Source organism: Gordonia sp. NPDC003585 (assembly GCF_040610755.1).
In the GTDB taxonomy this organism is placed as follows: Bacteria; Actinomycetota; Actinomycetes; order Mycobacteriales; family Mycobacteriaceae; genus Gordonia.
The window spans coordinates 1-55,121 of the sequence record NZ_JBEXMX010000029.1 but is presented as its reverse complement, the minus strand read 5'-3'; the positions used below and the strand labels follow the sequence as shown (position 1 = coordinate 55,121).

The following is a 55,121-nucleotide window of genomic DNA, read 5'->3' as shown; positions in this document are numbered from 1 at the left end:
TTGGAGTCCGGGGCAAAGGTCAGCACCTCGATCCCGGTGGCCGAACCGGTATGCGGCAGGATCAGCGAGACCATCGCCAGCAGCACGGCGACGGCGACGACGAGTGCGCGCGCCCCGGGATCGATTTCTCCGGCGACCTTCTTCTCGGCCTTGCGAAGGTCCCCCGCATATTCCGCGAATCGGTCCGCGGACCCGTCCGGCTGTGTCATGTCATCGCCTCAATCATGTCGTTCTCAGTGTCAATCGTGAACCCGCGTCCATGGTGCACCCGGCTCAACCGCAACCGCCGCCACACCCAACCTCTTGCGCCACCGGCGGAACACCGATGGCCGGGATACCGAGGCCGACGCCGACCGGCGGCGTGGTCGGGGTCCGCTGCTGTTCGTGGGCATCGCCGGCACGGGTCGTCCGGTGCCCGGCCACCCCGGAGTCTGCGATCAGGTGATGCGGCGCGGCCGCCGTCACCGTCGTGTGCACCACGTCGCCCGGCCGGATACGGGCGCGGTCGGCGGCGGCGTCGACCGCGAAGTGCACCAGCCGCCCATCCCGGGCTCGGCCCGTCATCCGCTGTGTCCGGGCCGATTTGCGACCGTCGTCGTCGACCACGAGCAGTTCGACCTCCGAGCCGATCAGCGACTCGTTCTCCGACAGACAGATCTGTTCCTGTAGGGCGATCAGCCGCTGATAACGCTCGCTGACCACCTCAGGTGCCACCTGGTCGGCCATGGTTGCCGCCGGGGTTCCGGGTCGCGGCGAGTACTGGAAGGTGAACGCACTGGAGAAGCGAGCGCGGGCGACCACGTCCAGCGTCTCCTGGAAGTCCTCTTCGGTCTCCCCGGGAAAGCCGACGATGATGTCCGTGGTGATCGCGGCGTGCGGCATCGCGGCGCGCACTTTGTCGAGGATGCCGAGGAACTTGGTCTGCCGGTAGCTGCGTCGCATGGCGCGCAGCACGCGATCGGACCCCGATTGCAGCGGCATGTGCAGCTGCGGGCAGACGTTGGGGGTCGCGGCCATCGCATCGATGACGTCGTCGGTGAACTCGGCGGGGTGCGGCGAGGTGAACCGGACCCGTTCGAGGCCGTCGATGGTTCTGCAGGCACGAAGGAGTTCGGCGAATGCGCCGCGGTTGCGCGGCAGTTCGGGATCGGCGAAGGACATGCCGTAGGCGTTCACGTTCTGCCCCAGCAGGGTCACCTCGAGGACGCCTTGGTCGACGAGGGCCTGCACTTCGGCGAGCACGTCGCCGGGGCGGCGGTCCACTTCTTTGCCGCGCAACGACGGCACGATGCAAAAGGTGCAGGTGTTGTTGCATCCGACGGACACCGACACCCACCCCGAGTATGCGGACTCGCGTTTGGCCGGCAGCGTCGACGGGAACCTGTCGAGCGCGTCGAGGATCTCGACCTGGGCGGCCTCGTTGTGGCGTGCGCGGTCGAGCAGCGCCGGCAGCGAACCGATGTTGTGCGTCCCGAAGACCACGTCGACCCACGGCGCCCGCTTGAGGACGGTGTCCTTGTCCTTCTGGGCGAGGCACCCGCCGACCGCGATCTGCATACCGGGACGGCTCGATTTGACGGGCGCGAGATGCGACAGATTGCCGTAAAGCTTGTTGTCCGCGTTCTCCCGGATCGCGCAGGTGTTGAACACCACCAGATCGGCCTCGGCGCCGTCGGCCGCACGGACGTATCCGGCGCCCTCCAGGAGGCCGGAGATACGTTCGGAATCGTGCACATTCATCTGGCACCCGTAGGTACGCACCTGATAGCTGCGCGTCTGATGAGCCGGCTCGCCGACTGGCGATGTTGCCAGGTCGCGGGGCTCCGAGAGGTCGATACTCACTCCTACCAGGGTACGGATCGGTGCAAATCGACTCCTGAGGACATCATTGCGACACCCCGAGGCGACGTTTCGCGTTCCAGCGCGACTGAGGCCGATTACGCGGTTAGGGTGCCTTATGACCGTTTCGCCGAATGACGCGTCGCAGACGCAAGCAGCATCGGGAACCACCGGGTCGCCGATGATCGTCATGAAGGATGTGCAGAAACACTTCGGTTCGCTGCACGTGCTCAAGGACATCAATCTCGAAGTGCCGACCGGGCAGGTCGTCGTGGTGCTCGGGCCGTCGGGCTCGGGCAAATCGACCCTGTGCCGAACCATCAACCGGCTCGAACCCATCGACAGCGGCGAGATCTACGTCGAAGGGAAACTGCTTCCCGCCGAAGGCAAGGACCTCGCCGGGCTGCGCGCCGACGTCGGCATGGTCTTCCAGTCCTTCAATCTGTTCTCGCACAAGACGATCATCGACAACGTCACCCTCGCGCCGACCAAGGTGCGCAAGAAGAGCAAGGCCGACGCCACCAAACAGGCTCTCGCCCTGCTCGAGCGCGTGGGCATCGCCACCCAGAAGGACAAGTACCCCGCGCAGTTGTCCGGCGGACAGCAGCAGCGTGTGGCGATCGCGCGATCGCTCGCCATGGAACCCAAGGTGATGCTGTTCGACGAACCCACCTCCGCGCTCGACCCCGAGATGGTCAACGAGGTGCTCGACGTGATGGTGTCCCTCGCCAAAGAGGGCATGACCATGCTGGTGGTGACCCACGAGATGGGCTTCGCACGCAAGGCGGCCGACCGCATCATCTTCATGGCCGACGGCGCAATCGTCGAGGACACCGATCCGGAATCCTTCTTCACCCAACCGAAGTCGGAGCGGGCCCGCGACTTCCTCGGCAAGATCCTGGGCCACTGAGATGGCACGCAACTCGACAAAACGTCTCGGTGTTCTCGTGTTCGCCGTGGCGATCGTCGGCGGATTCCTTGCCGCGTGCGGCAGCACCGAACCGCGCAACCTGCTCGATTCCATCCGGGACGGCAACGTGGTCCTCGGCGTGAAGTTCGATCAGCCCGGCCTCGGCCTGTACGACCCCGAGACCGGCGGGGTCGACGGCTTCGACGCCGATGTGTCGACGTACGTCGTGAACGCCATCGCCGATCAACTCGGCGTCGACCATCCGAAGATCACCTGGCGTGAGACGCCGTCGGCGCGCCGCGAGGCGATGATCGAGAACGGCGAGGTCGACATGATCGCCGCCACCTATTCGATCAACGCGGCACGGTCGAAGAAGGTCGACTTCGGCGGGCCCTACCTCACGACCTATCAGGGCCTGCTGGTCCGCGAGGACGACGACTCGATCAACACCCTGACCGATCTCAACAAGGGCAAGAAGCTGTGCTCTGTCTCGGGGTCGACGTCGGCGCAGAACGTCAAGGCGCAACTGCCGTCGGTCCAACTCCAGGAGTACGACACGTACTCGGCCTGCGTCGAGGGACTACGCCGGGGCAAGGTCGACGCACTGACCACCGACGAGGCGATCCTGGCCGGCTACAACAACTTCTGGGGTGAACAGTTCAAGCTCGTCGAGATGACCTACCCCAAGGCAGCGTGTGTGACGAGCAGCGGCAAGAAGGTGCTGAAGAAGGCCGGCGCGCCGTTCTCCACCGAGCGCTACGGCATCGGGCTCGGCAAGGGCGACACGGCGTCGCAGGAAGCGATCAACGCCGCCCTCGACAAGATGCTCACCCCCGAGGCCGGCGGAACCTCACCGTGGACCAAGGCGCTGCAGGACAACCTCGGCACCTCGTATGTGGACATGATCGCCACCCGCGCCGAACGCAACGACAGCTTCTCCTACAAACCCGACCCGGGCAATCTCGAGTTCCTCGACTCCCCGTCGACACCGTGCCCGGCCGATCTGCAGTGAGGAAGGTGACACGACATGAGTGAACTCTGGGAATCCATGGGGCCAGAACTCTGGCCTGCATTCTGGGTAACCCTTCAGCTGACCTTCTTCTCCGCGATCGGCTCGCTGGTCTGGGGAATCATTCTCGCCGGCATGCGTGTGTCGCCGGTACCGGTGATGCGCGGATTCGCGACCGTGTACGTCAACGTCTTTCGCAACACACCGCTCACGCTGATCATCCTGTTCTGTGCCATCGGCCTCTCCTACAACCTGGGCGTCACGTTCTCCTCGACGCTCAAGACCAACAACTTCTGGCTCGCCGTGGTCGGCTTCATCGCCTACACGGCGACCTTCGTCTGCGAGACACTTCGCTCCGGCTTCAACACGGTGCCCCTCGGCCAGGCGGAGGCGGCGCGGTCACTCGGACTGTCGTTCACCCAGGTCTTCGGGGTCATCGTGCTGCCGCAGGCGCTCCGGTCGGTGATCGGTCCGCTCGGCAGCGTCCTCATCGCCCTGACGAAGAACACCACCATCGCCTCCGCGATCGGTGTTGCCGAGGCGTCGCTGTTGATGAAGACAGAGATCGAAACCTACTCCGACCAACTGTTCTTGATCTTCGGCATCATCGCCGTCGGATTCATGATCATCACCCTCACCGAAGGATTCATCTTCGGCTGGCTGGCCAAGCGACTGGCGGTGAAGCGATGAGCGCCGACGCAACCGTCCTCTATGACGCACCCGGGCCCAAGGCCCGGATGCGCAACCGCATCATCGCGGTCGTCTTCATCGCAGTCCTGATTGCGATCGCGGCATGGGTGATCATCGTGCTCGCCGGCAACGACCAGTTCCTCGGCGAGAAGTGGAGCCCCTTCCTCAAGTGGAGCACCTGGTCGGGGTACATCCTTCCCGGCCTGTTCCGCACGTTGGCGGCAGCGGCGGTATCCATCGTCCTCGCCCTGATCCTCGGTGCGGTGCTGGGTATCGGACGACTCTCCGATCACCTATGGGTACGCCTCGTCGCCGGGTTCTTCGTCGAAGTGTTCCGGGCAATTCCGGTGCTGATCCTGATGGTCTTCACCTGGTTCCTGTTCGCGATCTACGGCATCGTGCCGGCGTCACAGTTGGCCTTCGCCGCGGTCGTGACCGGATTGACGCTCTACAACGGGTCGGTCATGGCAGAGATCCTGCGCTCGGGTATCAACTCGCTGCCCAACGGCCAGACCGAGGCGTCCAAGGCCCTGGGTCTGCGCAAGGGACAGATGATGCGCGTCATCCTGCTGCCGCAGGCGATCACGGCGATGATGCCGGCGCTGGTCTCTCAAATGGTCGTCGCGCTGAAGGACAGTGCGCTCGGCTACATCATCGGCTACTCGGAGATCATCCGGTCGGCACTGCTGTCGTCGGCCCGCTACGGCAACTACATCCCGGCGCTGTTCGTGGTCGCGGTCATCATGATCGCCATCAACTTCGCTCTGTCGTGGTTTGCGACCTGGTTGGAGAAGCGGCTGCGCTCGGGTCGCCGGAAGGTCGACACACCCGACCACGACCAGGCCGACGCCGCCGCGATGGAGAACATGCCGTTCATTGCCAAGTCGTCGCGGTCAACCGGCACTTAGGGCGTGTCTCCTAGGCGTACCTCGAGCTCCTCGGTCACGACGTCGATCGCCATCGACTGCGCGTAGCCCCGCCGAACCAGCATGCCGACCAGCCGGCGAAAGGCCTTGTCGCGCTCGGCCGGGTCGGCAGCCACGCGCTCGGCCGCGGAAGGGGTCAGTTTGCGCGCGACGAGGCTCGCGGCCATCGCCCGTTCGTCGTCCGGGTCCACCTCCGCGAGGGTGGCGCTGATGGTGGATTCGTCGATTCCCTTGGCCCGCAACTCGTGCCGTAGTGCCACCCGACCGCGGCCCGAATGCGCGTGCCGCGAGCGCACCCATTCCGTGGCGAAGTCGGTGTCGTCGATGAGCTGGTGACGGTCGAGCCGAGCCATCACGTCGGCGACCGTGTCCTCGTCAAAACCCTTGCGCGCCAGCCGCTGCGCCATTTCTTGGCGAGAACGCGCTCGGACCCCGAGAAGCCGTAGCGCCGCGTCCCAGGCACTGGGACCGGTGGGCTCCTCGGGGTCCGAGGCGTCGGTCATCCGGTTCAGAACTCCACCGGGGCAGGTGCGACATCGTCGGCGTCGACGACCGCGCCGATACCCAGTTTCTCTTTGATCTTCTTCTCGACCTCGTCGCGGATGTCGGTGTTCTCGAGCAGGAACTTGCGGGCGTTCTCCTTGCCCTGGCCGAGTTGATCGCCCTCGTAGGTGAACCACGAGCCGGACTTGCGGATGAAGCCCTCGGCCACGCCCATGTCGATCAGCGAGCCCTCCTTGGAGATGCCCTGGCCGTAGAGGATGTCGAACTCGGCCTGCTTGAACGGCGGCGCCACCTTGTTCTTGACGACCTTCACCCGCGTGCGGTTACCGACCGCGTCGGTACCGTCCTTCAGCGTCTCGATGCGCCGGACATCCAGTCGCACAGACGAATAGAACTTCAGCGCCTTGCCGCCCGTGGTGGTCTCCGGCGAGCCGAACATCACGCCGATCTTCTCGCGGAGCTGGTTGATGAAGATGGCCGTGGTCTTGGAGTTGCTCAGCGCCGAGGTCATCTTGCGCAGCGCCTGGCTCATCAGGCGGGCCTGCAGGCCGACGTGGCTGTCTCCCATCTCGCCCTCGATCTCGGCGCGCGGCACGAGCGCGGCCACCGAGTCGATGACGAGGATGTCGAGCGCACCCGAGCGGATCAGCATGTCGGCGATCTCCAGTGCCTGCTCGCCGGTGTCGGGCTGCGACACCAGCAGTGCGTCGGTGTCGACACCGAGCCGGGCCGCGTAGTCGGGGTCGAGCGCATGCTCCGCGTCGATGAAGGCCGCGATACCGCCCTGCGCCTGCGCGTTCGCCACGGCGTGCAGCGCCACGGTGGTCTTACCCGAGGACTCCGGTCCGTAGATCTCGACGATGCGTCCACGCGGCAGACCACCGATGCCGAGCGCGACGTCGAGCGCGATCGAGCCGGTCGGGATGACCTCGATCGGCTGGCGGGTCTCCTCTCCGAGCCGCATCACCGATCCCTTGCCGAAGTTCTTGTCGATCTGCGCGAGAGCCAGGTCGAGAGCCTTCTCGCGGTCTTGCGGGGCTGGTGCCATGGGGTTTCTCCTCCGTTGTCCGGCAGGTGACTTCTGTCCGGCTGGTGATTTCGATGTCCGGGATTTCACGTCTGCACGTTATCTGCGGGCTATGACAAAACTGTTCTTCTGCGGCATTGCGTTCTTCTGTGACACTCTCTTGGACGCGAGAGCCTCGCTCCCGGTTCCCTCTGACCCACAGCATGGACGAACACGTGTTCGATGGCAAGGCGACACGCGCGTCAGATCTGCCCGAGTCCCGACGATCGGTTAGCGTCATCTGCGTGGTGGGGCAGGTCGGGGCGAGAGTGGATCAATCGATCCGTCTCAGGGGCAACCCCTGGGTACATTCCACAGTTGGTCTCTGCGTCCGACGCCGGACGGCACGCTTCGCGTGCTTCACGGCGCCGCTGCTGCACGTTCCGGTCATCCCGACCGGCCCTCATCCGTGAGGCCTTGCGCCGATGGCAACAACCCGAGCACCGCGGCCACCCGATCGACCTGCCCGGTCCGGCACCGATCGATTCCCTCCCCTACGAACTGCCCGTCCTCACCGGTGTCGACGATGTCGCGGCCTGGCTGGCTCTCACACCGGCGGAGGTGGATTGGTTCGCCGACCGCGGGTCGTGGCTGACCACAGCACGCCCGGCCCTGCGGCACTATCGGGTGTCCCACCGCGAAAAGCGCACCGGCACAAGGATCATCGAAGCACCCAAACCCATGTTGCGGGAAACACAGCGCCGGATCCTGCGCCGTCTCGTCCAACGGATTCCGGCGCATCCGGCTGCGCGCGGCTTTGTTCCCGGCGGCTCGACCGCGGCCTTCGCGTGGGCGCACAGCGATCGACCGGTGGTCCTGCGCGCCGACCTTCGCCATTGTTTCGAGTCGATCACCGTGTCGCGGGTCCGACACGTGTTCGCGCAGGCGGGATATCCGGCGGGTGTCGCACGGGTACTGGCCGAACTGTGCACCACCACAACCCCGCCCGACCAACTCGTCGGCGTCGACCCCGCGCACGCCGGGTTGCTGCGCCGACGCCATCTCCCGCAGGGTGCGCCGACCTCACCGCACCTGGCAAACCTGGCCTTGCGCAGGCTCGACCAACGACTCGACGGATACGCCCGACGAAATCAGTTGCGTTACACACGATATGGCGACGACCTGGCAGTCTCCGGGGATGCCATGGACGCCGACCGCGCGCTGTGGACGCTGCTCCGGATCGTCGAGGACTGCGGGTTTGTCGTGCACCCGGAGAAGGTGCGCATCATGCCGGCGCACCAGCGTCAGCGCCTGGCCGGCCTCGTGGTCAACGACCGCCCGCAGGTGTCGCGCGAAGACTACGACCGGCTGCGGGCCTTGCTGCACAACGCGGCCCGGCACGGCCCCGAATCACAGAACCACAGCGCCCACCCGGATTTCCGCGCGCATGTGTACGGCCTCATCGCCTGGGTCGGCGCGACCTCCGAAACCCGACGCAGACGTCTGCTGGACATGGCCGACCACGTGCACTGGTAGGCGCCTACCACCGTTGCTTCGGCACGTCGAAGTCCCGGCAGATGGCCACCCACACGTCGCGTGGGTCCTCCCCGTCGTCGATGGCCTGTGCGCCCGTGCGGCCACCGAACTCGGTCAGCACATGGTCGACAAGGATCGAATCTGCCGACGGCACACCGAATTCCGCAGTCATCAGATCGGTGAACTCGGTCAGGCGCACGGTCCCACCCTACGTTCCCTCCCGGCGGCGATGGCGACCACGTGTCGTGCCACCGCGACCGGGTCGACGACATCCGCGTTGGACGCGCCGATGCGCCGTGCAGCGTCGGTGAATCCGGGATCGGCAAGGATCGTGCGGGCGGCATCGGTGATCGCGTCGGCGGTGACCGGGCGCACCAAACGACCCGCCCCCAGACGGTTCACCCGGTTGGCGAGTTCCCACTGGTCACCGCCGCCCGGCACCGTCACCACCGGCACTCCGGCGAGCAGCGCCTTGGCCAGCATCCCGTGCCCGGCACCGCACACCGCGAGGTCGGCGTCGGCGAGGATCTCGTCTTGACGGCCCAGGCCGGACACCACCGTCATGTTCGGGTGCCCGGTAACCACATCCGGCGGGTCGAGCGACGAAACCACCACGCGGACCGGCGATTTCAGCTCCGACAACCCGCGCAACGTCGCCGTCACCATGTCCTGCGCTCCGGTGACCGCGGTCGACGGCGCGACGATCACCAGCGGCCCGGGCCCCCTCGGCGCGTCGAACGACTCGTCGGTGGGCTCCCACAACAGCGGTCCGATCAGATGGGTGCGAGCCGGCCAATCCGGCCGATACACCTCCAGTCCGGGAAGCGTCGCCACAAATCGGGCGTCGGGGCAAGACCCGGCGCCGGTCAATCCGACGGTGGCGCGGGCGCTCTCCCGCTGCCGCTCCCCCTGACGGACCGACGTGGCGCTCAAGGCGCGCATCGCGCTGTCACGTAACCGTCCGCGAACGCCGGTGCCCGCAGCGAGTCCCGAGCCGACGGGTGGCAATCCCTTCGACGGCAGATACAGCGGGTGCGGCGACAGCTCGATCCACGGCAGCCCACACATCTGGGCCGCCCAACCGCCTGCCACGGTGATGACGTCGGAGATCACCAAGTCGTGATCACCGCTGTCGATCAACGGCCGGAGAGCAACCGCCATCCTGGCCGCACGCGCGGACAACTTCTCGCCGGCATCGGCATCATCGTCGTTCTCGGCCACGGCGAGTCCAGGCAACTCAGTGATGTCCACCTGGCGCCGACGAGCCGCATCCTGCCATCGCAGGCCGGTGAAGACGGTTGGCGCATCGCCTCCGGTGGCGAATCGCTCGGCCAGCGCAAATGCCGGAAAGGCATGTCCCGCATCGGGACCCGCGACTATCGCAACGCGCAGCGTCAGCTACCCGCTTGTCCGGGCTCTTTGGTGACCGACGGAGGCGCCGGAGCCGCGGCGGGCGGCGCAACCGCGCCCTGAGCGCCCGCGGACGGGAGGGCCTCACCGCGCATGCTCGCACGGATCTGCTCCAGTCGTGAGTGTCCGGCCATCTGGATGCCCGCCTGCTCGACCTCCGCCATCCGACCCTGCACCGAGTTCTGGGCCAGCTCGGCCGACCCGAGTGCGTTCGCGTATCGACGTTCGATCTTCTCGCGGACCTGGTCGAGGTTGGGGGTGTTGCCCGGCACCGACAGCTCGCTCATCTGATTGAGCGAGGCGCTCACCTGCTCCTGCATCTTCGCCTGCTCCAGCTGGCTGAGCAGCTTCGACCGCTCGGCAAGCTTCTGCTGCAGGACGAGTGCGTTGCGTTCGACCGCCTTCTTGGCCTGCGCGGCGGCCTGCAGCGACTGATCGTGCAGTGATTTCAGGTCTTCGACGCTCTGCTCCGCGGTCACGAGCTGGGCAGCAAATGCCTCCGCGGCGTTGGTGTACTCGGTCGCCTTCTGCGTGTCACCGGCGGCCGCGGCCTGATCGGCCAGCGTCAGCGCCTGCCGGGTGTTGGCCTGCAGCTTCTCCACCTCTTCGAGCTGGCGGTTGAGCTTCATCTCCAGCTGACGCTGGTTGCCGATGACCGACGCGGCCTGCTGACTCAACGCCTGGTGCTGACGTTGCGCATCCTCGATGGCCTGCTGGATCTGCACCTTGGGATCGGCGTTCTCGTCGATCTTCTGGTTTCCGAGTGCCATCAGGTAGCGCCACATCTTCACGAACGGGTTCGCCATGCTCGTCGTCACTCCAATTCAGCGGTAGAGAACTTTGCACCCCAATTTAGCGTCTGAGACGGCGCAATGGTGGCGGCGTCATCTGCTTGACGCCGTCGGAGACGGTCTCAGGCTGCGGCGAGTGCCGTTGCCTTGCGATGATCGGCCGGGGCCGGGATGACCACGGTGGACTCGAACTCGGAGCCGGCCAGTTCGGCAGGCCGCATCGCGTTGCCCGCGTCGAGGAGCAGATCGGCGATCTCCACGTCGAGCGCATCACAGATGGCCGCGAGCAGTTCGCTCGACGCCTCCTTCTGTCCGCGCTCCACCTCCGAGAGGTAGCCGAGGCTCACCCGGGCGTCGGTGGACACCTCGCGCAGCGTCCGGCCCTGGTCTGTACGCACCCGGCGCAGGCTCTCGCCCAGTGCCTCGCGCAGAAGCATCGCCATCGAGACCCCTCTCCGTCTGATTCCCCTGACCTGCCACCCATACGGGTGCACTCAGGTCATTCAACGCACCGGCCGGTCGTTCCGTTCCCCGACGATCCGTTTGAACGACAGTAGTCGAAGTTCTGGCCGGGCGCCGTTCACACCCCGGTCTGTCGTTCGGACGCGTCATCGCGCAGCGAACCATTGCGTCCAGGCGCCGCGTCGTGATCTCGGGTCGACTCCGACTCGTCCTCGCGCCCCTTGGTCCGGGCCGACCAAGCCTGCCACGTGTAGTCGAGACCGGTGAGCACCGTGATGACCAGAGCAACGCCCATGATGATGTCCGCCGCGACCTGCCAGGCACCACTGAGCGGAAGTAGATAGAGCCCGATCGACACCGCTTGCAGGAGGGTCTTGAGCTTGCCACCGCGACTGGCCGGGATGACGCGGTGCCTCAGCACCCAGAATCGCAGGGCCGTCACCCACAGCTCGCGCGCGAGGATCACCGCAGTCACCCACCACGGCAGGATGTCGAGGATCGACAGCCCGATCAGCGCCGCCCCGATCAGCGCCTTGTCGGCGATCGGATCCGCGAGTTTGCCGAAGTCTGTGATGAGGCCGCGTTCGCGCGCCACTCGTCCGTCGTACCGATCGGTGAGCGCGGCCACCGCGAAGATCACCGCCGCCACGATCCGCCACGTGGTGCTCTCGCCGCCGTCGACGAACAATGCGATCAGAAAGATCGGGACCAGGATGATCCGGAACACGGTGAGGGCGTTCGCGATGTTCATCACCGGCACCGGGTCGACCGGATCGGTGATGTGGTCGGGACCACGTCCCGCATTCGCGATGGGGTGCTCGCCGACCGCCCGCCGCATCCGTTCGGTCATGGGCACACGCCCTGCCGTGTCGCCTGTTTGCCGGCAAGGTGGTAGATCCGCACGTGCCCAGCGTATCGGCCCGTTCCATACGCGGTTGCGACGAGGTCGGAACCAGCCCCGGACACTCCCATGCCGAGAAGGCAAGATGTCCGTATGCACAGTGACGCCGACGGCACCGGAACGCCTGCCACGACCCCCGGGTCGACCGTGATCCGTCGCGCACGAACCTCCGACGTACCGCGCATCAAGGAGCTCATCGATCAGTACGCGGGCCGCATTCTCCTCGAGAAGAACCTGGTCACCCTCTACGAAGCCGTCCAGGAGTTCTGGGTCGCCGACGTCGACGGCGTGGTCGTGGGATGCGGTGCGCTCCACGTGCTGTGGGCCGACCTCGGCGAGGTGCGCACCGTCGCCGTCGACAATGCCCATGCCGGACGCGGGATCGGCCACGTTCTCGTGGGACGCCTCATGGACGTCGCACGTGAGCTTCAGCTCTCCCGGGTCTTCGTGCTCACCTTCGAGACCAGCTTCTTCGCCCGGCACGGATTCGTCGAGATCGAGGGCACCCCCGTCACCCGCGAGGTGTTCGAGGAGATGTGCCGGTCCTATGACACCGGCGTCGCCGAGTTCCTCGACCTGAGCTACGTCAAGCCGAATACGCTGGGTAACACCAGGATGCTGGCCAACCTCTGACCCGACCCCCATTCGACCCAACACCACCGAGGAGCACACAGTGGCGATCTTCGCCGTCCACTACACATATCGCCCCGCCAAGGCAGCGATCCGTGACCAGCACCGCGCGCTGCACCGCGAGTGGCTCGGCGAAGAACACAGCGCCGGCAACATCCTCATCGCCGGCCCCTACCCCGACGGCACCGGCGCGCTGATCCTCGTCCGCGCCGACGACCTCGACGGTGCCGAGGCATTTCTCGCGAACGATCCGTTCAACGCGCACGAGGCCATCGACGCCGTCGAGGTCAAGGAGTGGACCAACATCTACGGTCCGTTCGGTGACTGATTGCTACAGCCTTCGCGTCACGGCTCCGACGGTCGCTGCTTCTCCGGTTCTGACGGCTCGGCGGCTTCCACCTGTTCGGCATCCGGCTTCTTCGACGACAAGAGGCTGGCCACCGTCGTGATCACCAGCGTGCCGACGATGACGCCGAGCGACATCGGTGTCGATATCTCCGGGACGCTGACGTGCTCGCCGCCGTTGATGAACGGCAGGGTGTTCTCGTGCAGCGCGTGCAGCACGAGTTTGACGCCGATGAACGCCAGGATGAACGACAGCCCGAAGGACAGGTAGACGAGGCGGTCGAGCAGTCCGCCGAGCAGGAAGTACAGCTGGCGCAGACCCATCAGTGCGAACGCGTTGGCCGTGAACACCAGGTAGGCCTCCTGGGTCAGTCCGTAGATCGCCGGGATCGAGTCCAGGGCGAACAACACGTCGGTGAACCCGATAACGATGAGCACGGTGAGCATCGGGGTGGCCAGCCGCTTGCCGTTCACGCGGGTGAACAGCTTGTCGCGGTCGTATTCGTCATGGGTGCGCAGGACTCGCTTCACGAACCGCTCGAGTCGGCTTTCGCGCTGCTCCTCGTGTTCGACGGGATCGTCGCTCTCACGCAGCAGCTTGATCGCGGTGAAGATGAGGAATGCACCGAACAGGTAGAACACCCAGCTGTAGGCATTGATGGCCGCGGCACCGACCGCGATGAAGATACCGCGCATCACCAGCGCCATCACGATGCCCAGGAGCAGCACCTTCTGCTGATACTCCTTGGGCACGGCGAACTTCGACATGATGATGACGAAGACGAACAGGTTGTCGACGGACAGTGCCTTCTCGGTGACATAGCCGGCGTAGTACTCACCGCCGTAGGTGCCACCCCACTTCCACCAGACGAAGAGACCGAAGATCAGTGCGATCGTGATGTAGACCGCCGACCAGGTACCGGATTCCTTCAGCGACGGCGCGTGGGGAACACGCACGTGGGCAAAGAAGTCGAAGACGAAAAGCGCCAGGATCACCACACAGGTGATGACCCAGACGGTGGGCGAGACAACCATGAGACCTACTACCTCCAGCGCGCAGCGTTACGTTGCGATGCCAGAGGTCTCTCCCGCCCGGGGGTTGAACCGGACCGGCGCATCCGGGCCGGGACATGAGCACACGGTGTTCGGCACCGGATGACATCTCGACCGTATTGACGGAAACGCCACGAGATCGGGGATACTCCCCTCTTCGATCGTTGCCCAGCCTAACCGAACAATTCCGACATGGAAACCCGGCCGGTCCTATTCGGTGGTTTCGCCCGCGTCGTCACCGCCACCGGTGATCGACGCGATCACACCGGCCAGGTCCTCCGGCTTCACCAAGACCTCACGCGCTTTGGACCCCTCGCTCGGTCCGACAACGCCGCGGGTCTCCATCAGATCCATGAGCCGCCCGGCCTTCGCGAATCCGACGCGAAGCTTGCGCTGCAGCATCGACGTCGACCCGAACTGACTGGACACCACGAGTTCGATGGCCTGCAGGAGATCGTCGAGGTCGTTGCCGATGTCGGCGTCGATGTCCTTCTTGTCACCGGCCTTCGCCGTCGTCACGCCCTCGGTGTACTCCGGATCGGCCTGTTCGCGGCTGAAGTCGACGACCGCGCCGATCTCCTCGTCGGTGATGAACGCACCCTGCATACGGATGGGCTTGTTGGCGCCCATCGGCAGGAACAGTCCATCGCCCATGCCGATGAGCTTCTCGGCGCCGGGCTGATCGAGGATCACGCGCGAATCGGTGAGCGAGGACGTCGCGAACGCCAGCCGCGAGGGCACGTTGGTCTTGATCAGGCCGGTCACAACGTCCACCGAGGGACGCTGGGTGGCCAGGACCAGATGGATACCGGCAGCACGCGCCTTCTGGGTGATGCGCACGATCGCATCCTCCACGTCGCGTGGCGCGGTCATCATGAGGTCGGCGAGCTCGTCGACGATGGCCAGGATGTACGGATACGGCTTGTACACGCGTTCGGAGCCGAGCGGCGTGGTGATCTCGCCGGAGTTCACCTTCGCGTTGAAGTCGTCGATGTGGCGGACGCGCGACGCCTTCATGTCCTGGTAGCGCTGCTCCATCTCCTCGACCAGCCACGCCAGCGCCGCCGCCGCCTTCTTCGGCTGTGTGATGATCGGGGTGATGAGGTGCGGGATGCCTTCATACGGCGTGAGCTCGACCATCTTCGGGTCGATCAGGATCATCCGCACCTGGTCGGGTGTGGCACGCGTGAGCAGCGACACCAGCATCGAGTTCACGAAGCTCGACTTGCCCGATCCGGTCGATCCGGCGACCAGCAGGTGCGGCATCTTGGCCAGATTGGCGCTGACGAAATCGCCCTCGATGTCCTTGCCGAGGCCGATCACCAACGGATGCTTGTCTTTTCGGGTCGATGACGCGTTGAGCACATCGGCCAGACGCACCATCTCCCGATCGGAGTTCGGCACCTCGATACCGACTGCCGACTTGCCCGGGATCGGCGCCAGCAGGCGCACGTTGTCGGTGGCGACCGCGTAGGCGATGTTGCGCTGCAGCGCGGTGATCTTCTCGACCTTGACGCCGGGTCCGAGTTCCACCTCGTAGCGGGTGACCGTCGGACCGCGCGTGTAGCCGGTCACCGCGGCGTCGATCTTGAACTGTTCGAGCACACCGGAGATGCGGTCGATCATGTCGTCGTTGGACCGGCTGCCCTGCTTGGGTGGATCTCCGTCGATCAGCAACGACGACGGTGGCAGCCGATAGTCGCCCTCGGGCACATCGGGTGCCGCAGGCGCGGCGGCCGGTTCCTTCTCCACGCGAGGTTTGCGGGGCGCTCGCGGCTTGCGCGGTGCCGGTCGACCGATCTCCTCGGTGATCTCGTCGACAATGGGTTCGGTGACCTCGTCGACGATCTCGTCGGTGGGTGCATCCGCGAGGCTCCGCGACGTGGCGCGCGATCGGCGGCTCGGGGTGACGTCGGGGGGATAGTTCTCATACGGATCACCGGAGTAGGCACGGTCACGAATCTGGCCGGCGGTCATACCGCGAGCCGAGCCCGCCCAGTCCGGCTCGTCGTAGCCGTCCACGTCGTCGTAGTCGACCGGGCCCGCATCGTCGTAGTCGTCGGAGTCGTAGTCGTCGTCGATGTGCTCGGTTCTCGCGGAACGGCCGGACGGATCTCCGAGTCCGAAGTAGCCCGCCGCAAAGTCGATGACCTCACGCACGGTCCGCCCGCTCAAGAGCAGCACGCCGAACGCGGCGCACAGCAGCAGGATCGGTACCGAGATCCAGATGGTCACACCGTTGGTGAGGGGTGTCCCGACCGCGAATCCGAGGAACCCGGACGCCCCGGACCGTCCGGGTAGGTCGATGGGAGCGCCCGCGATGAGGTGCATCAGGCCGAGGATCGGGAGCACCACGAGCAGACCACCACCGATGTAGCGGGCCCGGCGCTCCGGCGCGGGCGGTCGCCGCATCAGCACCACCGCGAGCGCCACGAGCGCAACGGGCAGCACCAGCACCACCGAACCGATGATCGCCCGGATCAACGCGTCGACGAACGCACCCACCGGTCCGGCCGCGCCGAACCACACGCTGGCACCGACAAGCAGTGCGAAGGCCAGCAACCCGAGCGCGACGCCGTCCCGGCGGTGCGAGTGGCCGGCCGAGGTTCGGTTCTGGTCGCGTCGACGTCGTACGAGGGATTCGCTGTCCTCGAAGCCGCCGTCGTCGGAGCCGCCGTCATATCCGACGACGTACCCCGTGTCGTCGCGATACTCGCCGTCGGGCGCGTCGAAGTCCGTCAACTCCTGGTCGTCATAGTCGTCGTAGTCTGCGCGCGCGTCGGCGCGCGGTCCGCTGCCGATGGTCGAACCGGCCCGTGCCATGCTGCCGACGCCCTTGGCGAGCAGCGACCACCCGGCGCCGATGCCCTTGCCGACCGATGCCGCGCCGCTGGCGGCGATCGACCGCCGGTGCAGGTCGGCCGACTCCGCTACCGCAGTGTTGCGTGGTGCCGGCTTCGGGGTGGCCTTCTTCGCGCGACCCGACGCCGACGCCTTGCCGGAGCCCTGATTACCGGTGCCCCGATTACCTGTGCGCTGCCTCCCGGCGGTCTGTCCGGTCCGCGACGAGCGCGTTCCTCCGGACTTCGCAGACGACGTTCTCCCCCGGGACGCTGTTGTCCCACCACGCGACGCGGACGCGCGTGAACCCGTGCTCGCTCTCGAAGCCATGCCGACAGCCTAGTATCTGAGAGTCACCACAGTCACATGAGCAACACCGGCAACACGATCGCGTATCGAATTCGTGACCCCTTCGAGTCAGAAGCCGCGCTTGCTGGCCTTCACCGCGGCTACCGCGGCATCGTCACCGGAGAATTCCAGGTCAACGGGTGCGCGACCGAACGCGAACAACGTCAGTTCGCCCGGGGTGCCGGTGATGGTGACCGGATCGCCGTGGCCGACCGTCACGAGGTCCTCACCGGAGTCGGTTCGCAACGTCACCGTCGCCGGCACGTTCTTCAACGCCATCTTGCCGATGCTGCGGGCCGGGGTCCGCAGGTCGGAACTCAGCTGATCGGAGAGTTGCCGTGGCACCCATGGTCCGTCGGGATCGGCGCCGCCGCGCAGCACATCCTCGTGGTGGACGAACATCTCCCCCAGGTTGGCCCAGCGATCGACCAGCTTGAACGGTGAGTAGACCGGTGGCCCGCCGGCCAGTTCGTCGAGGAGGACGTCCCAGTCCTTGGCAGCGGCGACGCTGCGGACCTTCTCGGTGTGCGGGGCGAACTGTTTGATCAGGATGCCCGGACCGGTGTCGAGTCGTCGTTCGCGAACCACGAGGTGCGCCAACAGGTCTCGGGTGGTCCATCCTTCACAGAGGGTCGGGGCGTCGGGCCCCTTGGCTCGAAACGTGTCGACGAGGGCTGCGCGTTCATCTTGGGCACTGGTCACTCCGCCCACCCTAGCCCGACAAAGGAACGTGTGCGGAACATCGTCCCAAGCAGGGGCTAGCCGTTCACCGCGAGCACTGTCGGCACGATCATCGGCCTGCGTCTGTACGTGTCGGACACCCAGCGGCCGACGGTGCGGCGGATGGTCTGCGCGATGCGGTGCGTGTCGGCCACGCCCTCGGCGGCGAGGGCATCGAGGGTCTTGTTGACCAGATCCGCGGCCTCTTTGAGTGCGCTGGGGTCATCGGAGAATCCGCGCCCGGACACCTCGGGTGCACTGACCGGGCGGCCGGTCGTTGCATCGACCGCGACAGTGATGGCGATGAATCCGCCCTCACCGAGCACGAGTCGCTCGGACAACGTCGACTCGCCGACGTCGCCCACCGACAGTCCGTCGACGTAGACATGGCCGACCGGAACGCGTCCGACGATCTCGGCCCGACCGTCGACCAGGTCGACGACGACCCCGTCCTCGGCGAGCACCACCCGGTCCTCCGGGACTCCGGTCGCGACGGCGAGTGCGGCGTTGGCGCGCAGGTGTCGCCATTCGCCGTGGACCGGCATCGCGTTCGACGGCCGGACGGCGTTGTACAGATAGAGCAGTTCGCCCGCCGAGGCGTGACCGGACACGTGGACCTTGGCGCTCTGCTGGGTGATCACCGTCGCTCCGCGCTTGGCGAGCCCGTTGACCACCGCGAACACCGAGTTCTCGTTGCCCGGGATCAGCGACGACGCGAGGACGACGAGGTCGTCGGCGCGGATGTTGATCTGCCGGTGCTCGCCACGCGCCATCCGCGACAGCGCCGAGAGCGGTTCGCCCTGCGAGCCGGTCGAGATCAGCACCACCCGATGGTCCGGCAGGGTCGCGGCGGTGTCGAGGTCCACCACCACGCCGTCGGGCACCTGCAGATAGCCGAGGTCCTGTGCGATCTGCATGTTGCGCACCATCGACCGCCCGACGAAGGTGACCCGCCGGTTGTGGGCGTCGGCGACGTCGATGATCTGCTGGATGCGATGGACGTGGCTGGCGAAGGAGGCCACGATCACGCGCTGTTTGGCCTTGCCGATGACCTGGTCGAGCACGCTGCCGATCTGACGCTCCGGCGTCACGAACCCGGGCACCTCGGCGTTGGTGGAGTCGACCAGGAACAGGTCGACGCCCTCGTCGCCGAGTCGGCTGAAGCCGGCCAGGTCGGTGAGCCGACCGTCGAGTGGCAACTGGTCGAGTTTGATGTCGCCGGTGTGCAGGACGACGCCCGCCGGAGTGCGGATGGCGACCGCGATCGCGTCGGGGATGGAGTGGTTGACCGCGAAGTACTCGCATTCGAACGGCCCGTGCGTGGTGCGTTCACCCTCGCGGACCTCCACCAGACGCGGCCGCAGCCGGTGCTCGCGACACTTGGCTTCGACCAGCGCCAACGTGAACTTCGACCCGACGACCGGGATGTCGCCGCGCAGGCGCAGGAGGAACGGGATGGCGCCGATGTGGTCTTCGTGGCCATGAGTGAGGATCACCGCGTCGACGTCGTCCATCCGGTCTTCGATGTAGCGGAAGTCCGGCAGGATCAGGTCAACGCCGGGCTGGGCGTCCTCGGGGAACAGCACGCCGCAGTCGACGATGAGCAGCCGACCGCCGTATTCGAAGACGGTCATGTTGCGGCCGATCTCACCGATGCCACCGAGAGCGACCACCCGTAGCCCGCCACGCGGAAGTCGCCGCGGCGTACCACCCGGCTGCGTCACCGGTTCGGCGGTTGGCCGAACGGCCGGACGAGACTCCCCGCGCTCGTGGCGTCCCTTGCGTCGCGACGATTTGGCGCCACCCGATTCCGGTTGATTCACAGCATGTTTGGGCCCTTTGCCACGACCACCATCGGCGTTGCGCGCGGGCTCGGCAGGCGGCTGCTCGGGCGGCCCGGCCTTGCGGGTCGCTGCGCGGCGGCGATTGGGCGGCTGACGATCGGGGCCGGTCATCAGTTCAACAGACCCGCGGCGCGGAGATCGGCGATGAGCAATTCGATCTGCGGTCCATCGGCGGGAACCTGCGGCAATCGCGGATCTCCGACATCGATGCCGAGTATGCGCAGCGACGCCTTGACCATGGTCACGCCACCGAGCCGGCCCATCGCGTTCACCAGGGGCAGCATCGACGTGTTCAGGGTGCGGGCAGCCGCGAGGTCGCCCTTCTCGACGGCGATCTGCATGTCGCGCAGGCGATCAGCGACCAGATGCCCGATCACGCTGACAAATCCGGTCGCACCGATCGACAACCACGGCAGGTTCAGTGCGTCCTCGCCAGAGAGATACTCCAGCTCCGTGGACGCGATGATCCCGGCGGCCGAATGCAGATCGCCCTTGGCATCTTTGACGCCCTTGATCTTCGGGTGTTCGGACAGGGCCAGCATCGTCTCGTTCGCGATCGGCACCACCGAACGCGGTGGGATGTCGTAGAGCAGCACGGGCAGGTCGGTCGCATCGGCGACGGTCCGGAAGTGCGCGAGCAGACCAGCCTGCGGCGGCTTCGAGTAGTAAGGGGTCACCACGAGCAGTGCGTGTGCGCCGACCTTCTCGGACGCGACGGCGAACCGCACGCTCTCGGCGGTGTCGTAACTGCCCGCGCCCTGGGTGATCCGCGCACGGTCGCCGACCGCATCGAGGACGACGCGCAGCAGGTCGAGCTTCTCGGGCACGGTGGTCGTCGGCGATTCACCGGTGGTGCCCGACACGACAAGTCCGTCGCAGCCCTTGGCGACGAGGTGATCGGCCAGCTCCGCGGCCTTGTCGAGGTCGAGTGCACCGTCGGGTGTGAATGGGGTCACCATTGCCACGACATTGGTCCCGAAGGGATGCGAGTGCAGCTGTTCGGAGACGGCGTTCATGGTGCTCAAGGCTACCGTCTCAGCCTTCGAGCACGAATGGTGAGGTCGCGACCTCTGTCCCGTCGGAGAGCGTCCCGATCTCGAAGTCCCCGAAAACGGTCGGCGCCACCGCCATGAGTTGACGAAGACACTCGATCGCGAGCTGTCGGATCTCCACATCCGCGTGCTCGGTGGCCCGCATTCCGACGAAATGCCGCCAGGACCGGTAGTTGCCGGTGACGACGATCTTGGTCTCGGTGGCGTTCGGCAGCACCGACCGAGCCGCCTGCCGGGCCTGTTTCCGGCGGAGGATGGCGTTCGGTACATCCGCGAACTTCGCCTCGAGTGCCGTCAGCAGTTCGGTGTAGGCCGCGCGGCTCGCGTCGGTGGCCGCGGTGAACTTCGCCTCGAGCTCGGGATCACCCACGATGGCCGGGGGTGCCACGACGTTCGAATCGTGTTCGGGGACGAACCGTTGCGACAGCTGCGAATACGAGAAGTGCCGGTGCCGGATGAGTTCGTGTGTGCACGACCGCGAGATGCCGGTGATGTAGAAGGTGACCGACGCGTGTTCGAGCAGCGACAGGTGCCCGACCTCCAGGATGTGGCGCAGGTAGCCGGCGTTGGTCGCGGTCCGCGGGTTGGGCTTGTCCCAACTCTCGTAACAGGCGCGACCGGCGAACTCGACGAGCGCCTCACCGCCGTCGGCGTCGGTGCTCCACGAGACGTCCTCAGGCGGTGAGAACTGCGTCACGGCCACCATCTTCACCTTGAGCGGCACCAGTTCCGACACGCCGCGCCTCCGTTTCTCGCCCCGCTGACGGTTTTCAGCCCGCTCGATTGTCCCCCACCGGAGGACTCCGGTCGCCGCCACCCCGCGGCCGGAGTCCTCCGAGGGCCGATCAGGTCGCCGGGACCGCGCCGTCGGCGAGGTTTCGGTGAACCTTCGGCGACCGGGCGGTAAAGTCCCCAGCGCAGCGTCGGCAGTGAGGCAGGACACGCTCGCCTCTCCTGCTGCGGCGGCGCATCATGAGCGCGCATGTGTCGGCAGCCCACCGATATCCCGGCTCTGCCGGGTCGTCGGTGACAACTCTTTCGGGGGCGAAGATTTCACCACAGACACCGAACGCCAACGAGCGTGCGGGAACATCACGACGTACTTTCCTGCGCTCCGGGGTCGCGGTCGCGGGGACCGCGGCAGTCCTCGGTCAGGCATCAGCGCCGGCGTCGTCGGCGCCGGCCCGAGGCGTGTTCGCGCACGGGGTCGCGTCCGGCGACCCGCTCCCCGACCGCGTCATCCTGTGGACTCGGGTGACGCCGACCCCGGCCGCGACACCTGGCTCGGGCATCGGTCCGGCGGCCGACGTGGTCTGGGAAGTGGCGCGCGATGCGTCGTTCGGGACAGTGGTCGCCACCGGACGTCGCACCGCCACGACGGACACCGACTTCACCGTGAAGGTCGACGCCGCCGGACTGGCCCCGGACACCCGCTACTTCTATCGGTTCCGCGTCGTGTCCGGTCCGGCGTCGGGCGCGGTGTCGCCGACCGGCCGCACCCGCAGCGCTCCAGCCACCGGAGCCGACGTCGGCTCGGTGCGGTTCGGAGTGGTCTCCTGCTCCAACTGGGAGGCAGGCTATTTCGGCGCGTATCGCCATTTGGCCGGGCAGCCGGATCTCACCGCGATCGTCCACCTCGGCGACTACATCTACGAGTACGAGACCGGCGGCTACACCGGCAAGACCGGCCCGGTACGCACGCATTCACCGCGCAACGAGACCGTCAGCCTGCGCGACTACCGGATGCGGCACGCCCAGTACAAGACCGACCCCGACCTTGCGCGGCTCCACATCATGCATCCGTGGATCTGCACGTGGGACGACCACGAGTCCGCCAACGACGCCTGGTCGGGCGGCGCGGAGAATCACCAGCGCAACGAGGGGTCGTGGGCGGCGCGCAAGGCGGCTTCCGAGCGGGCGTACTACGAATGGATGCCGGTACGTCCGGTGGTCGATGCGGGCGGACGTCACCTGTACCGCCGTCTGCGGTTCGGGACGCTGCTGGAACTGTCGATGCTCGACCTGCGCACCTACCGCGACGTCCAGGTGCCGGCGACCTCGCGCAAGATCGACGATCCCGGCCGCTCGATCACGGGCCGCGCTCAGATGGATTGGCTCACCAGAGGTTTGGTCACCTCCGACACCCGATGGCGCATCGTCGGCAACCCGGTGATGATCACGCCGGTGCTCATTCCGCCGCTCGAACCCAGGACCACCGCCGCGGTGACCGACCTCCTCGGGGTTCCGGTCGCCGGCGTGCCCTACAACCCCGATCAATGGGACGGGTACACCGCCGACCGCAAACGACTCCTGAATACGTTGCGCGCCAACAACATCGACAACGTCGTGTTCATCACCGGCGACATCCATTCGTCCTGGGCGTGCGACATTCCGGTGGATGCCGCGACGTACCCCGGGAGTGGCAGCGTCGCAACCGAACTCGTCGTCACCTCCGTGACGTCCAGCAACATCGACGACATCCTGAAGGTGCCGGCCAACACACTCGGCGCGGCCGTGCCGCCCGCCTTCATGACCGCCAATCACCATGTGCGATGGAATGATTTCGACGCCCACGGATACGCGGTCCTGACTGTCACACGAAACGCCACCCAGATGGACTGGTTCTTCGTGAACGAGAAGACCGATCCGAACACCGGCCAGACCTACGCGCGGTCGTTCCGGGTCGGCAGCGGATCGCAACGCGTCCAGCCCGTCGCGCGTCCGGCCCGCTGAACGAGAGGACAACGATGTCAACGACTTTCACCCGACGTATCGGTACCGCAGTCGCGAGCCTGGCTGCCGTCGCGACGCTGATTGCCACCCCGGCTGTGGTCGGGTCCCCGCTCACCGGCACGGCGCATGCCCTGCCCGCCGACCTCGCGGTGCACGCGGTGCAGCTGACCGGCACCGAGAACACCCGGACGTTGGCGTACTACCGTGCCGCGGACGGCCGTTACGTCGACGACCTGGTGATCCGCAGCGACAACCTGTCCGCGATCACACCGGCCGATGGTCGCGCCCTCGCGCAGCGTCGGGTGCGAACCGTGATCGATCTGCGCACCCAGATCGAACGTGCGCTCCAGCCCGACCGTCCGGTTCCGGGCGCCACCACCAAGGTGTTCGACGTCTTGGGCGGCGCATCCCCGACCACCCTGGTCGACCTGTCGAGTGCCTACAGGGCCTTCGTCACCGATCCCGGTGCGCGACGGGCATTCCGAGACACCCTGCTGGAGATCAAACGCACCACCGCAAGCGACAACTCGGTACTGTTTCACTGCTCGGCGGGCAAGGACCGCACCGGCTGGGCGTCGGCAGTGCTGCTCACGCTTCTCGGCGTCGACCGCGCAGGCGTCGAACGAGATTATCTGGCCAGCAACACCTTCCGGCACACCAGCCCGGCGGATCGGTTGAACGGCGTCAACATCGCCTGGCTGCGCACCGCCTTCGCCACCGCGGACCGGGTCTACGGCAGCTTCGACAACTACGTCCGACGCGGCCTGCGCCTCACCTCGCGGGACATCGCAGCCCTGAAGAGTCAGTTGTTGAAGTCTCCGTACAGGTCGTCCTTCAGCGTGTTGACCATCGGCGGCTGATCCGAAGAGTACTGTCTTAGGCCTCCTGAACTGCGACGACTCGCGGGCCCTGCATCGCCCGCACCTCCTACCACCTGCTGGTTGAGTCGCCACCACCCCGCTGGTTGAGTAGCGACGAGCGAGCTTGCGAGCCCGCCGCGTATCGAAACCTCGGGAGCCGACAACGTCAGCGACCACTGGGCTGCGGACACATCCACCTTGTCGGATTTCGATACACCTCGCCCTATGGGGCTCGGCTACTCAATCAGCAGGAGATCAGCCGGCGTGAAGGCCCAGCGATTAGCCGTCGACGATCGCCGACAGCTTGGCGTAGGTGTCGGGCCACCCGTGCACTGCGATGGACTCGATCCCGAGCGCTTTCACCGGGTAGTCGTTGCCGCCCTCGTCGAGGCGGTCGCCGAAGAACAGGATGTCGTCGACCCCGAGGTCGAGGATCTCCATGAGTTTGTTCGCGCCGTAGGCCTTGTCGATGCCCTTCTTGGTGACGTCGACCGACGTCGAACCGCCGCTGCGCACCTCGAGGTCGGGCAACAGTTCCGCGGCATAGGCGCGTAGTGATTCCTTCTTGGCGCCGTCGGGGTCCCAGGCGGACTTCGCGTCGACCGGCGCGGACTGTCCGAGCGCACTGAAGGTGATCTGGCTGCCCCGGTCTTCGAGGATGGGTCCCCACGTCTCGGCTTCCCAGAGCCCGAGTTCGCGTGCACCTGTCTCCAGGACGTCGAGGGTGCGCTTCTTCTCGTCGTCGCTCAGGTATTCGGCGTAGACGGTCTCCCATTCCGAACCCGACCACCGCACGTACTGCGTGCCGCAGGTCGGCATGAGGTGGAGGTTCCCCATGGCGTCGAACTCACCGAGCCGGTCGAGGACCTGGGTCTGGAACTGGCCGAAGCGGCCACCGGAGATGATGCAGCCGAGGCTGCGGTCGAGCATGCGGCGCAATAGTGCCACCATGTCGTCGGCCAGGGGACTCTTGGACGGTGCCAGGGTGTCGTCGAGGTCGAACATCACCAGGCGGTACTCACTGCCCTGATACGAAACCGTCATGGCGCAAGCATGTCATCCCCCGCGAGTGCGATGCGCGGCGGGATCGCAGCGCAATCACCCGATTGTGTCCACTGTCACCTCGAGGAGACGCACCGCTTCGAGACGATTCACCCGCGCCAGTGTCATGGCGGCGATGACCGCGCCCGCGATCGAGCGCGCCCGTGACATCACGTCGGCGGCGTGCGCGGCGGGCAATCGCGCGGCCACCCCCGCCGATATCGCCGCCAGCAGTTCGGCGTGGTAGGCGGCGATGACGCCACGGACGGCGGCATCGTCGTTGAGAGTGGTCGCCGTCGTCGCGACCAGTAGGCAACCGGTGGGTTCGTTCGCGTCGCCGAGTCGGGCGATCGCGGCCGACAGGCCGGTCAGATACTCGACGAGGGCGTCGGGATCCACCCGATCGGCCTGCAAGGGACGCAGCCGGGGACGGACGACGACGTCGAGATAGTCCCGCACCGCCGCATCGAAAAGTCCCCGCATGCTCCCGAACGCGTGGTAGACGCTCGAGCGCGAGAGTCCGGTCGCCCGCTCGACATCGCTGACCGACACCGCGTCGAAGCCCTTGTCCCAAAACAGATTCCGCGCGGCAGCCACCACCTCGGCGGTGTCATAACCAGGTGACCTTCCCATGACCTCGTTCCCCCGTCGTACACGTCGCTGCTTGTCCAACCACCAGTATAGCCGTATTGTGTAACGAGTAGTCCACAAAAGGAGTCGAACCCATGTTGGTCGTCGCCGCCATCTTGGCCCTGGTCGCCGCCGCGATTCACGTGTACATCTTTGTGCTCGAGTCGGTGTGGTGGACCACGCCACGGGGCCGGGCGGTCTTCGGGACCACCGAGGCTCAGGCCGTCGAGACACGCCAACTCGCCTTCAACCAGGGTTTCTACAACCTCTTCCTGGCCGTGATCGCGGCCGCCGGCGCGGTCGCGCTGTTCCTCGATCAGTCGGCGGTCGGCGCGACCCTGGTCATCGCGGGATGCGGATCGATGACGCTCGCCGGCGTCGTCCTGCTTTCCTCCGACCGCACCAAGACCCGTCCCGCGCTGATTCAGCTGGCCGCTCCCCTGCTCTCACTCGTGGCGCTGGCAGGCTCCGCTCTCTGACGCCGCTCATCTCGACTCGACGAAAGGTCCCCATGTCGCACAACAGCACTCACATCCAGCTGGTCAACCGCCCGGTCGGCTGGCCGACCGCCGACGACTTCCGCACGGTCACCATCGAATACGGCCCCCTTCGCCCCGGACAGGTGCGGGTGGTCAACGAGTTCGTGTCGGTCGACCCGTACATGCGCGGCCGGATGATCGACACGCGCAGTTACATTCCGCCGTTCGCACTGGGCGAGACCATGACCGGCGGTGCGGTCGGACGTGTCGTGGAGACCACGGTCGACGAGTTCCCCGTCGGCTCCCTGGTGTCACATCAGTACGGCTGGCGTGACGTGGTCCAGGAGGACGCGGCCGGCTTCCGCGTTGTCCCCGAACCGCCCGAGGGCGTCGCGTCGTCGGTCTACCTCGGCATGCTCGGCATGACCGGCCTCACCGCCTACGTCGGGCTGCTGACGGTCGCGGCGATGCAGCCCGGCGACACCGTCTTCATTTCCGGAGCGGCCGGTGCCGTCGGGACGGCCGCCGGTCAGATCGCACGGCTCAAGGGTGCCGGTCGGGTCATTGGATCTGCTGGTTCCGCCGAGAAGGTCGCGCTGCTGACCGAGCGCTACGGCTACGACGCGGCGTTCAACTACAAGGACGGACCGAGCGTGCGCAAACAGCTGCGAGCTGCCGCTCCGGACGGCATCGACGTCTACTTCGACAACGTCGGAGGCGACCATCTCGAGGCCGCACTCGATTCCTTCAACGACGGCGGCCGAGCAGCACTGTGCGGTGCAATTGCGCAGTACAACAACACATCTCCGACGCCGGGTCCGTCGAACATGGCCAACATCATCACTCGCGGACTGACACTCACCGGATTCACCATCGGCCACTACCTCGACCAGGCCCCCGAGTTCACCGCCACGATGAGCCAGTGGTTTGCCGAGGGCAAGGTTGTCCACGACGAGACCGTGGTCGAGGGAATCGACAACGCGGTCGACGCTTTCCTCGGCCTGATGCGCGGCGCGAACACCGGGAAGATGGTGGTCAGGACGTCCTGAGGGCGTCGGCCAGATCGCCGCGATCGCCGATGTGCACCGCGTCGAGGCCAAGCCATGTGGCCATCTGCTGCAGATCAGCGGAGAGGCGCTCCGCGACAACGGTTTCCGGGCGTCCGCTCTCCAGGAACGCGCCGAGTACCTGGAGCACCCCCGACTTGCGATCGGCCTTGAGGTCGACGCGTGCGACGATGTCGTCGCCAAGAAGGTACGGCAGCACGTAATACCCGTGTACCCGTTTGTGTTCGGGAACGTAGATCTCGATGCGGTAGCGGAAGCCGAAGAGTCGTTCGGCGCGGGGCCGGAAGAAGACGAGCGGGTCAAAGGGCGACAGGATCGCCGCGCTGTCGACTCGACGCGGGATACGCACTCCCGCATGCAGATACGCCTCGTCGCGCCAGCCGTCGACCTGCACCGGGACAAGTTGTCCGGCGGCGACGAGGTCGGCGATCGCGGGCCGGACGTCGGCCGTCTTGGTGCGGTAATAGTCGGCGAGGTCCGCGGCGGTGGCGACACCGAGTGCAGCGGCGGCACGTGCGGTGAGTTCTCGGTGCGCGTCCTCTTTCGACACCTGCAGACCGGCGAGTTCAGCACCGACGACGCGTTCGGTGAGATCGTAGTGGCGCACGAAGTTCTCGTTGCGAACAGCCGACAGGTCGCCCGCCGCGAACATCGCCTCACAGACGTGCTTGACCTCGCCGCGGTGCCACCAACCGCCCGGAATACCGGCCGGTCGCTCGATGCCGAGGGTCTCCTCGATCTGCTTGGGTGTGCTCGGCCCACGTTCGGCGATGACGGCGTGCACATCGGTGGCGAGGTCGCGGTTGCGTTTCATCACCTCGCGCGTGTAGCGGTAGCGTCCACCGCGGAATTCGTCTCGGCGCCAACCGAACAGCGGCCAGTCCTCGATCGGGATCAGCGCGGCCTCGTGTGCCCAGTACTCGACGAGGAGGCGGTTGCCGCGACATGGTCGCCAGGCCGCGCGGTCGAGCAGGTCCCGGTCGTAAGGTCCGAGCCGGCTGAACATCGGCATGTAATGGGCTCGAGCGGCAATGTTCACCGAGTCCATCTGGAAGAGTCGCGTCCGCCCTATGACGCGTTTCAGGTGCGTGAGGGTCGGATCGGCCGTCGGTGGCTTGTCCGTGAATCCTTGTGCGGCGAGCACGATTCGGCGCGCCTGCGCGAGCGAGAGATCGCCTCGGCTCATCCGCGCACGAGCGCGTGCCGGACGTAGTCGACAAAGCGATAGCGCAGGCCGGTCGTCGACGACAGCCATTCGCCCGCACCTGCGGTGTCCCAGCGGTATGGGTCGATCTCCGGTGCAAACGCGTCCGCGCCCTCCACCAGGATGTCGATCTCGGTGACCCGCAGATGTGTCGCGATCTCCATCGACGCCTCGTAGATCTGGCCACCGCCGATCACGGTCACCGGACCGTCGACCAGCGCGAGCGCATCGTCGACGGTGTGCACGATCTCCGCGCCGTCGGCCGTATACGTCGCCGACCGGGTGATCACCACATTCCGACGACCGGGCAAGGGGCGGAACCGGGCCGGTAGCGATTCCCACGTCTTGCGGCCCATGATCACGGGGTCGGCGCCGGTGAGCTCCCGGAAGCGACGCATGTCCTCGGGGACCCGCCACGGGATGGTCGAGTCACGGCCGATCGCGCCGACGCGGTCTTGCGCCCACAGCAGTGTGATGGTGGCGGCCATCAGACCGCCACCGGCGCCTTGATCCCCGGGTGACATTGATAGCCGACGATCTCGATGTCGTCGAACTCGTAGTCGAAGATCGAATCACGCTGCCGCAGTTGCAGTGTCGGGTACGCGAACGGTTCGCGGGAAAGTTGCAGCCGAACCTGGTCGACGTGGTTGTCGTAGATGTGGCAATCACCGCCGGTCCAGACGAATTCGCCGACGTCGAGTCCCGCCTGCTGCGCCATCATGTGGGTCAGCAACGCGTAGGACGCGATGTTGAACGGGACGCCGAGGAAGAGGTCGGCGCTGCGCTGATACAGCTGGCAGGAGAGTTTGCCGTCGGCGACGTAGAACTGGAAGAAGGCGTGGCACGGCGGCAACGCCATCTGCGGGATCTCCCCCACATTCCAGGCCGACACGATGTTGCGCCGCGAATCCGGGTTCGTCTTGAGCAGGTCGAGGGCGGCCGAGATCTGGTCGATGTGCTCACCCGACGGAGTGGGCCAGCTACGCCACTGGACGCCGTACACAGGCCCGAGCTCACCCTGCACGTCGGCCCACTCATCCCAGATGGTGACGCCGCGCTCCTGCAGCCAGCGCACGTTCGAGTCGCCGCGCAGGAACCACAGCAACTCGTAGACGATCGACTTGAGGTGCACCTTCTTGGTGGTGATGAGCGGGAACCCCGCCGACAGGTCGTAGCGGAGCTGGTGCCCGAACAGACTCCGGGTACCGGTGCCGGTGCGATCGGCCTTCGGCGTCCCCGAGTCGAGGACCAGCGCCAACAGATCCTCGTACGGAGTCGGGATGGTCTCGGTCGAGGAGATGTCGCGGATCGCCGTGCTCACGATCATCCAGTGTAGAGCCACACCCGCTGATCGAGCCGGTACCGAGCCCCACAGGGCGAGGCACCGTGTCGAGATCACTCGCGTGTGACATCTGAGGCGCACGTGACTGACGAGGTACCCTCCAACCGTGCCTCCCCGGAGTCGTACTCGTGCCAATCGCTACGCCCGCCGTCGGCGATTGCGCGTCGCCGCTCGCGACAACGATCTCACCGACGTGCAGTGGGCCGCACTCACGACAGCGTGGGGCGGGTGTGCGTACTGCGGGGCGTCGGGCACCCCGCTGCAGCGCGACTGCATGCTCGCCATCTCGCGCGGCGGCAGCTACACGCTGGCCAACGTGGTGCCCTGCTGCGGGTCGTGCAATGCCAGCAAGTGCAACACCGAGGTGACGACCTGGATGCGTCGCAAGAAGCTCGACGAGAAGGCCTTCCTCGTGCGCCAGATGGAGATCTCGCGCGCACTCATCTCGAGTCCTGCCGAGCCGGATGTGGGCCCGGACACCACGGACGCAAGCCTGTGAGATGAGCGGCGTGGGGGCGCTCTGCGGAACTGCGCGGCCGAGAATGGGCGTTGGAAGTCACGAGGCAACGATGCCGCCATGACCACCCCGAGCACCACGACTCCAGCCCACAAGGCCAGAGCGCTGCTCGGACCCGGAGCCACGAGCATCCGGCAAACCCAGAGGAACTTCATGACGCACCCCACCCCTGCCACCACTCTGATCACCCAGATCACGCACACGGCGTGCGCAGCCCGCACCGCACCCGCGACTTCCGACGAAGCGGTTGCCCTGGCCTCCTCGGTCAGCGACCTCGTCGCCGCGGCTCGCGTTTCGGGTCTTCCCGACGCCGCGATCGACGCCGCCCTTCGCGGCGCGCGCGCCGACGCGGTCAGCGCACTGCCCACCCACACCTACCGGGTGGTCGCGGTCGAGGACAGCGTCGGTGCCCGCCACTACGAGGTCCGTTCGACCGTCGACGACGAGCGGGTCGTCGGCTTCTACAGCCCCGACATCGCTCGGGACGCGGCGCGCATTCTCAACACCGGCATGTGCCCGGAGTCATGGCTGCCGGCGGGCGACCGACTGCGCTGATCGCCCGCACGATCACAACTCTTCCGCCTTCAGCGCCACGATCAGCCGCTTCAGGGTGTCGCGGGTCGACGCCAACTCTGCGGGCTCCACGGTGTCGGCGAGACGGTCGTTGACGACTGCTGCGCGGGCGGTGATCGCCCGGAGCACTTCACGACCGTTCTCGGTCGTTTCCAACAGTGGTGACGTCCGGTGGTCGGGGTTCGCTCTCAACTCAGCCAGTCCGGCGGCGACCAGATCGTTTGCCACACGCTGCACGCCTTGACGTGTCACACCAAGGCGGCGAGCCGCTTGGGGAACGGTCAACGACCGCTCGGAGACCGCGCTGAGCAACTGCCATCGCGCCTGCGTTTGGCCTTCCTCTGCCGCAACAGCTTCACCCGAGCGTCGCAACAGGTCGGCGAGTTCGAAGACGTCGGCCACCAGCAATGCCATCTCGTCTGCCATGAGATCCCCTTTCCGATCTTGACAAGATGTTGTCAATATGGCGTAGTGTTGTCAATGTCCGGCTCACCGGCCGGATGTCGCCACACCCTCGCATCGGAGAACCCCATGACCACAGCGCTGACGAATCTTCAACGCGCACAGCAGGATGCCGTCGCGAATCGCCCAGCGATCCACGGTTTCCCCCATCTGGCGGAGACACTGCGCCGCGCGGGCGTCCGCACAAACACCTGGTGGCTTCCGGCGATGCAGAGTCTCTATGAGACCGATCTGGGCCCTGTCGTCGTCCAAGGCACGCCGCTGATCGACGGGATGGCCGAGGTTCCGTCATTCGACAGCACAGCCCTCATCGCGGCACTGCGCGCCGATCAGGCGGGCCGGACAACCTTTCCCGAGTTTGCCGCAGCCACATGGCGCGCCGGTGTGATTCGCTACGTCGTCGACCTCGAGAACAGGACGTGCACCTACTTCGGTCTGCACGACGAGAGCTACGTCGAGCACTATGCAGCAGTGGAGCTTTCACCTGACGGGCAGGCCACCAATCAACCCATCAGCGCAGCGGCGACAGTCGCTCCGAGTTCCCAGCACGCCTCGAGGTCGTCCTTCGACGGTTTGCCCGAGACGGTGACGTACTCGGCCGCCTTGGTCCAACCCAATCCGGTGGTGATCGAGTCCACCGCTTTCTCCGCGCCCTCGGTGCCCTCGTTGCCATGTAGGTAGAGACCGAACGGACGGCCTTTCGTCGAATCGAGGATCTGGTAGTAGCTCACGTCGAAGGCGTGTTTCAGTGCGCCGCTGACGTATCCGAGGTTCGCCGGACTCCCGAGCAGATACCCGTCGGCCTCGAGGAAATCGCTCGCAGACACCGACAGCGCGGCCCGCCGCACCACGTCGACGCCTTCGATCTCGGGGTCGGTGGCTCCACTGATCACCGCCTCGAACATCGCCTGGCAGTACGGCGACGGCGTGTGATGGACGACCAGGAGTTGCGTCACCGCGTCCTCCTCGCTCGGCCCGCGATTGCCAGCAGTCGATCCTCAGCGCTCGACGATGCAGGCTCGACCGCGGGGCCGATCATCCCCATCGCCCGGAACTCCTCGAGGATCGGCGTCGCTTCGGTCAGCACATAGTCGGCCAGCGCATCCGACGGCACCCACTCGATTCCGATCCCGACCGCGAGGTCGTGGGTGTGCAGCGTCAGTTCCATCGCGCGCATCGTCAGGAGCTGATGCCCCGGGCGCGGTCCGGCGCGATGATCAACCAGCTCATCGAGGTCGGCGTCGCCGGCAGCCTCACGCAGCATGGTCTCGTACGTCCAGAACTCGCCGACCGGATCGTCGACGATGTAGTCGGTGCCGCGCGTCGCCACCGTGTCCGCGGCACTCGCACCGGCCAGAAGCATCGCGTACCGGTGGCCACCGCCGATCGTGTGGTTGATCAGATCGCGGTTGGTCCATTCACCGCAGCCGCTTGGTCGGTCCAACGCGGCCGGACCGACCTGTGCGAGCGCGTCGGCCCAGAGCTGTTCGGCGTCGTAGAGCGCGCGAACCGTGTCGGTCACCCGGGCTGCTCCTCGCCGTGGAACTGGGCGACGGCGCGCTTCATCATTGCGCGCGCACGACTGCGGTCTCCGGCGTAGTCGTAGGCGCGCGCGATACGATAGGTGTTGCGCCAATCGGACGGATCGGCCTCCCACTCCGCCTTGACCTGGGCGAACAGCTCATCGGCCGCGTCGCGTTCGATACGTCCCGACGCACGGCGCGGCAACTCCGAGACGTCGAGCTCACGGCCCTCGTCGGCCATGATCGCCGCGAGACGCTGATGCTCGATGCCGGCGCGAAGCGTCGCGTAGACCAGCCACACCCCGATGATCGGCAGCACGATCATGCCGATGCCCAGGCCGATCCCGGCGACGGTTCCGGTGGCGATCAGCCCGATGCCCCGCCACCCGAGCAGGACGAAGTAGACCACGAGAGCCACCACCATCAGGCCGATCATCCACACGATCGGCCGCGCGTCGCGCGGGCGGGAAGCCTTGTCCTGCTTGGGTTTTCCGGTCACCGGCTCACAGATCCATCAGTTCTTCGAGGCCGACGGTGAGTCCCGGACGCGAGCCGATCTCGCGGACACCGAGCAACACACCGGGAGCGAACGACGAACGGTCCAGGGAGTCGTGCCGGATGGTCAGCGTCTCCCCTTCGGTACCGAGCAGCACCTCCTGATGGGCAACAAGCCCGGCGAGGCGCACCGAATGCACACGCACACCGTCGACCACCGCACCGCGGGCGCCGTCGAGTTCCTCGGTGGTGGCGTCCGGACTCGGTCCGACGCCCGCGTCTGCACGCGCCTGCGCCACCAGCGCAGCCGTGCGGTAGGCCGTTCCCGACGGCGCGTCCGCCTTGTACGGGTGGTGGAGTTCGATCACTTCGACGGAGTCGTAGAAGCGCGCGGCCTGCGCGGCAAACCGCATCGACAGCACCGCCCCGATCGCAAAGTTGGGCGCGATGAGCACGCCGGTGCCGGGACTGTCGGCCAGCCAGCCCGCCACGATGCGCAGGCGCTCCTCGGTGAAGCCGGTGGTTCCGACCACAGCGTGAATCCCGTTGGAGATGAGGAACTTCAGGTTGTCCATGACGACGTCGGGGTGGGTGAAGTCGACGACGACCTCTGTGTCGGTGTCGGTGAGGAACTCGAGCGCATCGCCCTTGTCGACACCGACGGTGTACGTGAGATCGTCGGCCCGATCGACCGCGGCGACGATCGCCTGGCCCACCTTGCCGGCACTGCCCAGCACACCTGTCCGGATACCGCTCGCCATCTCTGCCCTCTCGTCGTCGGTCTCGCCAAGTCAGTGTAGTGATCGAGGCCGATGGGTCCGACGGTCGGCGGGCACCTGACGGCGGAGGATTGCTGTTGTGAACTCGCCGGGCTCCTCACCCGCCCGGCCGATGACCGATCCATCTTCAGCCCAGATCGACGATTGCCCGGCGGTGTCGGCGTAGCCCTCCCCGGTCGGACCGGCGAAGCTCGCCAACACCACCGGCACCTTTGCCGACGTCGCGATGTGCTGCGCCCGACGTTCTTGCTCGTCGAGCTCGTTTCGGTGGTGCACGACACCGCACGCATAGACATCGATGCCCAACGCAGTCAGTTCTCGGGTGTGCTGTTCGATACCGGTGTCTCGGCAGATCGCCAGTCCGACACGCCATCCGTGCACGTCGATCACGGCCGGCCCAGCACCCCGCTGAAAGTGCTGCGCCTCCCCGGCACCCAGATTGACCTTTCGGTAAGCGATCCGCAGCCCATCCGCGTCGACCTGCACAGTGGCTATCGACGGGCCATCGACTGGCGCGCCGACCAACGCGATCCCGTGCACGTCGGCGCACGCGTCGATCAGCGGCCGCAGGACTGCACGATCACGCAACACGTCCACAAGTGCGGCATCGAAGCGATACCCGGTGAGCGACAGTTCCGGAAAGACGATCAGATCTGATGCGGCCGCACGGATCATCGCTGCATGCGCCGCCACTGTTGAATCCAGGTCCCCGACGACTGCGGGCTGCCCGGCAGCGACGCGAAGGATGCTCGCTGCTCCAGTCATTGCAGAAGTATCGCCGACTTGTCCCTGTATCACCGCACAACCGCGTTCCGCGGAACGGCCCCTCACCGTTCGAGCCGGCCCGGAAGCCACCCAACGCTGGTCGAGATCGACCAGCGGATGGTGCGTTCCGCGGAACGTTCAGTAGATCGGCGCGCCACCACGGCGATGGTCGAAGACGAGTGACGTGGTGGTGCCCGCGACCTCACGTCGGCCGTTGAGCATTTCGACGAACTGACGCAGGGTCTCGGTGTCGGCGGTGGCGACGTGGAGTAGGTAGTCGTCGGTGCCGGCGAGGAAGAAGACGTCGATCACCTCGTCGTGGGTGGCGATCTCGCCGACGAACCGGCGGATCTGCCCCCGGGCATCCGATTGCAGGCTCACTGCGACCATGGCGCGCAGCGGACGGCCGACCGCCGCGGGGTCGACGTCGGCGAAGAATCCTCGGATCACCCCGCTGTCGATGAGGCGCCGGACCCGGCCGTGGCAGGTGGACGGGGCGATGCCGACCCGCTGGGCGAGCTCGTTGTTGGGCATGCGAGCGTCGGTCTGCAGCAGGCGCAGCAACGCGCGATCGGTCGCGTCGAGCTCTGCGGTCTGAACATCCTTCGAAAGCGGGGGCACCAGAACCTCCTCATCTAGCTAATCTTCAGTAGATTCCGCATCTGTGAGAATTTTATACATCAATATTGTACTGATTCCGATGTTCCTTCAGTCTGGTTACACGTTCAGCGACGAGCGTTCCCCGAAACAGCCCGAAGCACCAACACGACGAATCGGAGACATCATGCGCGTCGGAATCCCCACCGAGATCAAGAACAACGAGTACCGCGTCGCCGCGACCCCCGCAGGTGTCGCCGAACTGCACCGTCATGGCCACGAGGTCGTGGTGCAAGCCGGCGCCGGCGAAGGCTCGGCCATCGACGACCGCGACTTCAAAGCCGCCGGTGCCCAGATCCTCGGGACCGCTGCCGAGGTGTGGGAGCAGGCCGATCTCCTCCTCAAGGTCAAGGAGCCCATCGAGGCCGAGTACGGCCTCATGCGTGCCGACCAGACCCTGTTCACCTACCTCCACCTCGCGGCGAGCCGGGCCTGCACCGACGCACTGCTGTCGTCGGGTACCACCGCGATCGCCTACGAGACGGTCCGTGCTGCCGACGGCTCGCTGCCGCTGCTCGCACCGATGAGTGAGGTCGCCGGGCGTCTGGCGCCACAGGTCGGCGCCTATCACCTCATGCGATCTGAGGGCGGACGCGGCGTTCTCATGGGTGGCGTGCCCGGCACCGAACCCGCGCAGGTCGTCATCATCGGCGGTGGCGTCAGCGGCGTGAACGCGGCGACCATCGCGGTTGGCATGGGTGCGCAGGTCACCGTCTTCGACCTCGACATCACCAAGCTCCGCGCTGTCGACGCCCGATTCGGCGGACGCGTACACACCCGCTACAGCACGTCGCTCGCGCTGTCGGAGGCCATCGTGACCGCCGACCTCGTCATCGGCGCGGTCCTGGTGCCGGGCGCCAAAGCACCCGTCCTCGTACCGAATTCACTGGTGGCCCGGATGAAGCCGGGCGCGGTGCTGGTCGACATCGCGATCGATCAGGGCGGTTGCTTCGAGGACTCCCGTCCCACCACCCATGACGACCCGACGTTCACCGTGCACGACACCGTCTTCTACTGCGTGGCCAACATGCCCGGCACCGTCGCACGCACCTCGACGCAGGCGCTTACCGGCGCAACCCTCCCCTACGTCCTGCGCCTCGCCGATCAGGGCTGGGAGCAGGCCTGCCGGTCCGACGCCACCCTGGCCGCCGGACTCAGCACGCATGCGGGAGAGCTGTACTCACCAGAAGTCGGTGCGGCACTGGACATCCCTGTCAGAAGCGCATAGTCGTCGTGCCGCGGCGGCGGCCGCGCCAGCCGTAGCGTCGTTCGGTGATGTCGCCGTGACCGTCGTATCCGACACGCAGTACGGTCGACGCGCGGGTGCCATAGCCGGGCATGTTGACGAAAATCGGTGACAGGTCGGCCTCGAACGCCTTGGGCACGCCGGTATCCGGCAATAATGCCTTGTCCGGACGGCGCTGATCGGCGAGCAACTCGAGATAGGTTTCAACAGAGGATTCCGCACCCGAATCCGCCTGCACCAGAACGGCCATCGCCGCGGCGCCGTCGGTCACCTTCGGCCAGTCGCTGTCCAACGCGCCGTTCGACAGGCCGTGTACGCCGTCCGACACGCGCTCGGCCCTCGGCTCTGGGCGATTGGTCATCCACCACATCTGCGCGTCGTCGGCGACGAGCAGGTTGACCGGATCGAAGTCGGCCGCGTCGCCACGTGCAGCGAGAGCAAAGGATTCGGGCGTAACGGCCCCGAGCAGGAAGTCCACCGGCAACTCCCCACGCGAACGCACACCCATCCGCTTCGCCGGCCCGACGCGGACATTGGTGACCATCGCTGCGCGCGCATGAGTTTCGGCGTGGATGCCCATCCAGGTGCCGCCGGCCAACACGTCACGTCCGCCGATCACCGGCAAATCCGACCAACGAGCCAGGGCCCGCGTCCGACGCCGATGGAACTCATCGCGATTCGCCGCGACGACAAGTCGATACCGTGGGTGGGCGTTCCAAGCGAACAAGATCAGACACATGGGAGACTCAGTCGCTCTGCTCACCGATCGGAACGTACTGACTCATGTTCGCCAAACGTCGTTGGGCACCGGCGATCTCCCGCACGGCTTGCGCGACCAGGCTCCGATCCAATGGGGAAAGCCGCCGCATCGACAGTTCGTCGGTGACCTGCTCACCCTGATCGAACTGCGCCACCTGATACGTCAACCGGACACGTTGCAGCACATCGAACACCTCGATGAGAGTGCCGGCCTGATCGTCGGAGAGCATTTCGCTGCCCGACGCGGCCACCAATCGCGACCGGGTGTCCAACGCACTCGACCCGACGCTCAACGCAGCCCACCGTGCGATGTTGACCACCGGCGTCAGGGCGTGGTGCTTGATGTCGAAGGTATCGTTTCGTGTCAACACATCTCGGATCGATCGCATCCGCGCCTTGGTGGCCAGCGATTCCTGCAGCAGAAGACTCAGGGTGCGCGGGTGTGAACGCAGATCACTCAGCATCTCGCCCGCGGCGCCCGGACCGGATGCACCCCAGAGCGCGCGGGCATCGAGCATCAGCGAGGTGAAGATCATGCCCTTGTTCTCCAGCGGATCGTCGATCCAGCCGACCGCCGCCGTCCGCCACTGTGTGTACGTGCGGGTGAACAGCGGCATCGACGCCAGCGCACCGTTGGTGTCGATACGCATCCCGGCGTCACGCAACACGTCGTCGAGACGCCCGAACGCCGCGCGGTAGCCGGCCACCTCGTCGTCGGACACTGAATCTGCGAGCGACACAGCAGAATCCACATCCGAACTGAGCACCGGTTCACGGCGCGCATTGCTGCCCAGCGACAACCAGGTCAGCGCTTCGGCGTTCACCGCCGGGTCGTCGGCGAGGACAAGTTCGAGGCCGCGACGCACGATGGTGTCGTTGATGAAGGACAGCACCCGGGTGATCTCGTGCACCGGCCGCCCACGACGCACGAGGTCGGCTACGAGCTGCGGCGTCCGGCGGGCGTGCCCGGCCACATCCGCGGCGGTGGTCGCGCGCGCGATCTGTCCACGCAGCGTCATCCCCGTACCGGCCGGTGCCGCAACGAAATCCGACGGTGCGACCACCCCGATCACGACACCGGCCGCATCGACCACCGGGATCACCGCCAGATTGCGTTCCAGCAATTCGCTGAGTGCCTCGACCGACGGCGTGTCGTGCGGTACGACGAGGGCAGCGGTGTCGAGCACCTCGACGAGGGGGGTGTCGAGGCTGCGCCCTTCCGCGACCACCCGCACACGGATGTCGGCGTCGGTCAGCAGTCCGTGCCGACCGTCGTCGAGCGGCACCACCATGTAGTCCTGGCCACGATCGGTCATCAGCGACGCCGCCTCGCGGACAGTGAGGTCGGGCGTACCGACGACCGGCGGTGTGTGGATCAGCTCGGCCACCGTGCCACCGACCGCTTCGACGGCATCGCGCCGCCGAGCGACCGTCAGCTTGTCGACACTCCTGTCCATACCCGAAATACTAAGAGAAACGGCCCGCCATCCGGGTCACCGGATGGCGGGCCGCCTCAGATCAGACGCGCAACGATCAGGCGTCGGCGGTGGCCGCCTCGGCCGGAGCCTCGTCCTTGCTCTCGTCGACCGGGACCAGGCTGATCTTGCCGCGGTCGTCGATGTCGGCGATCTCCACACGGAGCTTGGAGCCGACGTTCACGACGTCCTCGACCTTGTTGATCCGCTTGCCCTTGCCGAGCTTGGAGATGTGCACCAGGCCATCGCGACCCGGGAGCAGCGACACGAACGCACCGAAGGCGGTGGTCTTGACGACCGTGCCCAGGAACCGCTCGCCCACCTTCGGCAGCTGCGGGTTGGCGATCGCGTTGATCCGATCGATCGCAGCCTGCGCCGACGGTCCGTCGGTGGCACCGACGAACACGGTGCCGTCGTCCTCGATGGAGATGTTGGCGCCGGTCTCCTCGGTGATGCCGTTGATCGTCTTGCCCTTGGGGCCGATCAGCTCACCGATCTTGTCCATCGGGATCTTCACGGTGGTGATGCGCGGTGCGTACGGGCTCATCTCGTCGGGCTCGTCGATGGCCTCGGCCATCACGTCCAGGATGGTCAGCCGGGCGTCCTTGGCCTGGCTGAGCGCACCCGCGAGCACCTGCGACGGAATGCCGTCGAGCTTGGTGTCGAGCTGCAGGGCGGTGACGAAGTCCTTGGTGCCGGCGACCTTGAAGTCCATGTCGCCGAAGGCATCTTCGGCGCCGAGGATGTCGGTGAGGGCGACGTAGCGGGTCTCCCCGTCGACGGTGTCACTCACGAGACCCATCGCGATACCGGCCACCGGGGCGCGCAGCGGCACACCGGCATTGAGCAGCGACATGGTCGACGCACACACCGAACCCATCGAGGTCGAACCGTTGGAGCCGAGCGCCTCGGACACCTGACGGATCGCGTATGGGAAGTCCTCGACGCTCGGGATGACCGGCGACAGGGCACGCTCGGCGAGCGCGCCGTGGCCGATCTCGCGACGCTTCGGCGATCCCACACGACCGGTCTCACCGGTCGAATACGGCGGGAAGTTGTAGTGGTGCATGTAGCGCTTGGACGTCTCGGGTCCGAGCGAGTCGATCTGCTGCGCCATCTTGACCATGTCGAGGGTGGTGACGCCCAGGATCTGGGTCTCGCCGCGCTCGAACAGGGCGCTTCCGTGCGCACGCGGGATCACGGCGACCTCGGCCGAGAGCGACCGGATGTCGGTGATGCCGCGACCGTCGATGCGGAAGTGGTCGGTCAGGATGCGCTGGCGCACCAGCTTCTTGGTGACCGAGCGGTAGGCCGCGCCGATCTCCTTCTCGCGACCCTCGAACTGCTCGCCGAGTTGTCCGAGGATGTCGTCCTTGAGCTCGTCGGTCTTCTCGTCGCGCTCCTGCTTGCCGGGGATCGTGAGGATCTCCGACAGGCGGTCCTTGGCGGCACCTTCGACGGCGTCGTAGGCATCCTGCGCGTACGGCGGGAACAGCGGGAACTCGCCGGTCTCCTTGGCCGCAGCGGCGGCCAGCGACTTCTGCGCCTCGCAGAGACGCGCGATGAAGGGCTTGGCAGCCTCGAGACCCTCGGCGACGATCGCCTCGGTCGGGGCCTGCGCGCCGCCGGCGATGATGTCGATGACGTTCTCGGTGGCCTCGGCCTCGACCATCATGATCGCGACGTCGGCGGTATCAATGGACCCGCTCGCTCCGCTCCCGGCGTCCGAATCGCCTTCACCGCCCACGATGCGTCCGGCGACGACCATGTCGAAGACTGCGCCTTCGAGCTGCTCGACGGTCGGGAACGCGACCCACTGGCCGGCCTTGTTCTCCTCGGTCGGGATCAGCGCGACGCGCACGCCGCCGACTGGACCGGAGAACGGCAGGCCCGCGAGCTGGGTCGATGCCGACGCCGCGTTGATCGCGACGACGTCGTAGAGGTCATTCGGGTTCAGGCTCATCACCGTGACGACGACCTGGATCTCGTTACGCAGACCGTCGACGAAGGACGGGCGCAGCGGGCGGTCGATGAGACGGCAGGTGAGGATCGCGTCGGTCGACGGGCGGCCTTCGCGGCGGAAGAACGATCCGGGGATACGTCCGGCGGCATACATCCGCTCCTCGACGTCCACGGTCAGGGGGAAGAAGTCGAAGTGCTCCTTCGGGTGCTTCGACGCCGTGGTGGTCGACAGCAGCATGTTCTCGTCGTCGAGGTAGGCGGTCACCGAACCGGCGGCCTGCAGGGCGAGACGCCCGGTCTCGAAACGGATGGTGCGGGTACCGAAGCTGCCATTGTCGATGATGGCGGTGGCTTCGGTGATGGCCTCGTCGTAGTCTTCGAGACCTTCGGTGGTGGTCACATCTGTCATGTGGGGTGTAGATCCCTTCGTGACGGCCGCATCGTGCGGCCGTGGTGATGGCCGCACCGGGCGGCCTGTTTATGCGGATATGGGCAGGTCACGTACACGTACTCGCGCACGCGAAAACCAGCCCAGAACGTGCCATGTGAGTCGACGGCCGGAGTGAATGCTCAGACGGCCATCGATCGAAGCGGCCGGAACACATCTGGGTTCCGGCGGCCACTACCGAGGACCGATCTTCATTCGTCGTCACGCCCGTAGGACTGCACGGCAACGATCCATCTGTCAGTTTATCATCGCGCGGTCACAGGTCTTGACAGATACAAACCGGCCGCGTCTCCCGAGGTCGGGAAACGCGGCCGGTGTGCGAAAAATGTGCGCTCAGCGACGCAGGCCGAGGCGCTCGATCAGCGAGCGGTAGCGCTCGATGTCGACCTTGGCGACGTACTTGAGCAGGCGGCGGCGACGGCCGACCAGCAGCAGCAGGCCGCGGCGGCTGTGGTGGTCGTGCTTGTGCTGCTTGAGGTGCTCGGTGAGGTCGGTGATGCGCTTGGTCAGCATCGCGACCTGCGCCTCGGGGGAACCGGTGTCGGTCTCGTGGAGGCCGTACTCGGTGAGGATGGTCTTCTTCTCGGCAGCAGTCAGTGCCATGGTGTTCTCCTGAACTTCTCAGTGCCGCGTTCGCAAACTCCTGACGTGCCGCCGCGGACTGCAGCAACGCCGACTGACCAGGCTACCAGCGGCAACCGCGGGCACCCAAATCGTCACTGCTCCGCAGTGAGAATCGCGCGCGTCTTGTCGACGTCGGCGGCGATCGCGTCGATCAGCGCATCGACGCTGGAGTATGCCTCCATCGCACGGATGCGGCTGACGAAGTCGACGGCGACGTGCTGTCCGTACAGGTCGGCCGACGCATCGAGGACGAAGGCCTCCACCGTCCGGGTGCGGCCCGAGAACGTGGGATTGGTACCCACCGACACGGCCGCCTGGTAACGCTCCCCCGGCGCCACCTGACCCACCACAGGTCCGGCGCCGAGCACCGTGAACCACGCGGCGTAGACCCCGTCGGCCGGGATCGCCGCGTACATGGGAGGCGCGACATTGGCTGTCGGAAAACCCAATTCGCGACCGCGTCCGTCACCGCGGACCACCACACCCTCAACGCGGTGCGGCCGCCCGAGCGCCTCGGCGGCGGCGTCGACATCGCCCGCGGCTACACACGACCGGATGTAGGTGGAGCTGAAGGTGACAGCATGCTCGCCGAACAACGAGATCGCCTGCACCTCGAACCCGAACTTCGCTCCGAGTTCGGTCAGCTTCGCAACGTCACCCGCGGCCTTCCTGCCGAACGTGAAGTTGGCGCCCACCACAACGTCGGCCGCGTGCAAACTCTCCACCAGCACGTCGTGGGCGAAGTCCTTCGGTGACCGCGACGCCAGTTCCGGCGTGAACGGCATCACGCAGAAAACGTCGATGCCGAGTTCCTCGGCGAGTTCGGCCCGGCGGGTCAGCGTCGTCAGTTGCGGCGGATGCGAACCTGGCCGGACAACCTCGGCCGGATGCGGATCGAACGTCATCAGCACCGACGGCACGCCACGCTCGCGCGCGGCTGTCGTCGCCGCACTGATCAATTGAGCGTGACCGCGGTGTACTCCATCGAAGACACCGATGGTGACCACGCATCTCCCCCAATCCGCAGGGATGTCGTCGAGACCTCGCCATCGCAACACGCGCACCAGCCTACGACCACGACGGTCTCCAAACCACCGACAGCCCGACGCCGTTGGCAAACAGTTCGCCCGCAATCCATCACGATGTCGGGCATCGACGCCCACGCGCTACGCCACCGCACGTCGACTCGGCTGTGCGCCCGTCGGGAACGATAGAGTCAAGGCATGCCGAATTCCCGCGCGTCTACACCGCGAACGAAACCGGCGGCCACCGAGCGACCGGTGACCGAGCTGTCGTCGGTCACCCAGGATTACCTCAAGATCATCTGGACGACCCAGGAGTGGGCCGACGTCAAGGTGACCACGAAGATGCTCGCCGAGAAGCTCGCGGTCTCCCCCTCGACGGCGTCCGAGGCGATCCGCAAACTCGCCGACCAGGGCCTGGTCTCACATGAGCGCTACGGCGCAGTGACGCTGACCGAAGAAGGCCGGACCGCGGCGATCCTGATGGTGCGCCGTCATCGGTTGCTCGAGACTTTTCTGGTTCGCGAACTCGGCTACGGCTGGGACGAGGTGCACGACGAGGCCGAGGTTCTGGAGCACGCCGTGTCCGATCGACTGATGGCTCGGCTCGACGCGAAACTCGGACATCCCGACCGGGATCCGCACGGTGATCCGATCCCGGCCCTCGACGGCTCGGTGCCCAGTCCCGACCTGCGCCTCCTATCCGACCTGGAATCCGGCGAATCCGGCACGGTGGCAAGGATTTCCGACGATGATCCGGAGATGCTCCGCTACTTCGACGAGGTCGGGGTGGCGCTCGACAGCGTTCTCACCGTCGCCGAGAAGCGACCGTTCGCGGGCACCATCACCATCTCGGTCGACGGCGACGGACAACTCGATCTCGGCGACATCGCGGCGCGGGCCATCTATCTCGCCGATCACTGATTCAGCGGCCGTCGCGGACCACCATCACAAAGACCTCACTTGTGGTCAGGACCGTCGGCAGTTCCGAAGGTCTCTGGACAGAAACGAGGCCCCTGTCGCAGCGCAAGTCCTCGGACTGGGAACCTCGTCGTCGAGCACAGAAGTCGGCGCGCCCAGATGGCAGCAACGGTGGGACCGTGGAAAACGTTGTAGTAGAACGTACCCTCTGGGCGACACCTTCTGCTACGACGTTCGCCAGTCGACCTTGAGGTGGGAAGAACGCGGCCGCCATGCGGGCCGGAGCTTCGGCGCGAGGGGCACCGCGACAACCGGTGCCGAATTGGAGAACGAAGGTGCTGCAGCACTCGCGTTCTCCAACTCAACTCGAGTTCTCGCAGCTCGAAGGCCACACCCTGTGTCGCGTCGGCTCAACTGCGTGCAGCACAGATTCTCCACCGAACACATGGTGTCCTCGGCACCTCCTTGACACGCAGCATTTCCCCAGTTCAGAGGGCTGTCACCGAACTCGTCGGATCAGCTCCCGTTGAGCGCGTCGACCCACGTCGGGATCATCGACGCTCCCCAGGCGATCAGCCAGACGACCGCCACGACCGCGGCGAGCACCACGAGCCAGGCCAGCACACGGGCCACCGCGTTACCCCTCTGGCCGATGAGGATCTTCACGAACTCGACGAAGATGTCGATCAACCGCACCAAAGTCATCATGTTGCAACGCCTTTCAGGTCCCCGATGGTCATGTCCCCGACGGCCATGTCCCCGATCGTCATGTCATCGTGACGTTGGAGAACGTCAGAACGGGCCAGCACACGATGGAACCGAGGAAGGAGATCACCTTGTCGGTGGTGCTGTCGACGTCCGACAGATGCGACGTGTGCGTCACGGTCCAGATGACGCCGATGATGAAGTAGGGAATGCCGATCAGGATCAGGGCGCCGATGAATTCCGACACCTTCATCTCGTGGTCGAGGATGCGACTGACATAGCCCCACAACGAGGTCGGCGTCGTCCGTGTATCAGACAAGAGGCTTTCCTTTGCGAATCCGGCGACGCAGGTCGCGCATCACGATGTAAAAGCCGCCGAACCGAAGTGGTCGCGGCAGAAAGCGATTGACGAAACCGACGAACAGGAAGAGGTTGTCGTAGCGTCGCTGATCGATCGGCCGCCAGCGCAAGCCCAGCTTCTCGCGGAACAGGGGTGGCAGCGAACCTATCGTCAGGAACCGAAGCAGCCCACGTAACGGCAGGCCGAGTAGCGGATTGATCATGCGAAGGTCGACGAGGTCGTTGATGAATTTCGCCTGCTGCTCGTCGTAGCTGATCCGCTCGCACGCAATGTTCCAGTAGTGGTCGAAGTCTGCGCGGGTTGCCGGCCACATGTCGTCGGTCACCTGCAACGTCGTGGCCAGCGGACGTGCACTCTGATAGAACTTCTCGGCCTGCTCCGAATCCATGCGTCCGTGCAGCAACTGGTGAGTGTCCTCGAAACCGATGAACAGGCATGCCGCGACCCACATCTGGAGTTCACGATCGAAGGCGTTGTACTTGACTGGCGACGACTCGGTGCTCCGGACCTGCCGGTGGGCCCAGTTGATCGCCTCTGCGTAGGCCGCTCGTTCGTCGTCGGTCCCCAGGATGGCCACCGCCAGATACTGTTCGGTGGTTCGGAGCCGCTTCCACGGATGCTTCATCAACGCGCCCGACTCGACCTTGGACTCCATCACGCCGTAGGCGACCTCCGGCCAGCCGAGTTGCATGGCGACATTGGCCGCCGAACCCGCTGCGGCCCAGAAATCGAACGCGTCTTCCAGGTGACCGCGAACGAAGTACTCGTCAGCACGACGCTGCGGGGTGCTGACCGTGATCCGGGTCTGCTCCACAGAGAGATGCTCTGTCGCGGTCGTGAGGTCGGGCAGATACCTACTGCCCCCTGGTCTGCGTGCCACGCTTGTCATCTCGACCCCCATCGTTGCGTGCAAAACAATCTGAATACTGGTGTAGTCAGACTAACGTGCGCCTGTTCAGGGCTACTGTCAAGCAGTTCCGACGATCGGATGCGCAATTGGGGCCATTGGTCCCGAGGGAGTACTCGGACGCATGTACTCAGCCGGCCTGAGTAGAAGCACGCATGCAGCGACGATCCGGACGGGCGACAGTTTCTGTCATGACCAATGAGATTCCTCAGTCCGCGACGACCACCGCCTACTACATTCAGGCCGCCATCGCGTTCGGCGTCAGCCTCGGCGCCTCGATCATCGGCATCGCCTATCTCCCTCTCGACGCGTGGCAACGCGGCTTCCTCGCGATCACCCTGCTGTTCCTGACCTCCAGCACATTCACCCTCGCGAAGGTGGTCCGGGATCGTCAGGAGCAGACCAGTGTCCGCGCCCGCCTCGATGGGGCCCGCGTCGAGAAACTCATCGCCGAGCACGACCCTTTCAAGGGCGTCGCCTGAACGCCTGGTCAGCGCAGGGTCGCCGGGCGCACCACCATCACCGAACTCGCCCGGCGACCTTTCTCCTGGACAAGCGCGATGGCCCGTTGTGCGGGGTCGACGACCACGTAGACACCCTTGATGCCAATCGGATCCAGCCAGCGGCCCTGACTGATCGACTCCGCCTCGTCGTTGTCGATGTCGCGGCGCGGGAACGAGATCTTGACCGCCTCGTCGATGTCGAGGCTGACGTGCGGTCGCTCGGCGACCTGCTCGAGAGTCAACGCATGATCCAGCGTGAACGGTCCGACGGCCGTCCGTCGTAGTGCTGTCAGATGCCCGCCGACGCCGAGCGCAACGCCCAGATCCCTTGCCAGTGAACGGATGTAGGTACCCGCGGAGCAGTCGACCACGACATCGAGGTCGATGAACTCGCCCTCACGCCGGATCTCGACGACCTCGAATCGCGAGACGGTCACCGGCCGGGGCGCGAGATCGAAGTCGGCACCCGTGCGTACCAGGGCGTGGGCGCGCCGACCGTCGACCTTGATCGCACTGACCTTGGCCGGCACCTGCAGGATATCGCCGGTCAAGGTGGCGATCTGTGCCGTGATCTCGCCGTCGGTCACCGATGAGGCGTCTGCCGAGGAGATGACCTCACCTTCACGGTCGTCGGTGGTGGTGGCCGCACCCAGCCGGATGGTCGCGGCGTACGACTTGGTGGTCAGCGACAGCAGGCCGAGAAGCTTTGTCGCACGCTCGATTCCGATGACGAGAACGCCGGTGGCCATCGGGTCGAGGGTGCCCGCGTGTCCCACGCGTCGAGTGTTGAAGATCTTGCGGCAGCGCGAGACCACATCGTGGCTGGTGATGCCCGCCGCCTTGTCGACGATGAGCAAACCGGCGTTCTCGATCGATGCGTCCGCCATGTCACACCAGCGCGATCGAGGTCATGATGAGGCCATCGTCGATCAGCCACCGACCCGGAAGTTCCAGCAACGGCGTTCCCCCGTCCGCCGCGGCGGGGTCGATGAGAATGCGTGTTCGGAAGGTGCCCGACGTCGCGTCGGCCTGTTCGAACGTGATGTGCGCATCCTCGAAACCGAGCCAGCGTCCGGTCACCGGAAACCATGCCTTGTAGGTGGCCTCCTTGGCGCAGAACAACAATCGGTCCCAGTGGAGGTCCGAGGATCGCGTGGCGAGCACCGCACGTTCCTCGGGGAGACTGGTGTGATCGAGCACGCCGTCGGGCAGTCGATCATGGGGCTCGGCGTCGATCCCGAGCGATCGGACCTGCATCGAATAGGCAACCACCGCACCACGATATCCATCGCAGTGGGTCAGACTGCCGACCACGCCCGACGGCCACACCGGCGATCCCTTGTCTCCGCGCAGAATCGGCTCCGGACCGAAGCCCAACTGGCCCAACGCCTGTCGGGCGCAATGGCGCGCGGTGGTGAATTCACGACGACGCTTGTCGACCGCCTTGGCTACGAGACTGCGTTCGGCCGGCAACGGTTCGAGTCCGGGCGGATCCGAGAAGGCCTCGGCGGACGCGACTCCCGCGGGCACCAATCGTTCGATCACGAATTCTGACTCCCTGCTCGTCGTGCGCGCCGCTCCTCGATCCGCCGCCGGAACTCGGCGGCGCGCTCAGCATAGTCGGGTGGGAGTTCGAACCGGGCACCGTGCTCGGGAAGGTCTTCGGGCCGCAGTCCCTCGTCGGGGATGATCTTGCGCAGCAACGGTTGCGGCAGCCCCCGACGCTTCCATTCGCGTGGGTAGCCGACGGACACCTCTTCGAACCGGATGTCGTCGTACCAGGTGGTCCGCGGGATGTGCAGGTGCCCGTAGACGCAGCAGGCCGCATTGAAGCGGGTATGCCAGTCCGCGGTCAGTTCGCTGCCGCACCACAGCGCGAATTCTGGGTACATCAGGGCGTCGGTGGGTTCGCGGCGCAGCGGCCAGTGGTTGATCAGGACCGTCTTCTCGGCGGGGTCGAGCGCTTCGAGCCGCGTGCGCGTCGACTCGATCCGAGCACGGCCCCAGGCGTCGCGCGTTCCGAACGGCTCCGGGGACAGCAGGAACTCGTCGGTGGCCACCACATTGCGCTCGCGCGCCAACGCGAGCGCGGTGAGTTTGTTCGCGGTGCCCTCGGGCCGGAAGGTGTAGTCGTAAAGCAGGAACATCGGCACCACCCGCACCGGTGGCGTGCCGTCGCCCGGGTCGAACAGCGGGTAGATGTCCTCGGGTGTCACGACGCCGAGGTCGCGGCACGCCTGCACGAGGTAGTCGTAGCGGGCCACGCCGAACACCTGGAGCGGATCTTTGGCAGTCGTGTAGAGCTCGTGATTACCGGGCACCCACACGACGGTGTGGAAACGGGTGCGCAGACGGCGGAGGGTGTCGACGATGTCGTCGGTGCGCTCGGCCACATCGCCGGCGACGATCAGCCAGTCGTCGGGTGAGGACGGCCGGATCTGGTCGACGATGTGCTCGTTACCCCGATGCGCGACGTGCAGATCGCTGATCGCCCACAGAGTTGCCACAAGGATCCATCGTGCCAGACCGAGTGGTACCGACGCCGCTCCGCACGCATCGATCCGCATCCGAGGGGCCGACGTGAGAAACTTCACCGGTGTCCTACGGCGTGAGCGACCCGACCTGGCGTCCGCCGACGCCCAAGCCTGGTTTTTCTGATCGCGGCCCGTGGCTGGTGCGCGGGATCATCAGCACGATCCTGCTGGTCGCACTCTTCATGGGATACGCACTCGGACTGCAGGTGGTCAGCGAGATGGAACCGGCGCCCGACTGGGGTTTCTGGTTCGTCGAAGCCGGCTTCTGGGTCGCCTTCGTCCTCGTCCTGCTGATCTGGGGCCGCAAGGTCGCCCAGCGCATTCTGTCCGCCGTGGTCGCGATGATCTTCGGCGCGGCCTACCTCGTGCTGGTCAGTCCGACCTTCCACCGCTGGCTCTTCGTCGACCTCGATCTCAGTGCTGATGACCTGGCCCGCATCGAACCGTGGGTGGCGAGGTCGATCTATGCGGCGCTCTACTGCGGATGCATCTTCGGGTGGACCATTGCCCGTCGACGCAGCGGATTCGCGTTCCTCGGCATCTTGATCGTCGGTCCGCTCATCGCCGTTGCTGCGTGGCAGATACCGAAGATCGACTGGACGGCAGACGCTCCGGCTGTTTTCTACCAGCAGTCCGCGGTCGACTTGGCCGTCGTGGTCGGTGGCATTCTCATTTTCTGTGTGGTCGACGCGTTCCGTCTGTTCGGCCGATCGTCCGACGGCCCAGGCACGACGCAGCCACCGGCCAACCAGTGGCAGTCGCAACCCACCCAGGCATTCGACCCCCACTATCAACAGCCCGCCTACCAGCAGACCCGCTACGACGATCGCAGGCCACCAGGCGCCTGGTGATCAGGCGGTCTCGGCACCCACGCGATGCCACCGCCCGGACCTGATGCGCCAGACCACCGTGGCGAGACGCACCAGCATGAACACCACCAGCCCCGACCAGATGCCGGCCAGGCCCCAGTCGAACACCAGCGACAGCCAGATCAGCGGGAGGAATCCGAGCAGCGCGCCGGCCAGCGTCGCCGTTCGCAGGAACGCGGCGTCGCCGCTGCCGAGCAGCACGCCGTCGAGCGCGAACACGACGCCGGCAATCGGCAGCATCGCGACGAAAAACCACCACGGCACGCCGATCGCGTCGAGAATCGCGGCGTCGGAGGTGAAGACGCGGGGAATGATCGACGCCCCCGCCGCGAACACGCCGGCGGCAAGCCCGGCGGCGACCAGCGATACCACGGTCACGCGTCGTGCGACCGATCCGGCGGCCCGCACACTGCCGGCACCGAGCGCCGCGCCGACGAGCGCCTGGGCGGCGATCGCGAGCGAGTCCAGGAACAGCGACATGAATTCCCACAGTTGCAACACCAACTGGTGAGCGGCGACCTGTGCGACACCGAAGCGTGCGGCGACCGCAGCGGCCGACAGAAAGCAGATCTGGAACGAGAGACTGCGCACGACGAGGTCGCGGGCCATCACCAATTGCTTGACGATCACCGGCCACCGCGGCCGCAACGCCGACCACGCGGAATCCGTTGTGCCGCCGATGCTCTCGCGCATGATGCGGACCGTGAACAGTAGACCGGTCAGCGCTTGGCCGACGACGTTGGCCACCGCGCTGCCGGGCAGACCCAGTCGCGGAAAGGGTCCGACGCCGTGCACCAGGCCGACGACGAGTACCGCGGCCACCGACAGCCCGACCGCCACGTAGATCACCGGGCGACGGGTGTCCTGGACGCCGCGCATCCATCCGTTGCCCGCCATCGACAGCAAGATCAGTGGCACGCCGAAGACAGCGATCCGCACCCACCCGGCGGCGTCGTCGGCCACGACAGCGGCATCCGGCGACGATGAGCCGACCAGCGCTCGCAGCACCATCGGAGCCAGCGGATAGGCAACCGCGACGATGGCGACGCCGACCCCGAGTGCAATCCAACTCGCTTGCACACCTTCGACAATCGCGCCCGGACGGTCGCCCGCACCGAATCGTCGGGCCGATCGGGCAGTCGTTCCGTAGGACAGGAACGTGAGCTGGGTACTGATGATGGAGAGCACCAGGGTGGCCACGGCCAGCGCGGCGAGTTCGTCACCGCCGAGTCGTCCCACAACGGCCAGGTCGAGCAGCAGGTAGAGGGGTGGCGCGATCAGCACGGCCAGCGCCGAGACCGTCAATGTGGCGATCCGCCGCACGCCCGCGTCGCCGATGTCGGTCAGAGCGACGTCACCAATCGGGCGACCACTTCCGCGGCTGTCCCCTCGTCGCTGTATCCGGACGCCTGGCGATGACCACCACCGCCGTGTGCGCGCGCAATCGGCACGAGGTCGACGATGTCCTTGGAGCGCAACGACACCGTCCACTTCCCGGGCTCGATCTCCTTGAACACCGCGGCCACCTCCGCCTCGCCGGCGGTCCGCACGATATCGATCACGCTCTCGGACTCCGACCAGCTCATCCCGGCCAGCGCCTGCTGATCCACCACGGCGTACACGAGACCTTCGCCGTTGCAGGCGTCCGGTTCCAGCCGAGCCGACCCCAGCACCTCCGACATCATGGTGAACCACACGAACGGGTGCGTGTCGAACAGAGCCCGGCTCCACTTACGGGCGTCGACACCCATATCCAGCAGCCGTGCCGCGACCCGGAACGACTCCGGCCGAGCCCACTTGAACGACCCGGTGTCGGTCGTCAGACCTGCATACAGGCAGGTGGCGATGTCCTCGTCGAGTTCGACGTGCAGTTCGTCGAGGACCTGCAGCACCAGCAGCGCCGTGCAATCGGCGTGCGGGTCGATGAAGTCGAGGTCGCCGAAACCCGTATTCGACGCGTGATGGTCGATCGTGATCGACCGCTCCGCCGCACGGAACGACGCTTCCAGCGCCTCGAGCCGATCGGCCGTGGCCGCGTCCACGGACACGGTCACCGGATGCCCGTGCACGTCACCGGCGTCGACGAGCAGCTTGCTGCCGGGCAGGCGACCGAGGACTGCCGGCAGCTGCTCGCCGCCGGGATAGGAGACCTCGACCTCGACACCCAGACGGTCGAGCGCGAGCCCGAGCGCCAGGCCGCTACCGATCGTGTCGGCATCCGGGCGCACGTGACACAGGATCGTCACCGCCTTCGCTGCGGCGAGTTCGGCGGCGATCTCCGCGGGCGAAGAAGGACTCACTCGTGGGTACCCTCTTCGTCGGGGGTGCGGTACGGATCGGCATCGCCGGCCGGGCGGGCGTCGCGCGCCTGCCGGGCGACGAGTTCATCGTTGGCGCGCGCCCGTGCGACCAGTTCCTCCATCTGCCGCGCCGCGTCGGGCACGGTGTCGAGGACAAATCGCAGGGTCGGCGTGAAACGAACGCCGGTTCCGGCACCGACCTTGGACCGCAGGACACCGGTCGCCTTCGCGAGCCCCGCCGCCGCACCGTCGAAATCGGGTTCGACGTCCAGGGATTCGCCCATCACCGTGTAGTACAGGGTCGCGTCATGCAGGTCTCCCGATACACGCGCATCGGTGATCGTCACGTAAGCCAGTCTCGGGTCCTTGATCTCGTGCGCGATCGCAGACGCCACGATCGACGAGATCCGCTTGGCCAAGCGCTGTGCCCGTGCCGGGTCAGCCATCTCCAGTCCTCCCTCGCGGTGTGAAAAAAGGTACTCCCCTTCCCGATTTGGCACCGCGTTGCGGGCTGTTCGGGAAGGGGAGCAGGTCATGCGTCAGTCGCGTGCCTTCTCCTGCAGCTCATACGACTCGATGACGTCGCCGACCTTGATGTCCGAGTACGTCAGCGTGAGACCGCATTCGTAACCGTCGCGGACCTCGGTCACATCGTCCTTCTCCCGCTTGAGCGAGGCGATGGTGAGGTTCTCGGCGATGACGATGTTGTCACGCAGCAAGCGCGCCTTGGCGTTGCGCCGGACGATGCCCGACTGCACCAGACAGCCGGCGATGTTGCCGACCTTCGACGACTTGAAGATCGCGCGGATCTCGGCGCGGCCGAGCTCCACCTCTTCGTAGATCGGCTTGAGCATGCCCTTGAGCGCGCTCTCCACCTCGTCGATGGCCTGGTAGATCACCGAGTAGTATCGGATCTCGACGCCCTCACGGTTGGCCAGCTCGGTGGCCTTGCCCTCCGCGCGGACGTTGAAGCCGATGATGATGGCATCCGAGGCCGCCGCCAGGTTGACGTCGGTTTCGGTGACACCACCGACACCGCGACCGATGACGCGCAACTGCACCTCGTCGTCGATCTCGATACCGAGAAGCGCCTCTTCGAGGGCCTCGACGGTACCGGCGTTGTCGCCCTTGAGGATCAGGTTCAGCTGACTGGTTTCCTTCAGCGCCGAATCCAGGTCCTCGAGGCTGATCCGCTTGCGGCTGCGTGCGGCCAGCGCGTTGCGCTTGCGCGCATTGCGGCGGTCGGCGATCTGCCGAGCGGTGCGGTCCTCTTCGACGACGAGCAGGTTGTCACCCGCGCCGGGCACCGACGTGAAGCCGATGACCTGAACCGGGCGCGACGGCAGTGCCTCGGGCACGTCCTCGCCGTGCTCGTCGACCATGCGTCGGACGCGCCCGTAGGCGTCGCCCGCGACGATCGAGTCGCCGACCTTGAGCGTTCCGCGCTGCACGAGCACGGTCGCCACCGGACCGCGACCGCGGTCGAGGTGCGCCTCGATGGCGACGCCCTGGGCGTCCATGTCCGGGTTGGCACGCAGATCCAGCGATGCATCTGCGGTCAGCAACACGGCCTCGAGCAGAGCGTCGATGTTGGTGCCCTGCTTGGCAGAGATGTCGACGAACATCGCCTCGCCGCCGTACTCCTCGGGAATGAGGCCGTACTCGGTGAGCTGACCGCGGATCTTCGACGGGTCGGCGCCTTCCTTGTCGATCTTGTTGACCGCCACCACGATCGGCACGTCGGCCGCCTGCGCGTGGTTGATCGCCTCCACCGTCTGCGGCATGACGCCGTCGTCGGCGGCGACCACCAGGATCGCGATGTCGGTGCTCTTGGCACCGCGGGCACGCATGGCGGTGAACGCCTCGTGACCCGGGGTGTCGATGAACGTGATCAGGCGGTCGTCACCGTTGAGGTGGGTGTTGACCTGGTAGGCACCGATGTGCTGGGTGATACCACCGGCCTCGCCCTCGCGGACGCTGGCATTTCGGATGGTGTCGAGCAGTCGGGTCTTACCGTGGTCGACGTGGCCCATGACGGTGACCACCGGCGGGCGCTGTTCGAGATCCTCGTCGTCGCCCTCGTCCTCGCCGTAGGTGAGGTCGAAGCTCTCGAGGAGTTCGCGATCCTCGTCCTCGGGGCTGACCACCTGCACGGTGTAGTTCATCTCCGAGCCGAGCAGCTCCAGCGTCTCGTCATTCACCGACTCGGTGGCCGTGACCATCTCGCCGAGGTTGAACAACGCCTGGACCAGCGATGCCGGATTGGCGTCGATCTTGTCGGCGAAGTCCGACAGCGACGCACCGCGAGCGAGACGGATGGTCTCGCCGTTGCCGCGGGGCAGCCGAACGCCACCGACGGCCGGTGCCTGCATGTTCTCGTACTCGGCGCGTTTCGCCCGCTTCGACTTGCGACCCTTGCGCGGGGCCCCACCGGGGCGTCCGAAGGCACCAGCAGCGCCACCGCGACCGCGGCCACCGCCGCCGCCACCCGGACGTCCGCGGAAGCCACCACCGGGAGGACCACCGGGAGCACCGGTCGGC

The 55,121-nt window shown here is 66.3% G+C and carries 59 protein-coding genes and 1 pseudogene (1 of these 60 running past the window's edge); 18 read left to right on the top strand and 42 right to left on the bottom strand.

Annotated elements, in window-relative coordinates; all coding sequences use genetic code 11:
- A protein-coding gene (locus tag ABZW74_RS10300) for a hypothetical protein (protein ID WP_240856969.1) crosses the window boundary here: on the bottom strand, window positions 1-209 show its 5' end (the start). Its footprint begins 388 nt before the window's first position; the window shows 209 of its 597 coding nt (coding positions 1-209); the start codon lies at window positions 207-209; its stop codon lies off the left edge, out of view.
- A gap of 64 nt (window positions 210-273) precedes the next feature.
- Window positions 274-1,812, bottom strand: coding sequence for a tRNA (N6-isopentenyl adenosine(37)-C2)-methylthiotransferase MiaB (gene miaB, locus ABZW74_RS10295; protein ID WP_355276047.1), 1,539 nt, complete (start codon window positions 1,810-1,812; stop codon window positions 274-276).
- A 208-nt stretch (window positions 1,813-2,020) separates the two neighbouring features.
- On the opposite strand from miaB, the gene ABZW74_RS10290 reads away from it, so the two are divergent.
- From ABZW74_RS10290 to ABZW74_RS10275, 4 genes are read left to right on the top strand one after another with little or no spacing between them, the layout of a single operon-like run.
- Complete coding sequence (locus ABZW74_RS10290) at window positions 2,021-2,749, top strand: amino acid ABC transporter ATP-binding protein (protein ID WP_240857037.1); 729 nt, start codon at window positions 2,021-2,023, stop codon at window positions 2,747-2,749.
- A 1-nt stretch (window position 2,750) separates the two neighbouring features.
- Window positions 2,751-3,761 carry a glutamate ABC transporter substrate-binding protein gene (locus ABZW74_RS10285; RefSeq protein WP_240856968.1) on the top strand — a complete coding sequence of 337 codons (1,011 nt, stop codon included), beginning with the start codon at window positions 2,751-2,753 and terminating at the stop codon, window positions 3,759-3,761.
- Window positions 3,762-3,776: 15 nt separating this feature from the next.
- Window positions 3,777-4,448 carry an amino acid ABC transporter permease gene (locus ABZW74_RS10280; RefSeq protein WP_240856967.1) on the top strand — a complete coding sequence of 224 codons (672 nt, stop codon included), beginning with the start codon at window positions 3,777-3,779 and terminating at the stop codon, window positions 4,446-4,448.
- Window positions 4,445-5,356 carry an amino acid ABC transporter permease gene (locus ABZW74_RS10275; protein WP_240856966.1) on the top strand — a complete coding sequence of 304 codons (912 nt, stop codon included), beginning with the start codon at window positions 4,445-4,447 and terminating at the stop codon, window positions 5,354-5,356. The genes ABZW74_RS10280 and ABZW74_RS10275 overlap by 4 nt, the downstream gene beginning before the upstream one ends.
- Here ABZW74_RS10275 and ABZW74_RS10270 read toward each other — a convergent pair.
- Together ABZW74_RS10270 and recA are read right to left on the bottom strand one after the other, a co-directional pair.
- A complete protein-coding gene (locus tag ABZW74_RS10270; RefSeq protein ID WP_240856965.1) occupies window positions 5,353-5,877 on the bottom strand; it encodes a regulatory protein RecX in 525 nt (174 codons plus the stop codon). The two genes, ABZW74_RS10275 and ABZW74_RS10270, sit on opposite strands and share 4 nt — an antisense overlap.
- Before the next feature lie 5 nt (window positions 5,878-5,882).
- On the bottom strand, window positions 5,883-6,926 hold the full coding sequence (gene recA / locus ABZW74_RS10265) for a recombinase RecA (protein ID WP_240856964.1): 1,044 nt from the start codon (window positions 6,924-6,926) through the stop codon (window positions 5,883-5,885).
- A gap of 435 nt (window positions 6,927-7,361) precedes the next feature.
- Here recA and ABZW74_RS10260 point away from each other — a divergent pair, with 435 nt between their 5' ends.
- A complete protein-coding gene (locus tag ABZW74_RS10260; protein ID WP_355276036.1) occupies window positions 7,362-8,420 on the top strand; it encodes a reverse transcriptase family protein in 1,059 nt (352 codons plus the stop codon).
- A gap of 4 nt (window positions 8,421-8,424) precedes the next feature.
- On the opposite strand, the gene ABZW74_RS10255 is transcribed toward ABZW74_RS10260, so the two are convergent.
- From ABZW74_RS10255 to pgsA, 5 genes are all read right to left on the bottom strand, one after another.
- A complete protein-coding gene (locus ABZW74_RS10255; RefSeq protein ID WP_240856962.1) occupies window positions 8,425-8,619 on the bottom strand; it encodes a DUF3046 domain-containing protein in 195 nt (64 codons plus the stop codon).
- Window positions 8,610-9,812, bottom strand: coding sequence for a nucleotide disphospho-sugar-binding domain-containing protein (locus ABZW74_RS10250; protein WP_240857036.1), 1,203 nt, complete (start codon window positions 9,810-9,812; stop codon window positions 8,610-8,612). Before ABZW74_RS10250 ends, ABZW74_RS10255 begins: the two co-directional genes overlap by 10 nt.
- 2 nt (window positions 9,813-9,814) lie before the next feature.
- Window positions 9,815-10,636: a PspA/IM30 family protein gene (locus ABZW74_RS10245; protein WP_240856961.1), complete on the bottom strand. Its 822-nt coding sequence runs from the start codon at window positions 10,634-10,636 to the stop codon at window positions 9,815-9,817.
- Window positions 10,637-10,743: 107 nt separating this feature from the next.
- On the bottom strand, window positions 10,744-11,064 hold the full coding sequence (locus ABZW74_RS10240; protein ID WP_240856960.1) for a helix-turn-helix transcriptional regulator: 321 nt from the start codon (window positions 11,062-11,064) through the stop codon (window positions 10,744-10,746).
- A 137-nt stretch (window positions 11,065-11,201) separates the two neighbouring features.
- Window positions 11,202-11,933 carry a CDP-diacylglycerol--glycerol-3-phosphate 3-phosphatidyltransferase gene (pgsA, locus tag ABZW74_RS10235; protein WP_355276033.1) on the bottom strand — a complete coding sequence of 244 codons (732 nt, stop codon included), beginning with the start codon at window positions 11,931-11,933 and terminating at the stop codon, window positions 11,202-11,204.
- 144 nt (window positions 11,934-12,077) lie between these two features.
- Between pgsA and ABZW74_RS10230 the strand changes: the two genes are divergently transcribed.
- On the top strand, window positions 12,078-12,617 hold the full coding sequence (locus ABZW74_RS10230; RefSeq protein WP_240856958.1) for an amino-acid N-acetyltransferase: 540 nt from the start codon (window positions 12,078-12,080) through the stop codon (window positions 12,615-12,617).
- Between the two features lie 40 nt (window positions 12,618-12,657).
- Window positions 12,658-12,942: a YciI family protein gene (locus ABZW74_RS10225; RefSeq protein WP_240856957.1), complete on the top strand. Its 285-nt coding sequence runs from the start codon at window positions 12,658-12,660 to the stop codon at window positions 12,940-12,942.
- Window positions 12,943-12,959: 17 nt separating this feature from the next.
- On the opposite strand, the gene ABZW74_RS10220 is transcribed toward ABZW74_RS10225, so the two are convergent.
- The 6 genes from ABZW74_RS10220 to thyX all read right to left on the bottom strand — a co-directional run bounded on the left by ABZW74_RS10220 (window position 12,960) and on the right by thyX (window position 21,553).
- A complete protein-coding gene (locus tag ABZW74_RS10220; protein WP_240856956.1) occupies window positions 12,960-13,994 on the bottom strand; it encodes a TerC family protein in 1,035 nt (344 codons plus the stop codon).
- 228 nt (window positions 13,995-14,222) lie between these two features.
- Window positions 14,223-17,183 (bottom strand): DNA translocase FtsK, encoded by a 2,961-nt coding sequence (locus ABZW74_RS10215; protein WP_355276030.1) that lies wholly within the window; start codon window positions 17,181-17,183, stop codon window positions 14,223-14,225.
- 87 nt (window positions 17,184-17,270) lie between these two features.
- Entirely contained in the window at window positions 17,271-17,903 is a 633-nt protein-coding gene (locus tag ABZW74_RS10210) for a TIGR03085 family metal-binding protein (RefSeq protein WP_355276028.1), read from the bottom strand.
- Between the two features lie 56 nt (window positions 17,904-17,959).
- Window positions 17,960-19,876 (bottom strand): ribonuclease J, encoded by a 1,917-nt coding sequence (locus ABZW74_RS10205; protein WP_355276026.1) that lies wholly within the window; start codon window positions 19,874-19,876, stop codon window positions 17,960-17,962.
- Complete coding sequence (dapA, locus tag ABZW74_RS10200; RefSeq protein WP_355276024.1) at window positions 19,876-20,781, bottom strand: 4-hydroxy-tetrahydrodipicolinate synthase; 906 nt, start codon at window positions 20,779-20,781, stop codon at window positions 19,876-19,878. Before dapA ends, ABZW74_RS10205 begins: the two co-directional genes overlap by 1 nt.
- 19 nt (window positions 20,782-20,800) lie before the next feature.
- Window positions 20,801-21,553, bottom strand: a complete 753-nt coding sequence (thyX, locus tag ABZW74_RS10195) for an FAD-dependent thymidylate synthase (RefSeq protein WP_240856951.1) — start codon at window positions 21,551-21,553, stop codon at window positions 20,801-20,803.
- 236 nt (window positions 21,554-21,789) lie between these two features.
- On the opposite strand from thyX, the gene ABZW74_RS10190 reads away from it, so the two are divergent.
- On the top strand, window positions 21,790-23,550 hold the full coding sequence (locus ABZW74_RS10190; RefSeq protein ID WP_355276022.1) for an alkaline phosphatase D family protein: 1,761 nt from the start codon (window positions 21,790-21,792) through the stop codon (window positions 23,548-23,550).
- Between the two features lie 14 nt (window positions 23,551-23,564).
- Entirely contained in the window at window positions 23,565-24,410 is an 846-nt protein-coding gene (locus ABZW74_RS10185) for a tyrosine-protein phosphatase (protein ID WP_240856949.1), read from the top strand.
- A 279-nt stretch (window positions 24,411-24,689) separates the two neighbouring features.
- Here ABZW74_RS10185 and ABZW74_RS10180 read toward each other — a convergent pair whose 3' ends face one another.
- Together ABZW74_RS10180 and ABZW74_RS10175 are read right to left on the bottom strand one after the other, a co-directional pair.
- A complete protein-coding gene (locus ABZW74_RS10180; RefSeq protein WP_240856948.1) occupies window positions 24,690-25,454 on the bottom strand; it encodes an HAD-IIB family hydrolase in 765 nt (254 codons plus the stop codon).
- 54 nt (window positions 25,455-25,508) lie between these two features.
- Window positions 25,509-26,084 carry a helix-turn-helix domain-containing protein gene (locus ABZW74_RS10175; RefSeq protein ID WP_355276020.1) on the bottom strand — a complete coding sequence of 192 codons (576 nt, stop codon included), beginning with the start codon at window positions 26,082-26,084 and terminating at the stop codon, window positions 25,509-25,511.
- Window positions 26,085-26,176: 92 nt separating this feature from the next.
- Between ABZW74_RS10175 and ABZW74_RS10170 the strand changes: the two genes are divergently transcribed.
- The gene (locus ABZW74_RS10170) at window positions 26,177-26,560 is read left to right on the top strand and encodes a DUF1304 domain-containing protein (RefSeq protein WP_355276019.1); all 384 of its coding nucleotides are present in this window, start codon (window positions 26,177-26,179) and stop codon (window positions 26,558-26,560) included.
- Window positions 26,561-26,592: 32 nt separating this feature from the next.
- Window positions 26,593-27,609, top strand: a complete 1,017-nt coding sequence (locus ABZW74_RS10165) for an NADP-dependent oxidoreductase (RefSeq protein WP_240856945.1) — start codon at window positions 26,593-26,595, stop codon at window positions 27,607-27,609.
- Here the strand turns inward: ABZW74_RS10165 and ABZW74_RS10160 are convergent.
- Genes ABZW74_RS10160 through ABZW74_RS10150 form a run of 3 tightly spaced genes read right to left on the bottom strand, consistent with a single transcriptional unit; the run spans window position 27,596 to window position 30,152 of the window.
- Window positions 27,596-28,813 (bottom strand): crosslink repair DNA glycosylase YcaQ family protein, encoded by a 1,218-nt coding sequence (locus ABZW74_RS10160; RefSeq protein WP_355276018.1) that lies wholly within the window; start codon window positions 28,811-28,813, stop codon window positions 27,596-27,598. The two genes, ABZW74_RS10165 and ABZW74_RS10160, sit on opposite strands and share 14 nt — an antisense overlap.
- Complete coding sequence (locus tag ABZW74_RS10155; RefSeq protein ID WP_240856943.1) at window positions 28,810-29,319, bottom strand: dihydrofolate reductase; 510 nt, start codon at window positions 29,317-29,319, stop codon at window positions 28,810-28,812. Before ABZW74_RS10155 ends, ABZW74_RS10160 begins: the two co-directional genes overlap by 4 nt.
- On the bottom strand, window positions 29,319-30,152 hold the full coding sequence (locus ABZW74_RS10150) for a thymidylate synthase (protein ID WP_355276016.1): 834 nt from the start codon (window positions 30,150-30,152) through the stop codon (window positions 29,319-29,321). Before ABZW74_RS10150 ends, ABZW74_RS10155 begins: the two co-directional genes overlap by 1 nt.
- A gap of 127 nt (window positions 30,153-30,279) precedes the next feature.
- Here ABZW74_RS10150 and ABZW74_RS10145 point away from each other — a divergent pair, with 127 nt between their 5' ends.
- Together ABZW74_RS10145 and ABZW74_RS10140 are read left to right on the top strand one after the other, a co-directional pair.
- The gene (locus tag ABZW74_RS10145) at window positions 30,280-30,672 is read left to right on the top strand and encodes an HNH endonuclease (protein ID WP_240856941.1); all 393 of its coding nucleotides are present in this window, start codon (window positions 30,280-30,282) and stop codon (window positions 30,670-30,672) included.
- A gap of 171 nt (window positions 30,673-30,843) precedes the next feature.
- Entirely contained in the window at window positions 30,844-31,245 is a 402-nt protein-coding gene (locus ABZW74_RS10140) for a hypothetical protein (RefSeq protein WP_240856940.1), read from the top strand.
- 12 nt (window positions 31,246-31,257) lie between these two features.
- On the opposite strand, the gene ABZW74_RS10135 is transcribed toward ABZW74_RS10140, so the two are convergent.
- The gene (locus ABZW74_RS10135) at window positions 31,258-31,689 is read right to left on the bottom strand and encodes a MarR family transcriptional regulator (RefSeq protein WP_355276013.1); all 432 of its coding nucleotides are present in this window, start codon (window positions 31,687-31,689) and stop codon (window positions 31,258-31,260) included.
- Between the two features lie 54 nt (window positions 31,690-31,743).
- On the opposite strand from ABZW74_RS10135, the pseudogene ABZW74_RS10130 reads away from it, so the two are divergent.
- Window positions 31,744-32,160: pseudogene (locus ABZW74_RS10130) on the top strand (DUF1398 family protein); the annotation flags it as partial.
- A gap of 68 nt (window positions 32,161-32,228) precedes the next feature.
- On the opposite strand, the gene ABZW74_RS10125 reads toward ABZW74_RS10130, so the two are convergent.
- From ABZW74_RS10125 to ABZW74_RS10100, 6 genes are all read right to left on the bottom strand, one after another.
- Entirely contained in the window at window positions 32,229-32,630 is a 402-nt protein-coding gene (locus ABZW74_RS10125; protein ID WP_240857035.1) for a flavodoxin family protein, read from the bottom strand.
- A 47-nt stretch (window positions 32,631-32,677) separates the two neighbouring features.
- On the bottom strand, window positions 32,678-33,247 hold the full coding sequence (locus tag ABZW74_RS10120; RefSeq protein WP_355276011.1) for a TIGR03086 family metal-binding protein: 570 nt from the start codon (window positions 33,245-33,247) through the stop codon (window positions 32,678-32,680).
- Window positions 33,244-33,684 carry a hypothetical protein gene (locus ABZW74_RS10115; protein ID WP_240857034.1) on the bottom strand — a complete coding sequence of 147 codons (441 nt, stop codon included), beginning with the start codon at window positions 33,682-33,684 and terminating at the stop codon, window positions 33,244-33,246. The genes ABZW74_RS10120 and ABZW74_RS10115 overlap by 4 nt, the downstream gene beginning before the upstream one ends.
- A 67-nt stretch (window positions 33,685-33,751) precedes the next feature.
- A complete protein-coding gene (gene dapB, locus ABZW74_RS10110; RefSeq protein ID WP_355276009.1) occupies window positions 33,752-34,504 on the bottom strand; it encodes a 4-hydroxy-tetrahydrodipicolinate reductase in 753 nt (250 codons plus the stop codon).
- A gap of 30 nt (window positions 34,505-34,534) precedes the next feature.
- Entirely contained in the window at window positions 34,535-35,287 is a 753-nt protein-coding gene (locus ABZW74_RS10105; RefSeq protein ID WP_355276007.1) for a carbon-nitrogen hydrolase family protein, read from the bottom strand.
- 138 nt (window positions 35,288-35,425) lie between these two features.
- Window positions 35,426-35,908, bottom strand: coding sequence for an Lrp/AsnC family transcriptional regulator (locus tag ABZW74_RS10100; protein ID WP_355276005.1), 483 nt, complete (start codon window positions 35,906-35,908; stop codon window positions 35,426-35,428).
- 163 nt (window positions 35,909-36,071) lie between these two features.
- On the opposite strand from ABZW74_RS10100, the gene ald reads away from it, so the two are divergent.
- A complete protein-coding gene (gene ald, locus ABZW74_RS10095) occupies window positions 36,072-37,172 on the top strand; it encodes an alanine dehydrogenase (RefSeq protein WP_355276003.1) in 1,101 nt (366 codons plus the stop codon).
- On the opposite strand, the gene ABZW74_RS10090 is transcribed toward ald, so the two are convergent.
- From ABZW74_RS10090 to ABZW74_RS10070, 5 genes are all read right to left on the bottom strand, one after another.
- Window positions 37,159-37,929: an NRDE family protein gene (locus ABZW74_RS10090; protein WP_355276001.1), complete on the bottom strand. Its 771-nt coding sequence runs from the start codon at window positions 37,927-37,929 to the stop codon at window positions 37,159-37,161. The genes ald and ABZW74_RS10090 overlap by 14 nt on opposite strands.
- 7 nt (window positions 37,930-37,936) lie before the next feature.
- Complete coding sequence (locus ABZW74_RS10085) at window positions 37,937-39,406, bottom strand: putative nucleotidyltransferase substrate binding domain-containing protein (RefSeq protein ID WP_355275999.1); 1,470 nt, start codon at window positions 39,404-39,406, stop codon at window positions 37,937-37,939.
- Window positions 39,407-39,482: 76 nt separating this feature from the next.
- Window positions 39,483-41,795 carry a polyribonucleotide nucleotidyltransferase gene (locus ABZW74_RS10080; RefSeq protein WP_240856931.1) on the bottom strand — a complete coding sequence of 771 codons (2,313 nt, stop codon included), beginning with the start codon at window positions 41,793-41,795 and terminating at the stop codon, window positions 39,483-39,485.
- A gap of 372 nt (window positions 41,796-42,167) precedes the next feature.
- A complete protein-coding gene (gene rpsO / locus ABZW74_RS10075; protein WP_240856930.1) occupies window positions 42,168-42,437 on the bottom strand; it encodes a 30S ribosomal protein S15 in 270 nt (89 codons plus the stop codon).
- 113 nt (window positions 42,438-42,550) lie between these two features.
- On the bottom strand, window positions 42,551-43,516 hold the full coding sequence (locus ABZW74_RS10070; protein WP_355275996.1) for a bifunctional riboflavin kinase/FAD synthetase: 966 nt from the start codon (window positions 43,514-43,516) through the stop codon (window positions 42,551-42,553).
- Between the two features lie 165 nt (window positions 43,517-43,681).
- On the opposite strand from ABZW74_RS10070, the gene ABZW74_RS10065 reads away from it, so the two are divergent.
- Window positions 43,682-44,404: a metal-dependent transcriptional regulator gene (locus tag ABZW74_RS10065; protein WP_355275994.1), complete on the top strand. Its 723-nt coding sequence runs from the start codon at window positions 43,682-43,684 to the stop codon at window positions 44,402-44,404.
- A 513-nt stretch (window positions 44,405-44,917) separates the two neighbouring features.
- On the opposite strand, the gene ABZW74_RS10060 is transcribed toward ABZW74_RS10065, so the two are convergent.
- The 3 genes from ABZW74_RS10060 to ABZW74_RS10050 are packed head-to-tail and all read right to left on the bottom strand — an operon-like array spanning window position 44,918 to window position 46,356.
- Window positions 44,918-45,109 carry a hypothetical protein gene (locus tag ABZW74_RS10060; protein WP_355275992.1) on the bottom strand — a complete coding sequence of 64 codons (192 nt, stop codon included), beginning with the start codon at window positions 45,107-45,109 and terminating at the stop codon, window positions 44,918-44,920.
- 58 nt (window positions 45,110-45,167) lie between these two features.
- Window positions 45,168-45,395 carry a hypothetical protein gene (locus tag ABZW74_RS10055; RefSeq protein ID WP_355276044.1) on the bottom strand — a complete coding sequence of 76 codons (228 nt, stop codon included), beginning with the start codon at window positions 45,393-45,395 and terminating at the stop codon, window positions 45,168-45,170.
- A 22-nt stretch (window positions 45,396-45,417) separates the two neighbouring features.
- Window positions 45,418-46,356, bottom strand: coding sequence for an oxygenase MpaB family protein (locus ABZW74_RS10050; RefSeq protein ID WP_355275990.1), 939 nt, complete (start codon window positions 46,354-46,356; stop codon window positions 45,418-45,420).
- A gap of 209 nt (window positions 46,357-46,565) precedes the next feature.
- Here ABZW74_RS10050 and ABZW74_RS10045 point away from each other — a divergent pair, with 209 nt between their 5' ends.
- Window positions 46,566-46,856 carry a YiaA/YiaB family inner membrane protein gene (locus tag ABZW74_RS10045; RefSeq protein WP_240856925.1) on the top strand — a complete coding sequence of 97 codons (291 nt, stop codon included), beginning with the start codon at window positions 46,566-46,568 and terminating at the stop codon, window positions 46,854-46,856.
- An 8-nt stretch (window positions 46,857-46,864) separates the two neighbouring features.
- On the opposite strand, the gene truB is transcribed toward ABZW74_RS10045, so the two are convergent.
- Genes truB through ABZW74_RS10030 form a run of 3 tightly spaced genes read right to left on the bottom strand, consistent with a single transcriptional unit; the run spans window position 46,865 to window position 49,384 of the window.
- A complete protein-coding gene (truB, locus tag ABZW74_RS10040; RefSeq protein ID WP_355275988.1) occupies window positions 46,865-47,764 on the bottom strand; it encodes a tRNA pseudouridine(55) synthase TruB in 900 nt (299 codons plus the stop codon).
- 1 nt (window position 47,765) lies between these two features.
- A complete protein-coding gene (locus tag ABZW74_RS10035) occupies window positions 47,766-48,422 on the bottom strand; it encodes a 4'-phosphopantetheinyl transferase (protein ID WP_240856923.1) in 657 nt (218 codons plus the stop codon).
- Window positions 48,419-49,384: a metallophosphoesterase gene (locus ABZW74_RS10030; RefSeq protein WP_355275986.1), complete on the bottom strand. Its 966-nt coding sequence runs from the start codon at window positions 49,382-49,384 to the stop codon at window positions 48,419-48,421. Before ABZW74_RS10030 ends, ABZW74_RS10035 begins: the two co-directional genes overlap by 4 nt.
- A 101-nt stretch (window positions 49,385-49,485) precedes the next feature.
- Between ABZW74_RS10030 and ABZW74_RS10025 the strand changes: the two genes are divergently transcribed.
- Window positions 49,486-50,262 carry a hypothetical protein gene (locus tag ABZW74_RS10025; protein WP_240856922.1) on the top strand — a complete coding sequence of 259 codons (777 nt, stop codon included), beginning with the start codon at window positions 49,486-49,488 and terminating at the stop codon, window positions 50,260-50,262.
- Here the strand turns inward: ABZW74_RS10025 and ABZW74_RS10020 are convergent, their stop codons facing one another.
- From ABZW74_RS10020 to infB, 4 genes are all read right to left on the bottom strand, one after another.
- Window positions 50,263-51,627, bottom strand: coding sequence for an MATE family efflux transporter (locus ABZW74_RS10020; RefSeq protein ID WP_355276042.1), 1,365 nt, complete (start codon window positions 51,625-51,627; stop codon window positions 50,263-50,265).
- The gene (locus ABZW74_RS10015; RefSeq protein ID WP_355275984.1) at window positions 51,624-52,580 is read right to left on the bottom strand and encodes a bifunctional oligoribonuclease/PAP phosphatase NrnA; all 957 of its coding nucleotides are present in this window, start codon (window positions 52,578-52,580) and stop codon (window positions 51,624-51,626) included. Before ABZW74_RS10015 ends, ABZW74_RS10020 begins: the two co-directional genes overlap by 4 nt.
- Window positions 52,577-53,026, bottom strand: a complete 450-nt coding sequence (gene rbfA, locus ABZW74_RS10010) for a 30S ribosome-binding factor RbfA (protein WP_240856920.1) — start codon at window positions 53,024-53,026, stop codon at window positions 52,577-52,579. Before rbfA ends, ABZW74_RS10015 begins: the two co-directional genes overlap by 4 nt.
- Window positions 53,027-53,119: 93 nt before the next feature.
- The coding region (gene infB / locus ABZW74_RS10005) for a translation initiation factor IF-2 (protein WP_355275982.1) at window positions 53,120-55,121 on the bottom strand (2,002 nt) is incomplete at its 5' end.

What these genes read in the sequence shown, in the direction of transcription:
- truB (WP_355275988.1), bottom strand. Translation starts at nt 47,764, where the DNA reads ATGGCGGACGCATCGATCGAGAACGCCGGTTTGCTCATCGTCGACAAG.
- rbfA (WP_240856920.1), bottom strand. Translation starts at nt 53,026, where the DNA reads ATGGCTGACCCGGCACGGGCACAGCGCTTGGCCAAGCGGATCTCGTCG.
- pgsA (WP_355276033.1), bottom strand. Translation starts at nt 11,933, where the DNA reads ATGACCGAACGGATGCGGCGGGCGGTCGGCGAGCACCCCATCGCGAAT.
- ABZW74_RS10160 (WP_355276018.1), bottom strand. Translation starts at nt 28,813, where the DNA reads ATGAGCCGAGGCGATCTCTCGCTCGCGCAGGCGCGCCGAATCGTGCTC.
- ABZW74_RS10065 (WP_355275994.1), top strand. Translation starts at nt 43,682, where the DNA reads ATGCCGAATTCCCGCGCGTCTACACCGCGAACGAAACCGGCGGCCACC.
- ABZW74_RS10105 (WP_355276007.1), bottom strand. Translation starts at nt 35,287, where the DNA reads ATGACTGGAGCAGCGAGCATCCTTCGCGTCGCTGCCGGGCAGCCCGCA.
- ABZW74_RS10180 (WP_240856948.1), bottom strand. Translation starts at nt 25,454, where the DNA reads ATGACGGTTTCGTATCAGGGCAGTGAGTACCGCCTGGTGATGTTCGAC.
- ABZW74_RS10245 (WP_240856961.1), bottom strand. Translation starts at nt 10,636, where the DNA reads ATGGCGAACCCGTTCGTGAAGATGTGGCGCTACCTGATGGCACTCGGA.
- ABZW74_RS10155 (WP_240856943.1), bottom strand. Translation starts at nt 29,319, where the DNA reads ATGGCCGCCACCATCACACTGCTGTGGGCGCAAGACCGCGTCGGCGCG.
- dapB (WP_355276009.1), bottom strand. Translation starts at nt 34,504, where the DNA reads ATGGCGAGCGGTATCCGGACAGGTGTGCTGGGCAGTGCCGGCAAGGTG.
- ABZW74_RS10205 (WP_355276026.1), bottom strand. Translation starts at nt 19,876, where the DNA reads ATGACCGGCCCCGATCGTCAGCCGCCCAATCGCCGCCGCGCAGCGACC.
- ABZW74_RS10165 (WP_240856945.1), top strand. Translation starts at nt 26,593, where the DNA reads ATGTCGCACAACAGCACTCACATCCAGCTGGTCAACCGCCCGGTCGGC.
- ABZW74_RS10215 (WP_355276030.1), bottom strand. Translation starts at nt 17,183, where the DNA reads ATGGCTTCGAGAGCGAGCACGGGTTCACGCGCGTCCGCGTCGCGTGGT.
- ABZW74_RS10090 (WP_355276001.1), bottom strand. Translation starts at nt 37,929, where the DNA reads ATGTGTCTGATCTTGTTCGCTTGGAACGCCCACCCACGGTATCGACTT.
- dapA (WP_355276024.1), bottom strand. Translation starts at nt 20,781, where the DNA reads ATGAACGCCGTCTCCGAACAGCTGCACTCGCATCCCTTCGGGACCAAT.
- recA (WP_240856964.1), bottom strand. Translation starts at nt 6,926, where the DNA reads ATGGCACCAGCCCCGCAAGACCGCGAGAAGGCTCTCGACCTGGCTCTC.
- ABZW74_RS10045 (WP_240856925.1), top strand. Translation starts at nt 46,566, where the DNA reads ATGACCAATGAGATTCCTCAGTCCGCGACGACCACCGCCTACTACATT.
- ABZW74_RS10275 (WP_240856966.1), top strand. Translation starts at nt 4,445, where the DNA reads ATGAGCGCCGACGCAACCGTCCTCTATGACGCACCCGGGCCCAAGGCC.
- ABZW74_RS10290 (WP_240857037.1), top strand. Translation starts at nt 2,021, where the DNA reads ATGATCGTCATGAAGGATGTGCAGAAACACTTCGGTTCGCTGCACGTG.
- ABZW74_RS10140 (WP_240856940.1), top strand. Translation starts at nt 30,844, where the DNA reads ATGACGCACCCCACCCCTGCCACCACTCTGATCACCCAGATCACGCAC.
- ABZW74_RS10190 (WP_355276022.1), top strand. Translation starts at nt 21,790, where the DNA reads ATGAGCGCGCATGTGTCGGCAGCCCACCGATATCCCGGCTCTGCCGGG.
- ABZW74_RS10115 (WP_240857034.1), bottom strand. Translation starts at nt 33,684, where the DNA reads ATGATCGGCCTGATGGTGGTGGCTCTCGTGGTCTACTTCGTCCTGCTC.
- ABZW74_RS10080 (WP_240856931.1), bottom strand. Translation starts at nt 41,795, where the DNA reads ATGACAGATGTGACCACCACCGAAGGTCTCGAAGACTACGACGAGGCC.
- ABZW74_RS10125 (WP_240857035.1), bottom strand. Translation starts at nt 32,630, where the DNA reads ATGTTCGAGGCGGTGATCAGTGGAGCCACCGACCCCGAGATCGAAGGC.
- ABZW74_RS10060 (WP_355275992.1), bottom strand. Translation starts at nt 45,109, where the DNA reads ATGATGACTTTGGTGCGGTTGATCGACATCTTCGTCGAGTTCGTGAAG.
- ABZW74_RS10085 (WP_355275999.1), bottom strand. Translation starts at nt 39,406, where the DNA reads ATGGACAGGAGTGTCGACAAGCTGACGGTCGCTCGGCGGCGCGATGCC.
- ABZW74_RS10220 (WP_240856956.1), bottom strand. Translation starts at nt 13,994, where the DNA reads ATGGTTGTCTCGCCCACCGTCTGGGTCATCACCTGTGTGGTGATCCTG.
- ABZW74_RS10050 (WP_355275990.1), bottom strand. Translation starts at nt 46,356, where the DNA reads ATGACAAGCGTGGCACGCAGACCAGGGGGCAGTAGGTATCTGCCCGAC.
- ABZW74_RS10270 (WP_240856965.1), bottom strand. Translation starts at nt 5,877, where the DNA reads ATGACCGACGCCTCGGACCCCGAGGAGCCCACCGGTCCCAGTGCCTGG.
- ABZW74_RS10285 (WP_240856968.1), top strand. Translation starts at nt 2,751, where the DNA reads ATGGCACGCAACTCGACAAAACGTCTCGGTGTTCTCGTGTTCGCCGTG.
- ABZW74_RS10185 (WP_240856949.1), top strand. Translation starts at nt 23,565, where the DNA reads ATGTCAACGACTTTCACCCGACGTATCGGTACCGCAGTCGCGAGCCTG.
- ABZW74_RS10230 (WP_240856958.1), top strand. Translation starts at nt 12,078, where the DNA reads ATGCACAGTGACGCCGACGGCACCGGAACGCCTGCCACGACCCCCGGG.
- ald (WP_355276003.1), top strand. Translation starts at nt 36,072, where the DNA reads ATGCGCGTCGGAATCCCCACCGAGATCAAGAACAACGAGTACCGCGTC.
- ABZW74_RS10170 (WP_355276019.1), top strand. Translation starts at nt 26,177, where the DNA reads ATGTTGGTCGTCGCCGCCATCTTGGCCCTGGTCGCCGCCGCGATTCAC.
- ABZW74_RS10240 (WP_240856960.1), bottom strand. Translation starts at nt 11,064, where the DNA reads ATGGCGATGCTTCTGCGCGAGGCACTGGGCGAGAGCCTGCGCCGGGTG.
- ABZW74_RS10280 (WP_240856967.1), top strand. Translation starts at nt 3,777, where the DNA reads ATGAGTGAACTCTGGGAATCCATGGGGCCAGAACTCTGGCCTGCATTC.
- ABZW74_RS10135 (WP_355276013.1), bottom strand. Translation starts at nt 31,689, where the DNA reads ATGGCAGACGAGATGGCATTGCTGGTGGCCGACGTCTTCGAACTCGCC.
- ABZW74_RS10175 (WP_355276020.1), bottom strand. Translation starts at nt 26,084, where the DNA reads ATGGGAAGGTCACCTGGTTATGACACCGCCGAGGTGGTGGCTGCCGCG.
- rpsO (WP_240856930.1), bottom strand. Translation starts at nt 42,437, where the DNA reads ATGGCACTGACTGCTGCCGAGAAGAAGACCATCCTCACCGAGTACGGC.